The organism is Streptomyces sp. NPDC111507, from assembly GCF_055638955.1.
Genome location: NZ_JBVKBU010000022.1, coordinates 1 through 56,900, shown reverse-complemented (window position 1 = coordinate 56,900; position 56,900 = coordinate 1). Strand labels below are relative to the sequence as shown.

At 70.1% G+C, this 56,900-nt stretch carries 50 protein-coding genes and 2 pseudogenes (1 of these 52 running past the window's edge); 19 read left to right on the top strand and 33 right to left on the bottom strand.

Annotated elements, in window-relative coordinates; translation table 11 throughout:
* A protein-coding gene (locus tag ACZ7M2_RS46735) for an ATP/GTP-binding protein (protein ID WP_471600459.1) crosses the window boundary here: on the bottom strand, nt 1-999 show its beginning. The gene continues 1,455 nt to the left of window position 1, outside the view; 999 of the gene's 2,454 nt are visible here — the first part of the coding sequence; its start codon is at nt 997-999; the stop codon falls past the left edge of the window.
* Nucleotides 1,000-1,342: 343 nt separating this feature from the next.
* On the opposite strand from ACZ7M2_RS46735, the gene gabT reads away from it, so the two are divergent.
* Together gabT and ACZ7M2_RS46725 are read left to right on the top strand one after the other, a co-directional pair.
* Nucleotides 1,343-2,677 carry a 4-aminobutyrate--2-oxoglutarate transaminase gene (gene gabT, locus ACZ7M2_RS46730; RefSeq protein WP_471600458.1) on the top strand — a complete coding sequence of 445 codons (1,335 nt, stop codon included), beginning with the start codon at nt 1,343-1,345 and terminating at the stop codon, nt 2,675-2,677.
* Nucleotides 2,678-2,847: 170 nt separating this feature from the next.
* Nucleotides 2,848-3,690: a phosphatase PAP2 family protein gene (locus tag ACZ7M2_RS46725; RefSeq protein WP_471600457.1), complete on the top strand. Its 843-nt coding sequence runs from the start codon at nt 2,848-2,850 to the stop codon at nt 3,688-3,690.
* 13 nt (nt 3,691-3,703) lie between these two features.
* On the opposite strand, the gene ACZ7M2_RS46720 is transcribed toward ACZ7M2_RS46725, so the two are convergent.
* The 8 genes from ACZ7M2_RS46720 to ACZ7M2_RS46685 form a co-directional block, all read right to left on the bottom strand.
* Nucleotides 3,704-5,272 (bottom strand): recombinase family protein, encoded by a 1,569-nt coding sequence (locus ACZ7M2_RS46720; protein ID WP_471600456.1) that lies wholly within the window; start codon nt 5,270-5,272, stop codon nt 3,704-3,706.
* Between the two features lie 433 nt (nt 5,273-5,705).
* Nucleotides 5,706-6,158 (bottom strand): bifunctional DNA primase/polymerase, encoded by a 453-nt coding sequence (locus ACZ7M2_RS46715; RefSeq protein WP_471600455.1) that lies wholly within the window; start codon nt 6,156-6,158, stop codon nt 5,706-5,708.
* Between the two features lie 175 nt (nt 6,159-6,333).
* A complete protein-coding gene (locus ACZ7M2_RS46710; protein ID WP_471600454.1) occupies nt 6,334-7,752 on the bottom strand; it encodes an NAD(P)/FAD-dependent oxidoreductase in 1,419 nt (472 codons plus the stop codon).
* Between the two features lie 73 nt (nt 7,753-7,825).
* Nucleotides 7,826-8,626, bottom strand: a complete 801-nt coding sequence (locus ACZ7M2_RS46705) for an ABC transporter permease (protein WP_217572762.1) — start codon at nt 8,624-8,626, stop codon at nt 7,826-7,828.
* Nucleotides 8,627-9,550: an ABC transporter permease gene (locus tag ACZ7M2_RS46700; protein WP_352047851.1), complete on the bottom strand. Its 924-nt coding sequence runs from the start codon at nt 9,548-9,550 to the stop codon at nt 8,627-8,629.
* A complete protein-coding gene (locus ACZ7M2_RS46695) occupies nt 9,550-10,701 on the bottom strand; it encodes an ABC transporter ATP-binding protein (RefSeq protein ID WP_471600453.1) in 1,152 nt (383 codons plus the stop codon). The genes ACZ7M2_RS46700 and ACZ7M2_RS46695 overlap by 1 nt, the downstream gene beginning before the upstream one ends.
* Nucleotides 10,702-10,865: 164 nt before the next feature.
* Nucleotides 10,866-12,113 (bottom strand): polyamine ABC transporter substrate-binding protein, encoded by a 1,248-nt coding sequence (locus tag ACZ7M2_RS46690; protein WP_471600452.1) that lies wholly within the window; start codon nt 12,111-12,113, stop codon nt 10,866-10,868.
* Between the two features lie 100 nt (nt 12,114-12,213).
* On the bottom strand, nt 12,214-13,737 hold the full coding sequence (locus ACZ7M2_RS46685) for a gamma-aminobutyraldehyde dehydrogenase (RefSeq protein ID WP_471600451.1): 1,524 nt from the start codon (nt 13,735-13,737) through the stop codon (nt 12,214-12,216).
* Nucleotides 13,738-13,915: 178 nt separating this feature from the next.
* Between ACZ7M2_RS46685 and ACZ7M2_RS46680 the strand changes: the two genes are divergently transcribed.
* Nucleotides 13,916-14,506 (top strand): NADAR family protein, encoded by a 591-nt coding sequence (locus ACZ7M2_RS46680; RefSeq protein WP_471600450.1) that lies wholly within the window; start codon nt 13,916-13,918, stop codon nt 14,504-14,506.
* 151 nt (nt 14,507-14,657) lie between these two features.
* Here the strand turns inward: ACZ7M2_RS46680 and ACZ7M2_RS46675 are convergent, their stop codons facing one another.
* Entirely contained in the window at nt 14,658-15,545 is an 888-nt protein-coding gene (locus ACZ7M2_RS46675; protein WP_471600449.1) for a DUF4190 domain-containing protein, read from the bottom strand.
* Between the two features lie 87 nt (nt 15,546-15,632).
* Between ACZ7M2_RS46675 and ACZ7M2_RS46670 the strand changes: the two are divergent.
* Nucleotides 15,633-16,762 (top strand): annotated as a pseudogene (locus ACZ7M2_RS46670) (adenosine deaminase).
* A 20-nt stretch (nt 16,763-16,782) separates the two neighbouring features.
* On the top strand, nt 16,783-17,466 hold the full coding sequence (locus ACZ7M2_RS46665) for a glycerophosphodiester phosphodiesterase (protein WP_471600448.1): 684 nt from the start codon (nt 16,783-16,785) through the stop codon (nt 17,464-17,466).
* Between the two features lie 45 nt (nt 17,467-17,511).
* Here ACZ7M2_RS46665 and ACZ7M2_RS46660 read toward each other — a convergent pair whose 3' ends face one another.
* Nucleotides 17,512-19,221, bottom strand: a complete 1,710-nt coding sequence (locus ACZ7M2_RS46660; protein WP_471600447.1) for an RNA polymerase sigma factor — start codon at nt 19,219-19,221, stop codon at nt 17,512-17,514.
* Nucleotides 19,222-19,578: 357 nt separating this feature from the next.
* Here ACZ7M2_RS46660 and ACZ7M2_RS46655 point away from each other — a divergent pair, with 357 nt between their 5' ends.
* Complete coding sequence (locus ACZ7M2_RS46655; protein ID WP_471600446.1) at nt 19,579-20,763, top strand: serine hydrolase domain-containing protein; 1,185 nt, start codon at nt 19,579-19,581, stop codon at nt 20,761-20,763.
* Here ACZ7M2_RS46655 and ACZ7M2_RS46650 read toward each other — a convergent pair.
* Entirely contained in the window at nt 20,753-21,682 is a 930-nt protein-coding gene (locus ACZ7M2_RS46650; RefSeq protein ID WP_471600445.1) for a class I SAM-dependent methyltransferase, read from the bottom strand. The two genes, ACZ7M2_RS46655 and ACZ7M2_RS46650, sit on opposite strands and share 11 nt — an antisense overlap.
* 226 nt (nt 21,683-21,908) lie before the next feature.
* On the opposite strand from ACZ7M2_RS46650, the gene ACZ7M2_RS46645 reads away from it, so the two are divergent.
* Both ACZ7M2_RS46645 and ACZ7M2_RS46640 read left to right on the top strand, forming a co-directional pair.
* On the top strand, nt 21,909-23,528 hold the full coding sequence (locus tag ACZ7M2_RS46645) for an MFS transporter (protein ID WP_471600444.1): 1,620 nt from the start codon (nt 21,909-21,911) through the stop codon (nt 23,526-23,528).
* A 153-nt stretch (nt 23,529-23,681) separates the two neighbouring features.
* Nucleotides 23,682-24,680 (top strand): Lrp/AsnC family transcriptional regulator, encoded by a 999-nt coding sequence (locus ACZ7M2_RS46640; protein ID WP_471600443.1) that lies wholly within the window; start codon nt 23,682-23,684, stop codon nt 24,678-24,680.
* Nucleotides 24,681-24,714: 34 nt separating this feature from the next.
* Here ACZ7M2_RS46640 and ACZ7M2_RS46635 read toward each other — a convergent pair whose 3' ends face one another.
* From ACZ7M2_RS46635 to ACZ7M2_RS46605, 7 genes are all read right to left on the bottom strand, one after another.
* Complete coding sequence (locus ACZ7M2_RS46635; protein WP_471600442.1) at nt 24,715-25,296, bottom strand: PadR family transcriptional regulator; 582 nt, start codon at nt 25,294-25,296, stop codon at nt 24,715-24,717.
* A gap of 63 nt (nt 25,297-25,359) precedes the next feature.
* Nucleotides 25,360-25,881: a hypothetical protein gene (locus ACZ7M2_RS46630; protein ID WP_471600441.1), complete on the bottom strand. Its 522-nt coding sequence runs from the start codon at nt 25,879-25,881 to the stop codon at nt 25,360-25,362.
* Nucleotides 25,865-26,356: an RNA polymerase sigma factor gene (locus ACZ7M2_RS46625; protein WP_054235333.1), complete on the bottom strand. Its 492-nt coding sequence runs from the start codon at nt 26,354-26,356 to the stop codon at nt 25,865-25,867. Before ACZ7M2_RS46625 ends, ACZ7M2_RS46630 begins: the two co-directional genes overlap by 17 nt.
* 95 nt (nt 26,357-26,451) lie before the next feature.
* Nucleotides 26,452-27,063 carry a class F sortase gene (locus tag ACZ7M2_RS46620; RefSeq protein ID WP_471600440.1) on the bottom strand — a complete coding sequence of 204 codons (612 nt, stop codon included), beginning with the start codon at nt 27,061-27,063 and terminating at the stop codon, nt 26,452-26,454.
* Nucleotides 27,060-27,461: a sortase-dependent protein gene (locus ACZ7M2_RS46615; RefSeq protein ID WP_471600439.1), complete on the bottom strand. Its 402-nt coding sequence runs from the start codon at nt 27,459-27,461 to the stop codon at nt 27,060-27,062. Before ACZ7M2_RS46615 ends, ACZ7M2_RS46620 begins: the two co-directional genes overlap by 4 nt.
* A gap of 112 nt (nt 27,462-27,573) precedes the next feature.
* On the bottom strand, nt 27,574-28,764 hold the full coding sequence (locus tag ACZ7M2_RS46610; RefSeq protein WP_471600438.1) for an ABC transporter substrate-binding protein: 1,191 nt from the start codon (nt 28,762-28,764) through the stop codon (nt 27,574-27,576).
* A gap of 287 nt (nt 28,765-29,051) precedes the next feature.
* Nucleotides 29,052-30,491, bottom strand: a complete 1,440-nt coding sequence (locus tag ACZ7M2_RS46605) for a gamma-aminobutyraldehyde dehydrogenase (RefSeq protein WP_471600437.1) — start codon at nt 30,489-30,491, stop codon at nt 29,052-29,054.
* A gap of 165 nt (nt 30,492-30,656) precedes the next feature.
* Here ACZ7M2_RS46605 and ACZ7M2_RS46600 point away from each other — a divergent pair, with 165 nt between their 5' ends.
* The 7 genes from ACZ7M2_RS46600 to ACZ7M2_RS46570 all read left to right on the top strand — a co-directional run bounded on the left by ACZ7M2_RS46600 (nt 30,657) and on the right by ACZ7M2_RS46570 (nt 37,346).
* Nucleotides 30,657-31,175 carry an Lrp/AsnC family transcriptional regulator gene (locus tag ACZ7M2_RS46600; protein WP_054235338.1) on the top strand — a complete coding sequence of 173 codons (519 nt, stop codon included), beginning with the start codon at nt 30,657-30,659 and terminating at the stop codon, nt 31,173-31,175.
* Nucleotides 31,160-32,542, top strand: coding sequence for an aspartate aminotransferase family protein (locus tag ACZ7M2_RS46595; RefSeq protein WP_471600436.1), 1,383 nt, complete (start codon nt 31,160-31,162; stop codon nt 32,540-32,542). The genes ACZ7M2_RS46600 and ACZ7M2_RS46595 overlap by 16 nt, the downstream gene beginning before the upstream one ends.
* Before the next feature lie 205 nt (nt 32,543-32,747).
* Nucleotides 32,748-33,485, top strand: a complete 738-nt coding sequence (locus tag ACZ7M2_RS46590; protein ID WP_352047831.1) for an ABC transporter ATP-binding protein — start codon at nt 32,748-32,750, stop codon at nt 33,483-33,485.
* On the top strand, nt 33,467-34,732 hold the full coding sequence (locus ACZ7M2_RS46585) for a hypothetical protein (protein ID WP_471600435.1): 1,266 nt from the start codon (nt 33,467-33,469) through the stop codon (nt 34,730-34,732). Before ACZ7M2_RS46590 ends, ACZ7M2_RS46585 begins: the two co-directional genes overlap by 19 nt.
* Nucleotides 34,733-34,894: 162 nt before the next feature.
* Nucleotides 34,895-35,302: a VOC family protein gene (locus ACZ7M2_RS46580; RefSeq protein ID WP_075031245.1), complete on the top strand. Its 408-nt coding sequence runs from the start codon at nt 34,895-34,897 to the stop codon at nt 35,300-35,302.
* Between the two features lie 90 nt (nt 35,303-35,392).
* Nucleotides 35,393-36,508: an LOG family protein gene (locus ACZ7M2_RS46575; RefSeq protein WP_471600434.1), complete on the top strand. Its 1,116-nt coding sequence runs from the start codon at nt 35,393-35,395 to the stop codon at nt 36,506-36,508.
* A 148-nt stretch (nt 36,509-36,656) separates the two neighbouring features.
* The gene (locus ACZ7M2_RS46570) at nt 36,657-37,346 is read left to right on the top strand and encodes an LAETG motif-containing sortase-dependent surface protein (RefSeq protein WP_471600433.1); all 690 of its coding nucleotides are present in this window, start codon (nt 36,657-36,659) and stop codon (nt 37,344-37,346) included.
* 82 nt (nt 37,347-37,428) lie between these two features.
* On the opposite strand, the gene ACZ7M2_RS46565 is transcribed toward ACZ7M2_RS46570, so the two are convergent.
* The 5 genes from ACZ7M2_RS46565 to rlmN all read right to left on the bottom strand — a co-directional run bounded on the left by ACZ7M2_RS46565 (nt 37,429) and on the right by rlmN (nt 43,470).
* A complete protein-coding gene (locus tag ACZ7M2_RS46565; RefSeq protein WP_471600432.1) occupies nt 37,429-38,229 on the bottom strand; it encodes a maleylpyruvate isomerase family mycothiol-dependent enzyme in 801 nt (266 codons plus the stop codon).
* Between the two features lie 10 nt (nt 38,230-38,239).
* Nucleotides 38,240-39,412: an ABC transporter ATP-binding protein gene (locus ACZ7M2_RS46560; RefSeq protein WP_471600431.1), complete on the bottom strand. Its 1,173-nt coding sequence runs from the start codon at nt 39,410-39,412 to the stop codon at nt 38,240-38,242.
* Nucleotides 39,412-41,088 (bottom strand): ABC transporter permease, encoded by a 1,677-nt coding sequence (locus tag ACZ7M2_RS46555; RefSeq protein ID WP_471600430.1) that lies wholly within the window; start codon nt 41,086-41,088, stop codon nt 39,412-39,414. The genes ACZ7M2_RS46560 and ACZ7M2_RS46555 overlap by 1 nt, the downstream gene beginning before the upstream one ends.
* On the bottom strand, nt 41,064-42,137 hold the full coding sequence (locus tag ACZ7M2_RS46550) for a thiamine ABC transporter substrate-binding protein (protein ID WP_471600510.1): 1,074 nt from the start codon (nt 42,135-42,137) through the stop codon (nt 41,064-41,066). The genes ACZ7M2_RS46555 and ACZ7M2_RS46550 overlap by 25 nt, the downstream gene beginning before the upstream one ends.
* Nucleotides 42,138-42,363: 226 nt before the next feature.
* Nucleotides 42,364-43,470 carry a dual-specificity RNA methyltransferase RlmN gene (rlmN, locus tag ACZ7M2_RS46545; protein WP_099920438.1) on the bottom strand — a complete coding sequence of 369 codons (1,107 nt, stop codon included), beginning with the start codon at nt 43,468-43,470 and terminating at the stop codon, nt 42,364-42,366.
* Between the two features lie 359 nt (nt 43,471-43,829).
* Between rlmN and ACZ7M2_RS46540 the strand changes: the two genes are divergently transcribed.
* From ACZ7M2_RS46540 to ACZ7M2_RS46530, 3 genes are all read left to right on the top strand, one after another.
* Nucleotides 43,830-45,797: a SpoIIE family protein phosphatase gene (locus ACZ7M2_RS46540; RefSeq protein ID WP_471600429.1), complete on the top strand. Its 1,968-nt coding sequence runs from the start codon at nt 43,830-43,832 to the stop codon at nt 45,795-45,797.
* A 790-nt stretch (nt 45,798-46,587) separates the two neighbouring features.
* On the top strand, nt 46,588-46,830 hold the full coding sequence (locus ACZ7M2_RS46535) for a hypothetical protein (protein WP_471600428.1): 243 nt from the start codon (nt 46,588-46,590) through the stop codon (nt 46,828-46,830).
* 243 nt (nt 46,831-47,073) lie between these two features.
* Complete coding sequence (locus tag ACZ7M2_RS46530; RefSeq protein ID WP_097286414.1) at nt 47,074-47,439, top strand: DUF6479 family protein; 366 nt, start codon at nt 47,074-47,076, stop codon at nt 47,437-47,439.
* Between the two features lie 123 nt (nt 47,440-47,562).
* On the opposite strand, the gene ACZ7M2_RS46525 is transcribed toward ACZ7M2_RS46530, so the two are convergent.
* The 5 genes from ACZ7M2_RS46525 to rpsB form a co-directional block, all read right to left on the bottom strand.
* A complete protein-coding gene (locus tag ACZ7M2_RS46525; RefSeq protein ID WP_471600427.1) occupies nt 47,563-48,693 on the bottom strand; it encodes a phosphatidate cytidylyltransferase in 1,131 nt (376 codons plus the stop codon).
* Nucleotides 48,693-49,250, bottom strand: a complete 558-nt coding sequence (frr, locus tag ACZ7M2_RS46520) for a ribosome recycling factor (RefSeq protein WP_067371376.1) — start codon at nt 49,248-49,250, stop codon at nt 48,693-48,695. Before frr ends, ACZ7M2_RS46525 begins: the two co-directional genes overlap by 1 nt.
* A gap of 170 nt (nt 49,251-49,420) precedes the next feature.
* Complete coding sequence (pyrH, locus tag ACZ7M2_RS46515) at nt 49,421-50,191, bottom strand: UMP kinase (RefSeq protein ID WP_054235346.1); 771 nt, start codon at nt 50,189-50,191, stop codon at nt 49,421-49,423.
* A 179-nt stretch (nt 50,192-50,370) separates the two neighbouring features.
* Nucleotides 50,371-51,207 (bottom strand): translation elongation factor Ts, encoded by an 837-nt coding sequence (tsf, locus tag ACZ7M2_RS46510; protein ID WP_403693526.1) that lies wholly within the window; start codon nt 51,205-51,207, stop codon nt 50,371-50,373.
* Between the two features lie 95 nt (nt 51,208-51,302).
* Nucleotides 51,303-52,232, bottom strand: coding sequence for a 30S ribosomal protein S2 (gene rpsB / locus ACZ7M2_RS46505; protein ID WP_099920447.1), 930 nt, complete (start codon nt 52,230-52,232; stop codon nt 51,303-51,305).
* A gap of 270 nt (nt 52,233-52,502) precedes the next feature.
* On the opposite strand from rpsB, the gene ACZ7M2_RS46500 reads away from it, so the two are divergent.
* Nucleotides 52,503-53,108, top strand: a complete 606-nt coding sequence (locus ACZ7M2_RS46500; RefSeq protein WP_471600426.1) for a murein hydrolase activator EnvC family protein — start codon at nt 52,503-52,505, stop codon at nt 53,106-53,108.
* Between the two features lie 217 nt (nt 53,109-53,325).
* Here ACZ7M2_RS46500 and ACZ7M2_RS46495 read toward each other — a convergent pair whose 3' ends face one another.
* The 4 genes and pseudogenes from ACZ7M2_RS46495 to ACZ7M2_RS46480 form a co-directional block, all read right to left on the bottom strand.
* Nucleotides 53,326-53,883 (bottom strand): TetR/AcrR family transcriptional regulator, encoded by a 558-nt coding sequence (locus ACZ7M2_RS46495; RefSeq protein ID WP_054235350.1) that lies wholly within the window; start codon nt 53,881-53,883, stop codon nt 53,326-53,328.
* A gap of 142 nt (nt 53,884-54,025) precedes the next feature.
* Nucleotides 54,026-54,868 (bottom strand): RNA polymerase sigma factor WhiG, encoded by an 843-nt coding sequence (gene whiG, locus ACZ7M2_RS46490; RefSeq protein ID WP_067371119.1) that lies wholly within the window; start codon nt 54,866-54,868, stop codon nt 54,026-54,028.
* A gap of 272 nt (nt 54,869-55,140) precedes the next feature.
* The gene (gene dprA, locus ACZ7M2_RS46485) at nt 55,141-56,289 is read right to left on the bottom strand and encodes a DNA-processing protein DprA (RefSeq protein WP_471600425.1); all 1,149 of its coding nucleotides are present in this window, start codon (nt 56,287-56,289) and stop codon (nt 55,141-55,143) included.
* Nucleotides 56,286-56,804 (bottom strand): annotated as a pseudogene (locus ACZ7M2_RS46480) (magnesium chelatase subunit ChlI family protein); the annotation flags it as partial. The pseudogene ACZ7M2_RS46480 and the gene dprA, both read right to left, overlap by 4 nt.
* Nucleotides 56,805-56,900: the final 96 nt, after the last annotated feature.

Below are 56,900 nucleotides of genomic sequence, written 5' to 3'. Positions count from 1 at the left end.
CCGGGCGCAGTCCACGTCGTTCATCCGGCCGCCGAGCACTTCGGCGGTGAGCAGGTCCGCCGCCTCGTGCTGTCCGGCGTCACGGAGTTCGGGCCACTGGGCGGCGGGCAGGTCCGGCGCGAACTTCGCGGTGCCGGCCTCCTGTGCCTCGTTGCGCGCGGCCCGGGCGGCGAGCCACTCCCTGGCGTATCTGCGCCAGGCGCCGATCCGTGCGAACGGCCACACGACGAGCAGGGTGATCAGCGTGTAGAGCCCGTCGGTGATCAGCTGCGACTGGAACACGTCGTAGCCGCCGGAGACCAGGGCGACGAGGGAGAACAGCGGGGCGACGACCGGCAGGGCGTCCCAGCCGACCCCGGGGAAGGCGTTCGGGAAGACGAACGTCAGGGCGATCAGTGCGCCGAGCGCGGCGAGGGCGGCGCGCAGGGGCTGGGGCCGGGCGGTGACGTAGTGGCCGACGACCTCGGGCCAGCTCCCCAGCCGGCCCATGGTGTACACCAGCACGCCGAAGAAGACCCCGTTGTAGACCTCGACGGCCTCGGCCCCCTGCCACACCTTGGGCGAGGTGGTGCCGCTCCACCACCAGCCGTCCGGTGTGAACACCTTCAGCACGACCCACATGTAGGGGACGCTGCCGTGGCGCCACAGCGACCAGACGACGAGTGCCACCACGAGCGGGACGGCGAGCCCGACGATCGTGACCGGCGAGAGCCGCTCCCGCCCCTTCGAGGGGCGACGCACACGGTATCCGTACCGCCAGATCCCGGGTCCGGCGGCGGGTCGCGGCTTGTCGAGCCAGTCGGCGACGGTGGGCCGGGGGGCCGGGGACTGCTCCGGCACGGAGGGCAGACCCGCGGGTCGTGGCGGTGTCCCCCTCGGTACCGGGGGTACTCCGGGTGGCGGAAACGCGGGTGCCCTACCGGGTGGCGGCGGCACGGCGGGTCCCGGCACGGCACCGGTAGGCCCGCCCCGCGCGTCCTGCGTCCCGTCGCTGTCCATCGCCCTGCCCCCTGACCAGCCGCTCCGTGCTTCGTCCGCGAGTCAATCTAGTGCCCCTGCGGGGGTAGTTCACCGTTTACGAGGCCGGGGCCGCGCCTTGCCCGGGCGGAGCGGCGACGGACCGGCGACAAACCGGGGAGGGACCGGGAGCATCGGTCCCCCACCCCTCTATGTCCACCGCGGACAACGGATTCCTCCGACAACGCCCACATGGAGCATGCCGACCCTCCGTTCCCGGCCCTAGCCTGCGAAGAAAGAAGTCAAGAGTCCGAAAACACCCCGCCCGGCACACCCCGTCCGCCGCGGGGACCGTCCGGTTCGCAAGATCATCAGGGAGCCCCTCATGACCGCACTTCCGCAGGAGCGCCGCGTCGTCACCGCCATCCCCGGCCCGAAGTCGCAGGAACTGCAGGCCCGACGCACCGCCGCGGTCGCGGCCGGTGTGGGTTCGGTGCTCCCCGTCTTCACCACGCGCGCCGGCGGCGGCATCATCGAGGACGTCGACGGCAACCGTCTGATCGACTTCGGCTCCGGCATCGCCGTGACCTCCGTCGGCGCGAGCGCCGAGGCCGTCGTGCGCCGCGCCTCCGCGCAGCTCCAGGACTTCACCCACACCTGTTTCATGGTCACGCCGTACGAGGGCTACGTCGCCGTCGCCGAGGCGCTGGCCGAGTTGACCCCCGGTGACCACGCCAAGAAGTCGGCCCTGTTCAACTCGGGCGCCGAAGCCGTCGAGAACGCCGTCAAGATCGCCCGTGCGTACACCAAGCGCCAGGCCGTCGTCGTCTTCGACCACGGCTACCACGGCCGTACGAACCTCACGATGGCGCTGACCGCCAAGAACATGCCGTACAAGCACGGCTTCGGCCCGTTCGCGCCCGAGGTCTACCGGGTGCCGGTGGCGTACGGCTACCGCTGGCTGACCGGTCCGGAGAACGCCGGCGCCGAGGCGTCCGCCCAGGCGATCGACATGATCAACAAGCAGATCGGCGCCGACAACGTCGCCGCGATCATCATCGAGCCGGTGCTCGGCGAGGGCGGCTTCATCGAGCCCGCGAAGGGCTTCCTTCCCGCCATCAGCAAGTTCGCCAAGGACAACGGCATCGTCTTCGTCGCGGACGAGATCCAGTCCGGCTTCTGCCGCACCGGCCAGTGGTTCGCGTGCGAGGACGAGGGCATCGTCCCGGACCTGATCACCACCGCCAAGGGCATCGCGGGCGGTCTGCCGCTCGCCGCCGTGACCGGCCGCGCCGAGATCATGGACGCCGCGCACGCGGGCGGCCTGGGCGGCACCTACGGCGGCAACCCGGTGGCCTGCGCGGGCGCGCTCGGTGCGATCGAGACGATGAAGGAGCTCGACCTCAACGCCAAGGCGAAGAACATCGAGGCCGTCATGAAGGCCCGGCTCGGCGCGATGGCCGAGAAGTTCGACGTCATCGGTGACGTCCGCGGCCGTGGCGGCATGATCGCCATCGAGCTGGTCAAGGACCGCGCCACCAAGGAGCCGAACCCCGAGGCGACCTCCGCGCTGGCCAAGGCCTGCCACCAGGAGGGCCTGCTGGTCCTGACCTGTGGCACTTACGGCAACGTCCTCCGCTTCCTGCCGCCGTTGGTCATCGGCGAGGACCTGCTGAACGAGGGCCTCGACATCATCGAGCAGGCCTTCGCCCGTATCTGACGCCCCACCCGCCCCAGCCCCGGACCCAGGACGGCCGCCCCCAGCGGATTCCGCTTGGTTCCGGGGCTGCGGCGACCGGGGTCAGAGCGTGTGAAGAACGTGTGCGAGGTGCATGACGGGACGCGATTCCGTCTGTCGGAGCCGGATCCCCTGCCGTAGGTTCTACCCAGATGAGAGATACACCCCGCCCACAGGGGACTGTGGGTGACACCGGGTCGAGGCCTCCCCAGCTTCGCCCTGGTCGTGCCCTCGCGCACACACCCGGAGCTTCCGGCTCCGGATCTCCTCACCGATCGGACAGTCGCTCGCCCCAAACCCCCCGGGGCGCGCGACGACCCGATCTGGACGGCCGCCTCGGAACTACCCCCCCTGTTCCGGGGCGGCCGACCTTCCTCCTCGGGCGTTCCGGACTTCTCGGCTTCCTCGGCCTTCCGGCCCTCCTCTTCGCGCTGATCACCTGGCAGGTCGCGGCCCACGGCCCCCTCGCCCGCGCGGACGAACGCCTCAGCCGCATTCTCGTCCATCCCGACCGGGCCTCCGAAATCCTCGCCGACCTGGGCAATGTGGCCGTCGCGGTGCCGGTCCTGGCCGTCGTGCTCGGGTACGTGGCGTGGCGGGCCCGCGCGGCCGGGCGGGAGCGCTGGTGGCTGCCGTCCCTCGTGACGGCGGCCTTGATGGCGGTCGTACCGGCATTGATCGTGCCTGTGAAAGAACTGGTCGCCCGGCCGGGCCCACCGGTCATGGGCCCGGGCACGGGCTTCTATCCCTCGGGTCACACCGCCACCGCCGTCATCGCGTACGGCGGTGCGGCCCTGGTGCTGATTCCGTGGCTGCGGGGCGCCGGGGCTCGCCGCGCCCTGCTCGCCGGCTGTCTCGCCCTGAACCTGGGTGTCGCCTTCGGCCTGATCCGGCGGGGCTATCACTGGCCGCTGGACGTGGCGGCCAGTTGGTGTCTGTGCACCGTACTGCTGCTAGGGCTCGCGACGTTCCTGAGCCGCAGCAGCACGGGTTAACCGGAGCACACCATCAAGGAACCTTCGGCAGCGCGTCCACGGTCGACGGGTCGAAGTACCCGACGCGGCTGCCAGGTACGTATCCCTTGGGCCTGCCCCGCTTCGCCGGGTGCACCGTCACCGTCATGATGACGTTGATGACAGCGCGCTTCTTGTCGAGGTCAAAGCCCTCCCACGAGACCTTCATCTCTGGGGACCCTAGCGGCAGCGTGGCGAGCACCGATCCCCCCGCACCGACCGTCATGCGCAGCTCAACATCTGCGAGGCGCGCCCGCGTACGAGCGGTGCCGTCCAGCATCTGCTTCCGGGTGATCAGGTCGTTGTCGTAGTCGATGACGTAGTTGTCCAGCTTGACCCGCAAAGCGTCCGCCAGCCCCAGCAAGTCATCCCGGTCCTGGGGGCTGTCCTGATGCGGCAGGAACAGCTCTGCGGCGTCCTCGCGGGACAGCAGTCCGACCGCCACGCCCTCCACGAACTCCTCAAGGGCCTCTGCGTTGCGTCCGATCTTCTGGCAAGCATCGCACCGGTATGTGGGCTGAGGTCCCTTCGAGCCGCCGCCGGACAGTGTCACGTACAGCGTGCTCCTCCCCTCACACACCCCGCACCGAAAGAGCCCCGTGCCAAGCCACCGTCGCCCCGTCCTCAGCTTTGGCTTCCGGCTCGGGTTCTCCAAGATCTCTTTGCAGTCACGCCACTTGGACTCGCCGACAATCGGGGGCCACGCCGCCTTGCCAACGATCTCGCCCTGATGGTCAACGAGTCCGGCGTTCCTCGGGCGCAGCAGCAGCTTGCGGAGCGCACCCGAGGCCCATGGCCTACCGGCAGGCTCGCCAAAGGCGCCGTCGTCCCGCCGGGTGCGGCGCGCGGGTGTGAGTACACCCTTCTCCACCCAGTCACGGCAGATACCCCGCAAGGAACCACCCACAATGACGGTGTTGATGGCCTGCTCGACGTACCAGGCTTCCGAGTCCTTCACGTTGACGGCGTCGGTGCCACACGCTACGCACGCGCGGTTGATCGCGAAGCCTTCAGCGCCGGGGCAGGCAGGGCATTCGAGGGTGCGCACGGTCATGCCGTCCGGCTCATACCCGAAGGGCCGCGGTCCACCTCGGTAGGTGCCCTCGCGCAGGTTGCCCTGCTTGGCGTCACGGACGCGCTCGGCGATCTCCTCACTTTCCTCTTGGGCGTCGATGGCTGCACGGCGTGCCTGCGCCCTGCCCTCCGCGGTGTTGAGGTTGTACCGACCAGCCTTGATGGTGTCGACGGCGATGTTCCGTTCTTGGGCCAAGTCGAGGAACGCGAACGCATCGCGCCAGTCGCGTTGCAGCCGCTTGCCGGACAGCGCCAGGACGGCGTCCGCCTCGCCCGTGCGAAGCATCATCAGGAGCCGCTGATACTTGGGGCGGACCTTTCCGGAGTGCGCGGAGCTGTCGTTCTCCACGAGGACTTCCACAACGTCCCAGCCGTTCGCCTCGGCGCGCTCGCGGCATGCCCGCTCTTGCCGGTCAACGCCCCATCTGCGGCCCTCTCTGTCATCCGAGATACGACAATAGATCACTACGCGGCGTGTCGGCGTCATCATACGAGAGCAGTCATTAAAGGCGTTGGATATGAGCCTTTGCCATGACGGACTCAGATCCGTACTTCAGCTTCAAGATTCTTCAGCCGAGTCGAGGTTCACAATCACCGGCGCCGTTAGGCTTTTGAAGTCCGTTTCACCCATGCCCAGCGAGAGTGAAACGAGCAAGGGCCGACTCGAACCCGCCATTTTTGACCAGGTCCGCGTCGGCCCCACGGGCGGCCGACGAGAGTGCGGCGAGGCCGGGTACGGCCAGAACGGTGGCCGTGCACACGGCGAGCAGCCTGTGACGCGTGGACGGTCTGGTGCGTTCGGCGCGATCCACAACTGCCTCCGGGCATGGGGGGATTCAGGAGGGTGGAGCGCGCCCAACTTGGTCCAGGCCAATCTTGTTGTCAAGACCTTTGACCGTTACCGGGGTCCGTCCCCGTGGCGGCTATCGACCCTCGTTTCCCGCGATGCCCGCCGCCGCCTCGTGCATGGCCAGTTCCAGCAGCGCGGGATCGGTGAGCGTGCCGGAGCCGTCCGGCGGGATCAGCCAGCGGACCCCGCCGGTGGTCCGTCCCGGGTACGGCACCACGATCCAGGTACCGCGCCCCGCCGTGCGCACCCCGGTGCCGAGCCAGCGCGCCGCGGTGCCGGGCGGCACGAAGAAGCCCATCCGGGCGTCGCCGAAGTCGACGAGCACCGGGCCGAGTTGGTCGATCACCCGGGTCAGCACGTCGAGCGCGGGATAGCCGAGCTCGCCCGGCAGGATCAGTACGTCCCAGAGCCTGCCGGCCGGCAGCAGCGCGACCCCCAGCGGATTGCGCTCCCATTCCCAGCGGCAGGCCTCGGGATCCGGCGCCACGGATGCCAGCCACTCGACCGCCGCCTTGGCCCCTGTCATGGCGGAACCTCCCTCTCTCCTCGTGTCGACGCTCGTCGCGCCACAGAAGGGAGGGAGGTTCGGGCCGGGCATTACGCGGGTTCCGCCACTTGTCGGTGGTGAGCCGGATCACAACGGATGAGCTGGGCGTACGCCTGTGGATCAGCCACGGCGGCGCACGCCCCGCCGGCGCGGCTCAGCTGTCGAAGCCCAGTCCCAGCTTGTCCATCGTCTTCAGCCAGAGATTGCGCCGCCCGCCGTGCGCGTCCGCCCGCGCCAGCGACCACTTGGTGAGCGCGATGCCGGTCCAGGCGAAGGGCTCGGGCGGGAACGGCAGGGGCTTCTTGCGGACCATCTCCAGCTCCGTGCGCTCGGTGCGCTCCCCCGCCAGCAGGTCGAGCATCACGTCCGCGCCGAACCGGGTCGCGCCCACGCCCAGGCCCGTATAGCCGGCCGCGTACGCGACCTTTCCGTGGTGCGCCGTGCCGAAGAAGGCCGAGAAGCGCGAGCAGGTGTCGATCGCGCCGCCCCAGGCGTGGGTGAAGCGGACGCCCTCCAGTTGCGGGAAGCAGGTGAAGAAGTGCCCGGCGAGCTTCGCGTACGTCTCCGGGCGGTCGTCGTACTCGGCGCGCACCCGGCCGCCGTACGGGTAGATCGCGTCGTAGCCGCCCCACAGGACGCGGTTGTCGGCGGAGAGCCGGAAGTAGTGGAACTGGTTCGCCGAGTCCCCGAGGCCCTGGCGGTTCTTCCAGCCGACGGACGCCAGTTGGTCTGCGGTCAGGGGTTCGGTCATCAGCGCGTAGTCGTAGACCGGCACGGTGTACGCGCGCACCCGCTTGACCAGGTTCGGGAAGATGTTGGTGGCGAGCGCCACCTTGCGGGCACGGACGGAACCGTACGGGGTGCGTACGGCCATGCCGGCGCCGTACGCCTTCAGGGCGAGCGCGGGCGTGTGTTCGTAGACCCGCACCCCGAGCCGCAGGCAGGCCCGCTTGAGACCCCAGGCGAGCTTGGCGGGGTGGAGCATGGCGACGCCGCGGCGGTCGTGCAGGCCAGCGAGGAAGGTCGGCGAGTCGACCTGTTCGCGGACCGCGTCGGCGTCCAGGAACTCGATGCCGTCCGCCAGGCCCCGCTCCCGCAGTTCCTCGTGCCACTCGCGGAGTTCGGCCGCCTGGTGCGGCTCGGTGGCGACGTCGATCTCGCCGGAGCGCTCGAAGTCGCAGTCGAGGGAGTAGCGGGCGACGGCCGCCTCGATCTCGTCGAGGTTGCGGGCGCCCAGCTCCTCCAGCTTCCTGATCTCGTCCGGCCAGCGGGTGAGTCCGTTGGCCAGGCCGTGGGTCAGGGACGCGGCGCAGAAGCCCCCGTTGCGGCCCGAGGCGGCCCAGCCCACCTCGCGGCCCTCCAGGAGCACCACCTCACGCTGCGGGTCGCGCTCCTTGGCGTTCAGCGCGGTCCACAGTCCGCTGTAGCCACCGCCGACGACGAGCAGGTCGCAGGTCTCGGCGCCGGTGAGGGCGGGCTCGGGGTGGGGCTTGCCGGGGTCGTCCAGCCAGTACGGAACCGGCTGGGCTTCGGAAAGAGACGTGGTCCAACGGGTCATGGCGCTTGGGGCCATGATTTCAACTCCCTACAGCTGAATTACCCACCGAAATTTCCCTGTGGGTTATGCCTTCCGCGATGGCTTTTCGCTATGCCTTTTGCTTGTTGCGGCGGTTGCTGATGACCATTCCGGCCAGGACGAACAGTACGGCGACGATGAACATGGCCGTACCGATGACGTTGATCTGAACGGGTGTTCCGCGCTGCGCCGAACCCCACACGAACATGGGGAAGGTGACGGTCGAACCCGCGTTGAAGTTGGTGATGATGAAGTCGTCGAAGGAGAGCGCGAAGGCGAGCAGCGCGCCCGCCGCGATGCCGGGGGCCGCGATGGGCAGGGTGACGCGCAGGAACGTCTGCACCGGGCCGGCGTAGAGGTCCTGTGCCGCCTGCTCCAGGCGCGGGTCCATCGACATCACGCGCGCCTTGACGGCCGTCACGACGAAGCTGAGGCAGAACATGATGTGGGCGATCAGGATCGTCCAGAAACCCAGCTGAGCGCCCAGGTTGAGGAACAGGGTGAGCAGCGAGGCGGCCATGACGACCTCGGGCATCGCCATCGGCAGGAAGATCAGCGAGTTCACCGCGCCGCGCGCCCGGAAGCGGTAGCGGACAAGGGCGAAGGCGATCATCGTGCCGAGGATCGTGGCCCCGATGGTCGCCCAGACGGCGATCTGGAGACTGATCGAGAGGGAGCCGCACATGTCGGCGACCCCGCACGGATCGCGCCAGGCGTCCAGGGAGAACTGCTGCCACTCGTAGTTGAAGCGCCCCTTCGGTTTGTTGAAGGAGAACACCGTGACGATGACATTGGGCAGCAGCAGATATCCCAGCGTCAGCAGTCCGCCGATGACGACGAGATTCCGCTTGAACCAGCGTACGAAGGCCATTTAGACCAGATCCTCCGTCCCGGACTTGCGGATGTAGAGGGTGACCATGATGAGGATCGCGGCCATGAGGATGAAGGAGAGCGCGGCGGCCGTCGGATAGTCGAGGATCCGCAGGAACTGCGTCTGGATGACGTTGCCGACCATCCGGGTGTCCGTGGAGCCGAGCAGGTCGGCGTTCACGTAGTCACCGCTGGCCGGGATGAAGGTCAGCAGCGTGCCGGAGACCACGCCGGGCATCGACAGCGGGAAGGTGACCTTGCGGAAGGTCGTGAACGGCTTCGCGTACAGGTCGCCCGCCGCCTCGTGGAGGCGTCCGTCGATGCGCTCCAGCGAGGTGTAGAGCGGCAGGATCATGAAGGGCAGGAAGTTGTACGTGAGGCCGCAGACGACCGCGAGTGGTGTGGCCAGGACGCGGTCGCCCGAGGTGAAGCCGAGCCAGTTGGTGACGTCCAGGACGTGCAGGGTGTTGAGGGTGCCGACGACCGGGCCGCCGTCCGCGAGGATCGTCTTCCAGGCGAGCGTACGGATCAGGAAGCTGGTGAAGAACGGCGCGATGACCAGGATCAGCACGACATTGCGCCAGCGACCCGCACGGAAGGCGATCAGATACGCCAGCGGGTAGCCGAGCACCAGGCACAGAATCGTCGCGGCGCCCGCGTACAGCACCGAGCGCAGGAACTGGGGCCAGTAGTCGGCCAGCGCGTTCCAGTACGTCTGGAAGTGCCAGGTGACCTTGAAGCCCTGCTCCAGGGAGCCCGTCTGCACGGACGTGGAGGCCTGGTAGACCATCGGCAGCGCGAAGAAGATCAGCAGCCAGAGGATGCCGGGCAGGAGCAGCCAGTACGGGACGAGACGGCCGCGCTTCTTGGGCGGCTTCTTGTCGGGCTGCGGCGCGAGGAGTGGCGCCTCGGTGACGCTGGCCATCAGGCGGCCTCCTCCTCGACCGTTTCCACACCCGCGTCGATGTCCTGGGCGGCGTCGAGGCCGAAGGTGTGCGCCGGGCTCCAGTGCAGGACCACCTCGGCGCCGGGGGTGAGCCGGGCGTCGCGGTCGATGTTCTGGGAGTAGACCTCGAACTCGGGGCAGACGGCGCTGTCGATGACGTACTGAGTGGAGACGCCGATGAAGCTGGAGTCGGCGATCCTGCCGGTGATCCGGTTGCGGCCGGCCGGTATCTCGCCCGCGTCGTCGACGTGCGTGAGCGCTATCTTCTCGGGGCGGACACCGACCAGGACCTTGCCGCCGGTCGTCGTGGGCGCCGAACATCGCGCCTGCGGCAGCACCAGCTTGCCGCCGCCCGCCGCCAGGACGATGTCGTCGCCGTCCTTGCCGTCGACGGCGGCCTCGATGAGGTTCGAGGTGCCGAGGAAGTTGGCGACGAACGTGGTCTGCGGGTTCTCGTAGAGGTCGGCGGGGGCGCCGAGTTGCTCGACGCGGCCCGCGTTCATCACGGCGACCGTGTCGGCCATCGTCATGGCCTCCTCCTGGTCGTGCGTGACGTGCACGAAGGTGATGCCGACCTCGGTCTGGATGCGCTTGAGCTCCAGCTGCATCTGACGGCGCAGCTTGAGGTCGAGAGCGCCGAGCGGTTCGTCGAGGAGCAGCACCTTGGGGTGGTTGATCAGGGCACGGGCCACGGCGACGCGCTGCTGCTGGCCGCCGGAGAGCTGGTGCGGCTTCTTGCGGGCCTGCTCGCCGAGTTGGACGAGTTCCAGCATGTCCTCGACCTGCTTCTTCACCGACTTGATGCCGCGCCTGCGCAGACCGAAGGCGACGTTCTCGAAGATGTCGAGGTGCGGGAAGAGCGCATAGGACTGGAAGACGGTGTTCACCGGCCGCTTGTACGGGGGCAGGTGGGTCACTTCCTGGTCGCCGAGGAAGACGGTGCCGGAGGAAGGTTCCTCCAGACCCGCGATCATCCGCAGGGTGGTGGTCTTGCCGCAGCCCGACGCCCCGAGAAGGGCGAAGAAGGAGCCTTCGGGGACGGTCAGGTCGAGCGGTTGGACGGCCGTGAAGGAGCCGTACGTCTTGCTGATCCCGGAGAGGCGGACGTCGCCGCCGTTGTCTGTCGTCATGGTGTGGTCCCTGGATGTCGGGGTCGTAGGGGTGTCCGGGGCGGACTGCGGTCGCTGCGCCGGTCGGGGGCCGCGCGGCGGAGCCGGCGCAGGTCTCCTCGGAACCCGGGCAACCGCCCGGGCGGCCCGGCCGGACCACCACCACCGCTCAGCCGCCGGAGGCGTCACGCCCCGGTGAGCTTGGCGAACTTCTCTTCGTAGGCCGTCTCTTCCTTCTGCGTCAGGGAGCGGAAGGCGTGGGACTTCGCGGCCATGGCCTTGTCGGGGATGATCAGCGGGTTGTCCGCCGCCGACTTGTCGATCTTCGCAAGCTCGTCCTTGACCCCGTCGACGGGACAGACGTAGTTGATGTACGCGGCGAGCTGTGCGGCCGGACCGGGCTCGTAGTAGTAGTCCATGAGCCGTTCGGCGTTCGTCTTGTGACGGGCCTTGTTGGGGACCAGCATGTTGTCCGTGGACGTCAGATAGCCACTGTCCGGGATGACGAAGTCCACGTCCGGGCTGTCCGCCTTGAGCTGGACGATGTCGCCCGCCCAGGCGACACAGGCCGCGAGGTCGCCCTTGGTGAGGTCGGACGTGTAGTCGTTGCCGGTGAAGCGGCGTATCTGGCCCTTGTCGACGGCCTTCTGGAGACGGGCGATCGCCGCGTCGAAGTCGTCGTCGGTGAACTTCTCCGGGTCCTTGCCCATGTCGAGCAGCGTCATGCCCATGCTGTCACGCATCTCCGAGAGGAAGCCGACGCGCCCCTTGAGCTTGGGGTTGTCGAGCAGGTCGGAGACCGACTTCACCTCGATGCCGTTCAACGCCTTCTTGTTGAAGGCGATGACGGTCGAGATGCCCTGCCAGGGGTAGGAGTAGGCGCGTCCCGGGTCCCAGTCGGGACTCCGGAACTGGGCCGACAGGTTGGCGTACGCGTGCGGCAGGTTGGAGGCGTTCAGCTTCTGCACCCAGCCGAAGCGGATCAGCCGCGCGGCCAGCCAGTCGGTGACCACGATCAGGTCACGCCCGGTGTCCTGGCCCGCGGCGAGCTGCGGCTTGATCTTGCCGAAGAACTCGACGTTGTCGTTGATGTCCTCGGTGTACTTGACCGAGATGCCGGTGCGCTTGGTGAACGCGTCGAGCGTCGGGTGGTGCTTCCCGCTGTCGTCGACGTCCATGTACTCGGTCCAGTTGGAGAAGTCGATCGTCTTCTCCTTGGCCGAGTGGTCCTCGGCGGACACGCCGCCCTGGGTCTTGCCCGCGGCCGGGATCCCGCAGGCGCTCAGGGCGCCGAGCCCGCCGACGGCGAGCGCGCCGCCCGTGGAGGCGCGCAGCAGCGAGCGGCGGCTGAGCGCGGCCCTGCCGTTCCTGAAACTGCGCCGCATGGCGGCCACTTGGGCCGGGGAGAGGCGGTCGGGCTCGTACTGCTCCATGCTCGTGATGCCCTTTCGGAAGGGTCGCGGCCGTGGTCTCGCGGCCTGGTCTGCCACTCGGCGATAGTCGGAAGCCGACGCGCGGCCGACTCCGGATCGACTAGGGCCGGTCCCCGAAGATCGTGCGGTGCCAGTCCTTCCTGGCGACCGCGGTGTTGTCGAACATGACGTGCTTGATCTGGGTGTACTCCTCGAAGGAGTACGCCGACATGTCCTTGCCGAAGCCGGACGCCTTGTAGCCGCCGTGCGGCATCTCGCTGATGATCGGAATGTGGTCGTTGACCCATACGCAGCCCGCCTTGATCTCGCGGGTCGCACGGTTGGCCCGGTACACGTCCCGGCTCCACGCGGAGGCGGCGAGACCGTACGGAGTGTCGTTGGCGAGCCGGATTCCCTCGTCGTCGCTGTCGAAGGGGAGCACCACCAGGACGGGTCCGAAGATCTCGGACTGCACGATCTCGCTGTCCTGAGGAGCGTCGGCGACGAGCGTGGGCCGGTAGAAGGCGCCGTCCTTGAGCTCTTCGGGGATCTCTCCGCCGGTCACCACGCGCGCGTAGCCGCGGGCCCGGTCGACGAATCCGGCCACGCGGTCGCGCTGGGCGTGCGAGATCAGCGGACCGAGGTCGGTGCCGGACGCGAACGGGTCGCCGAGGCGGACGCTCGCCATCAGGGCGGCCGTCCTGGACACGAACTCTTCGTAGAGGGGCCTTTGCACGTACGCGCGCGTGGCGGCGGTGCAGTCCTGCCCGCTGTTGATGAGCGAGCCCGCGACCGCGCCGTTCGCGGCGGCGTCCAGGTCCGCGTCGTCGAAGACCACGAAGGGGGCCTTGCCGCCCAGTTCCAGATGGAGTCGCTTGACGGTCGAGGTGGCGATCTCGGCGACGCGCTTGCCGACCGCGGTGGACCCCGTGAAGGAGGTCATCGCCACGTCGGGGTGGCCGACGAGGTGCTCGCCGGCGTCCCGGCCGGCCCCGGTCACGATGTTGATCACGCCGTCCGGGATGCCCGCCGCGGTGGCGGCCTCGGCGAAGAGGAGCGAGGTCAGCGGGGTCAGTTCGGCGGGCTTCAGCACGATCGTGTTGCCCGCGGCGATCGCCGGGAGGATCTTCCATGCGGCCATCTGGAGGGGGTAGTTCCAGGGTGCGATGGAGCCGACGACACCGATGGGCTCGCGACGTACGTACGAGGTGTGGTCGCCGGAGTACTCGCCCGCGGACTGCCCTTGCAGATGCCGGGCCGCGCCCGCGAAGAAGGCGATGTTGTCGATGGTGCCGGGCACGTCGAACTCGCGGGTCAGCTTGAGGGGCTTTCCGCACTGGAGCGACTCCGCCCGGGCGAACTCCTCGGCGCGGTCGGCGAGTACGGCGGCGAAGCGGTGCAGGGCGTCCGAGCGCTCGCCGGGGGTGGCGCCCGCCCAGCCGGGGAACGCCTCGAGGGCGGCGGCGACGGCCGCGTCCACGTCGACGGTGCTCGCCAGCTCGTACGTGTAGACCTCGTCGCCGGTGGCGGGGTCGACGACCGCGTGCATACGGCCCGAGGTGCCCTTGGTCAGCCGGCCCGCGATGTACTGCGCGCCGTCCGCGAAATGGTCCTGCGCCTGGAAGCGATGGCCCGGATTGTGCATGTCGCTCTCCTCCGCCGTTCTCCCCGCTGCCGCGGGGGTGGGCGTAGCTCCAGCTCGATTTGAGTGCCGATCCTGACAGAGCAAAGGGACTCCAACAAGTGATTCCGTTGTTGCCTTTTGGTTACGCGACGGAATCTGTCGACCAGGTGTCGAGTCCCCATGGAAAAGGCGGGACGGAATGTCAGTGGTGCGTGCCACCGTGGCGTGCATGGCGAAGATCGATTCTCGGGAAGCGCTGGTCAGCGCGGTCCGCTCGGGGGCAAGGGTCAAGTACCTGCACTTCTGGGGGCACCGCCCGCGACCGGACGGTCAGGTGAGTGCGAGCTGTCTGAGCCAGTGGTGGCCGTCACCGTTCGTGGTGGACGGTGTCTCCTACGCGACCGCCGAGCACTGGATGATGGCGGGCAAGGCACGGCTCTTCGGCGACGCGGAGGCGCAGCGGCGCGCCATCGAGGCGTCCAGTCCCGCGCTCGCCAAGAAGGTGGGGCGGCTCGTGCGCGGCTTCGACGAAGCGACCTGGCAGCGCGAGCGCTTCGGGATCGTCGTCGAGGGCAGCGTGCACAAGTTCGCCGCCCACCCCGAGCTGCGCGCGTTCCTGCTGGGCACGGGCACGCGGGTGCTGGTCGAGGCCAGCCCCATGGACCGGGTCTGGGGCATAGGCCTCGCGGCGGACGACGAGCGGGCGGCGGATCCCGATCGGTGGCGGGGGCCGAACCTGCTGGGATTCGCCTTGATGGAGGCCCGGGAGCGACTCCTGCGGGACAACTAGTTCAGGCGCGGGAGCGGTTGGCGCTCCAAGCGGGTCGGGCGAAGTCCGCTGCGGTCCGGCGGCGCCCTGAAGGGGCGCGGGGAACTGCGCGACCGGCCACGATGGAGCCGCGGACGATCGACGGCACTTCCCCGCACTTCCAGCGGAGCGCTTAGCCGAGGTGCGGCACGACGAGTGAAGTGGAGTAGCCGTCGTCTCCGCTGAACGGGTCGCTGTCGCCGCTGTCGTCCGGGAGGACGAAGAAGACCACGATCATCGCGATGCCGAGCGCGATGCCGACCGCTCCGCAGATGATCCCGGCCAGCGCCTGACCAGGGTTGTTCGCCTCGCCGCGGCGCGCCCTGCGTCGCCCCAGCACGCCGAAGATCACCGCGAGGATCCCCAGGATGATCGCGATCGGCCACAGACAGAACACGACGGCCGAGATGATGCCGAGCACCAGCCCGGCGGTGCCCATGCCGTTGCTCGGCGCCGGGGGCATCATCGGCCAGCCGTAGCCGGAGGCACCCGGGTAGCCGGGTCCCGGCGTGGGGTAGGCCGGGTAGCCGTATCCGTAGCCGTACGGGACCTGCCCGGGGCCCTCGGGAGCGATGGGCGGCGGGGGAACCGGCTCTCCGGGGGCAGGCCGGGGGTGGGGCGAGGGCGCGGCGGCGGGAGTCGCGAAGGGGTTGTCCCAGGACTGGGGCGGGGACTGGGGGTGGGGCTGGGGATGGCCGGGGGTGCCCGTTCCGGGGAGGGCGACAACCGTCGGCTGGTTGTGCACCGAGGGGGGTGTGGGGGCACCGGGCGCGCGGGAGGGTGCCTCGTCCGCGGGCGGGGCCCAGGGGTCCGGCTCGGGTCGCGGTGCGCTGGCGCCCTTGTCCAGGGAGCCGCCGGGCGGGGAACCCGGCTGGGGGTTCCCGCCGGGTATCGCGTCCTCGGGACCGACGGCCGACGGCACGTCGATCTGCGTCGGCGGCGGAGCCGACTGGTCCGGGGACGCCCACGGGGCCGCGGCGGCGTTCTGCGGCACCTGCGGCGCCTGCGCGTCGTCGGACATGCGTGAGGTCCCCTCCTCTGTCGTACCTGCCGTCATGCTACGGCCCGGGGCTTCACCCCGTGAGGGGCGGCCTACGATGATCCTCGAATCACCGATCAGCCGATCACCCGCGTCGCCCGACCACGGTCCGGTGGCGCCGTTCCGGGGAGGAATCCTTGACCGACCAGCTCAGCACCCGCGAGGGCGTCCGCGACCTGCACGCCTTCATCGCCGGACTGCCCAAGGCCGAACTGCACGTGCACCACGTCGGATCCGCCTCCCCCCGCATCGTCTCCACCCTCGCCGCCCGCCACCCCGACTCCCAGGTGCCGACGGACGCCGAGGCCCTCGCGGACTACTTCACGTTCACCGATTTCGCCCACTTCATCCAGGTCTACCTGTCCGTCGTCGACCTGATCCGCACCCCCGAGGACGTACGGCTGCTGACGTACGAGGTCGCCCGGGACATGGCCCGGCAGCAGGTCCGCTACGCCGAGCTGACCATCACCCCGTGGTCCTCCACCCGCCGCGGCATCGACGAGCGCGCCTTCATGAACGCCATCGAGGACGCCCGCAAGGCGGCGGAGGCCGAGTTCGGCGTCGTCCTGCGCTGGTGCTTCGACATTCCCGGCGAGGCGGGGCTCGAGGCGGCCGAGGAGACCCTGCGGCTCGCGACCGACGACCGGCTGCGGCCGGAAGGTCTGGTGTCCTTCGGACTCGGCGGGCCCGAAATCGGCGTACCGCGGCCGCAGTTCAAGCCGTACTTCGACCAGGCGATCGCGGCCGGACTGCGCTCGGTGCCGCACGCGGGTGAGACGACCGGGCCGGAAACCGTCTGGGACGCGCTGAACGAGCTGCGCGCCGAACGCATCGGGCACGGCACCAGCTCCGCGCAGGACCCGAAGCTGCTCGCCCACCTCGCCGAGAACCGTATCGCGCTGGAGGTCTGCCCGACCTCCAACATCGCCACCCGGGCGGTCCGCACCCTCGACGAGCACCCCATAAGGGAGTTCACCCGGGCCGGGGTCCTCGTCACGATCAACTCCGACGACCCACCGATGTTCGGCACCGACCTCAACAACGAGTACGCGGTCGCCGCCCGTCTCCTCGACCTCGACGAACTCGGCCTCGCCGCGCTCGCCAAGAACGCGGTGGAGGCGTCCTTCCTCGACCCGGCCGGCAAGACACGCCTCGCCGAGGAGATCGACACCTACGCCTCGGCGTGGCTCACGCCCTGAGCGACCAGCACAATGGGCCCATGCGCACCGTGACTGCCGTGGCCCACCGCGGCGACCCCTATCGCGTCCGCGAGAACACCATCGACTCGCTGCGTTCCGCGCTCCAACTGGGCGCGGACGCGGTCGAGATCGACGTACGGCTCACCCGCGACAAGGTGCCCGTACTGCTGCACGACGAGACACTGAAACGGCTGTGGGAGCTGGAGCGGCCGCTCAGGTCGCTCTCCTCGGACGAGGTCCGCGGGCTCACGGGCGGCGGGGTGCCGACGCTCACGGAGGCCCTCGATGCGACCAAGGACAGCCGGATCATGGTCGATCTGCCGGGAGAGCCCGACGGCGCGGCCGTACGCCGGATCGTCGAGGTCATCCGTGAGTGCGGGGCCCAGGACCGGGTGTACTACTGCGCGGGCGCCCCGGCCATGCTGGCGGTGCGCGCCGCCGACCCCGCCGCCGAGATCGCGCTGACCTGGACGAGCCTCGCACCGCCGCGCCCGGCAGTCCTCGACGCCGTACGGCCGCGCTGGCTCAACTACCGCTTCAGTCTGGTCGACCGTGCCCTCACGGCCCGCGTCCACCGCGGCGGCCATCTGCTCTCCGTCTGGACTCCCGACACTCGCCGTTCCATGCGCCGGCTGCTGGACATGGGGGTGGATTCGATCACCACGAACCGCATCGACGCGCTGTGCGCGCTGCGCAAGGCCTGAGCGTGCGCACTGCGCAAGGCCTGAGGAAAAACGCTGGCGGCACCGTCAGGAGGTGACCTGCGAGCGCAGGCTCACCGTCGCCGGGTCGGCGGGGGTCGAGCGGGTCAGGTACTGCGGCACCGGGGCGGTGTCCTCTCCGTTGTCGCGGACGAGGCCGTAGCGGATCACGCCCTGGGCGGGACCGGTGCGGACGTCCTCGGTCACCTTGTCCCAGGTGGAGGTCTGGACGAACAGGTTGTAGTCGGCGGGGCCCTCGTTCTGGTGGAGGGTGACGGTGCCGTCGATCCAGAAGTACTCGTTCTGCCACATCTGTTGGGTGCCGGAGGGCAGGACGGCGTAGCCCACGGACGGGCCGCCCATCCAGGTCGTGCCGTCCGTCGAACCCGACTGCACGTCGTCCATGCGGTGACCGCCGCCCGAGGCGACGTGGAAGAGCTTGCCGCTCAGCCCGGTCCAGGTCGGCATGAGCAGGGCGCCGGTGCGCTGCTGCGGCAGGACCTGCCAGCGGACCCTGAAGTAGCCCTGCCCGCTGAAGGTGACCGTCTCCCCGCGGTGGGTGAGGCCGGTGGCGGGCGCCCCGGTGGCGGTGACGCCCTTCTCGGCGCGCCGGGGCAGCGTCGCCGGAAGCGCGCTCGCGGCGGGCGCGCTGTCGACGGCGTCGACGACGGTGCCGTACAGCTGGACGCGGGTCTTCGCGGGCGAGGGCGAGGGCGACGGGGAGGCGGAGGGGGACGGTGAGGGGGTCGCGGAGGCGGGCGGCTCCCCCGTACCTCCCGACGGTGGGCGTGCGGTGCTCGCCGCCGTGGGCGCGGCGAGGGCAGGGGGCGGGTCGTCGGGCGCCCGGGTGACGACGTACAGGCCGCCCGCGGCGAGGGTGGCGCCGGCCGTGACGGCGACGGCGGGCTTGGTGAGCAGGCCGAGGACCTTGGCGGACCAGCCGACGGAGGCGGCGGCGACCGCCGTCTTGCCGCCGAGCGCGAGCGACAGCGTGAAGCCGACGGGCAGCGGGACGAGGGCGATCCCGACGAGGAGGCGTTCGGCCGGTACGACGGCCTCGCGGGCGCCCGAACAGTACGCGCAGCCCCGGATGTGCCGGGCCAGCCGCTTGCGCCACACCGAGTCGGGCCGCCCGTCCCAGCGGGCGGTCACCAACCGCAGGTCGGGGCAGGGGGAGTTGCCCGCGCCGGGGTGGTGGCCGTCGAGCGCCCGCACGATGTCCCGTGCGATCTCCAGCCGTTGCTTCATCCGCTGTACCCGCACCGCCGCGTGCTGCCTGCTGATCCCGACCGCCGCCGCCAGCTCACGCCGGGTGAGTTCGCCCGCGACCTCCAGCCACCACAACGAGAGCAACTGGCGGTCCTCGTCGTCGAGCCAGCGCACCGCCTCCGCGACCTCTCGCCGCTGCCCCTCCAACTGGAGCCGCAGCACGGTCAGTTCGGCGAAGTCGGCGGCCTGATCACCGGCGTCGTCGGCCAGCGGCTCGGCCGTCCGGCGGCGCGAGCGCTCCCGTATCTGCCGCATCGTGATGGCGACCAGCCAGGACCGGAAGCTGTCCGGGTCGCGCAGCGAGCCGAGGTTGTCGACGGCGCGCAGCATGGTCTCCTGCACGACGTCGTCGACGTCCGCGTGGCCGTTCAGGGCGCGGCCGACGATGTTGTAGACGAGGGGGAGCCAGCCCGCGACGAGTTCGTCGAGGGCGCGCCGGTCGCCGGCCTGCGCGGCCCCGATGATGGAGCGCCACTGCCGCCCGTCCACGTACGTCCCTCCGATGCCACGGTGACCGCCCGTGCCACTTGGCACACACGGGCGGGAGTGCAGGATCCCCCACCCCGGCGAGCGTGTCCGCGCGCTATGTCGCGGATCACAGCCGTTCGTCGGGTCCTGACACACAGGAGACGGAGGGCCGCCCTCCGCGATAACAGTTTTTTTGCCCTCCCTGTCTTCGAAACTCCCGCCGCGCCCCACCTAAGGGCTACCTCCCACAACACCCTTACGCAGAAGGGCAGTTGGTCCGGGTCAGCGCCAGGGACCGGGCCGTCCTCGGGGAGGATTCGCGAGCGGGCGGGCGACCGCAGGATGTTCTCACCGTCCCGTCCACACCAGGAGGCGCAGATGCCCACCCGTACCCGAACCGTCGCCGCCGTCGCCGCCACCCTCGTGCTGGGCCTGGCGGCCGGCCCGCTGGCCGTACCCGCCGTCGCCGCGCCCTTTGCCGCGCCCTTTGCCGCGCCACGGACGGCCACGGCGGCCACGGTCACGACCGGACCGGACGCCGCCGCCCTGCGCGCCGCGCTCGCGGGACTGCCGGACACCGACGCGACGGCCGCGCTCGTACGGGTCGGGGGCACCGACGGCTGCTGGCTCGGGAGCGGCGGAGTGCACGATCTGGCGAGCGGCCGCGCGGCGGACCCGGACGCGCTCTTCCGGGCCGGTTCGACGACGAAGGTGGTCACGGCGGCGGTCGTGCTGCAGCTCGCGGCCGAGGGCAAGGTCGATCTGGGCGCGCCCGTACAGCGCTATCTCCCCGGGCTGCTGTCGCCCGCCTTCAAGCCCGTCTCCTTACGCCGGTTGCTGAACCACACCAGCGGGATCCAGGCGGGTGACGGCTTCGGCGACTCCTTCGAGGACGCGTACGCGCACCGCTTCGACGCCCTCACGCCCCGGCAGGTCGTCGCCTCCGCGGTGGCGAAGGGGCCGGAGTTCCGCCCCGGCGAGCGGCAGCACTACCTGAACATCAACTACACGATCCTCGGCATGCTGATCGAGAAGGTCACGGGGCACTCGTACGCCTCCGAGGCCACCCGGCGCGTGCTGCGGCCCGCCGGGATGCCGCACACGTACTTCCCCGGTACCGATCCGCGTATCCGGGGCCCGCACAACCTCGGCTACCAGGCGGTGAAGCGGGCGGACGGCACGACGGAGTTCGTCGACGTCACCGAGTGGAACCAGGCGGACCGCTGGGCGGCGGGCGACATGATCTCCACGACGGCGGACCTGGAGCGGCTGACCCTCCATCTCTTCCGTGGCGAGCTGGTCCCGGAGCCGCAGCTGAAGGAGATGTTCACGGTTCCGTCGGGCATCGACGGGGCCACCATGAGCGCCGGGCTCGAGCGCTTCGAGTACGGCGGGCGGGTCTACTGGCTCAAGTCGGGCGGGCGGTACGGATACACGGCGGTCATGGCGGCCACCCGCGATCTCTCCCGCACGCTCGTCTACTCGGTCAACGCCACGGACGCGAAGGGCGAGGAGATGAACCCGGTCGCCCTGCGCATCGCGATGGCGGCGCTCAAGCAGTAGCGGTTTCGGCCGCCGGACCGCTCGGACGCTTCTCCGGATTCGCTGCCGCACTCACCGCCGGATGCGTCTTCGGATGCGTCTCCGGATGCGCCGTCAGATTCGTCGTCAGGTTCGTCGTCACGAGATGCACGTTCATCCCGCACGGGACGACCCCGTTCGGCGCCGTGAGCTTCCTCGCCCCGGTGAGGAAGGCCGCACGCAGGGACTCCACGGTGGCCGCGTCGAGCGGGCCGACGTCATAGACACCTGCCAGGGCGTCCCACACCTGCTCGACCGGTCCGCTCAGGTCGATGGGGACGGTCTCCCAGTCGACCGGCGCGAATCCCGCCGGCGCGAGGACGCTGTCGAGCCCCGCACGGCTGCGGGTCCTCCGGTCCCCGAGTGCGGGGATGCGCTGTCCGGCGGGAGCCGTCTCGACCGCGTTCCGCAACAGCCCGATGAACAGCTCGTACGCCTCACCGCCCACGGCTCCGCCGCCGATCACGCCGGCCAGCATGCCTCCGGGGCGCAGCACCCGGGCCACTTCCGCGACCACCTGTTCCACCTCGCCCATCAGCATCAACGCCATGTGGGAGACACAGGCGTCGAAGGTGTCGTCGGCGAAGGGAAGGTGCTGGGCCCGGCTCTCCGACAGCGTCGTCCCGGCGGGCAGCGGTCGGCGTCGCGCCAGCGCCAGGGCTTCCGCGGAGAGGTCCACCCCGGCCAGCCGGCGTCCCTCGGTCCGGGCGAGCAGTTCGAGCAACAGGCCGTCGCCGCAACCGAGATCCAGTACCCGCCCGTGGCCGGCCACCCGGTCGCGCAAGATCTCGTAGCTGGACCGGCCGTCCGCGGCGCGGCCACCGGCGAACGCGTCCGCCGTCACCGTCGGCCGCTCGGCGTGGAAGGCCCGCAGGAAGGCTTCTTGCGATGTCGTCGTCATACCCGCGAACCTATCCGCCGCGCGAGTCGCCGGATCGGCGGCCTCACACCTCCTGACAGGCATCACGTCCTGACAGGCATCACGGAAATCCCGGGAAACCGGGTCCGGAATGTCGAATATCCAGGTTTCCCCCGCCGTGGCTGGCCCCGGCCCGCGGGCGGCCCCGAAGGTGAGCGCCGTATCAAGCGATCGCGGTGCGGTGCGCCGCAGGGGGAGAGGGAGTTCCGTGAACGTCACGACAACGGCGCACGAGCCGCGGGAACGGCGGGCGGCCACGCTCGTCATGGCCTGCGTGGGCGTGTTCGTCGCGTATCTACCGGTGACCACCGTTTCGGTGAGCCTGCCGGCCATCCAGCGGGCGCTGAACGCGTCGACCGCCCAACTGTCGTGGGTCTCGGACGCGTTCGTGCTGCCCATGGCCGCGCTGATCCTGACCGCGGGTGTCTTCGGCGAGGTCCACGGCCGCAAGAAGGTCTTCCAGGCGGGCCTCGCGTTCAGCGCGGTGGGGGCGGCGATCGCGCTGTGCGCGCGGTCCATCGAGGTCCTGTGGGTGGGCCAGGCCTTCGCCGGTCTGGGCGCCGCCGCGCTGCTGCCCACGACGCTGGCGCTGATCAGCCATGCCGTGCCCGACCACCGCGAACGCGGCAAGTTCGTCGGGCTGTGGGCCACGGCCCTGATGGCGGCGCTGGCCGTCGGCCCGGTGATCGCGGGACTGATCCTGGAGCACTTCTCCTGGCGCTGGATATACCTGCTGCCCGTCCCCGCCTCGCTCCTCGCGATGGCCTTCGCGGCCCGGCTGGTGACCGACTCGCGCGCCCCCGGCTCACGACGTCTGGACTGGCCCGGCCAGATCACCGCCGCGGTGGCGATCACCGCGCTGGTCTACGGCGTCATCGAGGGCGGCGCCGGCTCCTTCACCGACGGGAAGGTGATCGTGGCCCTGGTGACGGCGGCGATCGCGGCCGTCGCGTTCGTCCTGGCGGAGCGGCGCAGTGACAGCCCGATGCTGGACCTGACGCTCTTCCGCAGCCCCGCCTTCACCGCCACGACGCTCGTCGCCATGATCAGCTTCCTGGGCCTGATCGGCTTCTTCTTCGCCCTCAGCCTCTACTTCGGCATGGTGCAGCAGCTCAGCACCCTGGAGGCGGCGGCCCGGATGCTGGTGGTCACGCTGATGTGCATCCTCGTCGGGGCACCGGCCGGACGGCTGATGCACAAGGTGTCGCCCCGCGTCCTGATCACCGGCGGGCTGCTGGTGACCGCGGCCTCGCTGCTGTCGCTGACGTCCATCGACGCCGGTACGTCGTTCGGTTCGCTGGCCTGGCGGCTGGCCCTGCTCGGCCTCGGCCTGGGCTTCGTCATCACGCCGATGACGGCCGCGGCCGTCGCGTCCGTACCGCTGCGCCAGGCCGGTATGGCGGCCGCCGGGAACAGCGCGTTCCGGCAGGTCGGCGGCGCGCTCGGCCCGGCCGTCCTCGGCGCCGTGCTGACCACCAAGGCCGTGCACACCCTGCCGGGTCACCTCACCGACGTCGGTCTGCCGGCGTCAACGGTACGGAGCGTCACCTCCATGGTGGACGCGAACGGCCTGGGCGCGGTCGCGGGCATGAACCTGGGCGCCGACCGGGGCCGTGCCCTGGGCGCCCTGTCCGAGGCCTTCCTCGACGGCCTCCACCTGTGCCTGATCATCGCCGCGGCACTGACCCTGGTCGCCGCGGCGGTCGGTGCCGTCCTGCTGCGCAGCCCGCGGCAGCCGTCCACCGGGCCGGTGGCCGGATCCGGCGCCGCCCCGGCGGCGCCGCGGGAGACCGGGGCGGCGGAGCCCCGGCTGGGGCAGCGCGCCTGACCCCGGCACCAGGGCCGCGTCTGCGGCATGATCCGCCGGACAGGCCCTGGGGGCGCCCTTTCGTGGGGACGGAACGGGCGCCCGTACGAGGCCCGGGACCACACTGGTCCCGGGCCTCACCGTCATGCTCGATCATTGACTTCGGGAGTCCGCATGGAGCGAGAGGAGGCGGAGCCGATGCCGTCCCGCGCGCTCGACGCACTCGACCTGAGACTGCTCCAGTGCCTCCAGATCGACGGACGGGCGCCGCTCTCCCGGATCGCGGAGGTGCTCGGGGTCTCCGACCAGACCGTCGCCCGGCGCCTGCGACGGCTGCGCACCACGGCACGGCTGCGGGTGCTCGGCGTGATCGACGAGGGCCGGCTCGGCCGCACCAACTGGATCGTCCGGCTGCGCTGCACGCCAGACGTGGCCGAACAGCTGGCGGGCGCGCTCGCCCGGCGCCCCGACACCTCCTACGTCTCGCTGATGTCCGGCGGCGCCGAGGTGATGTGCGCGATGAAGCCGCGCAGCCGGCAGGCCCGGGACGAACTGCTCTTCGAGCGGTTGCAGCGCACCCCCCGTGTCGTCTCGGTCAGTGCCCACTGCGTGCTGCACTCGTTCTACGGCGGACGGCTGGACTGGCTCAACAAGGCCGACGGGCTCGCCCCCGACCAGCAGGCGGCCCTGCGCCCACCGCCGGTCGAGCCGGTCACCGACCCCCTCACGCTGGAGGCGGCCGACGAGGCGCTGCTGGCCGTACTCGTCCGGGACGGGCGTGCCACGCTCACCGAACTCCAGGCGGCCACCGGCCAGTCGGAGTCCGTGGTCAAGCGGCGTGTGGAGCGCATGCGGGCCACCGGAGTGCTCTACTTCGACATCCAGTTCGACCAGGAACCCCTCGGCCACGAGGTGGAGGCCATGCTGTGGCTCACCGTGGCCCCGGCGGCGCTCGCCGACGTCGGACGGGCACTCGCCGCGCATCCCGAGGTGCGTTTCGCCGCGGCGATCACCGGCCAGGCCGGCATCGTCGCCGCGACCGTCTGCCGCGACAGCGCGGAGCTGTACACGTATCTGAGCGAGAAGATCGGCGCCCTCGACGGCGTCCAGGCCGTCGAGACCGCCCTGACCCTGCGCCTGATCAAGCAACTCGCCTACGACCCGGGCCGCTGACCCCGCCCAGGACGGGCACGGGGCAGCTGGAGCGTCAGCCGCGAGCCGTGGCGCCGAGGGCCTCGGCCCGCTGGTCGAGCCTCCTCAGGACCGTCTCGCCCCACTGGAGGTTCGCCTGCTCCAGAGCCATGCCGCCGAGCAGGGTGAGGTAGGGGCCCACGCGTTCGACGGTGGCGAGGTACTCCTCCTCGCCGCGGCCGGCCAGCATGCGTTCCTGCGCGCGCCGGTAGCGGGCCAGTTTGGCGCCGGCCCGCTCCACACGCTCGACGACCCCGGCCCGTACGGCTTCGGCGTCTCCGATGTCGACGCAACTCACCTTGACCATCAGCTCGTCCCGGATCGCCGTCGGCTTGCTGGGGACTTCGGCCGTGTAGGCACGCATCGCGTCGAGTCCGGCCTCGGTGAGCGTGAAGAGCCGCTTGTTGGGCCGGCGTTCCTGCTGCACGACGCGGGCGGAGACGAGCCCTTCGCCCTCCATGCGCTCCAGCTCGCGGTAGATCTGCTGAGGGGTGGCCATCCAGTAGTTGGCGACCGAGGCCTCGAACCCCTTCGCGAGGTCGTATCCGGACGCCTCGCCCTCCAGAAGCGCGGCCATCACCGCGTTGCGCAGAGCCATTTCCCCAAATTAACACCCTGTATCGACACCCCCTTGATTAGTCAACGGAGTGAAGGTCGTCCGTCAGCCGCGGGGAGAGCCGCTCGGCGCGATCGACGGCTGGGCGACGGGCGTGGTCGGTGTCGCCGACGGCGTCGACGACAGCGCCGGGGTGGGGACGGCCGGCCGGGTCGTGGCGCGGCCGGTCGTCCGGGCCGACTGGGTCGGACTTGCCGTCCGGTTCCCCGGGGCGGGAAGGGCCGTCCGGCTCTCCGGGGTGCGGCTGGGACCGGCGGGCGCGGGGGACGCCGACGGGCTGGGGGGCACGGACGAAGGACGGCCCTCGGAGGGCGGGGCGAGCGGGACCGTCGGGGACACGGGTGCCTGGGACGTCGACAGGCTGATCGGCAGCGCGACGAGGGCGGCGACGGCGCACACCGACCCGACCCCGACCGCGGTGCGCAGCAGCCGGCGGCGGGCCGCGCCGCGGCGGATCGCCTCGTAGTGGCCGGGGGGCGGGCCGAGGTAGTCGGAGGCGGGCCGCAGGATGACGGCGAGCGGATCGTCGGGTGCGAAGTCCGGACCCTCGTCAGAGTGTGTGATCAAGGCTTCTCCTCAGGTGGGCGCGGAGCAGTTCGCGGGCCGCGTGGAGGTCGGCCTTGATGGTTCCTTCCTTGCGTCCGGTCAGCACGGACACCTCCCGGATCGGCATGTCAGCGTAGTAGTGCAGGAGGATCGGGACGCGCAGTCGTTCCGGCAGCGACTGCACGAGCAGGCGTACGGACGGGTCGGACTGTTCGGTGTGCGGGCGGACGGCGGCCTCGGCGGTGGCACGGTGTACGGCTCTGCGTTCGCGCTCCAGCTTGCGCCAGTGGTCCCGGACGAGGTTGGCCGCGGTGACGTAGAGGAAGCCCCGGGGCTCCGCCACGGAGGTCCAGCGGGCCCAGAGCCGGGTGAACGCCTCCGAGGCGATCTCGTGGGCCGTCTCGTCGTCGTCGACGAGACGGCGGCACCAGCCGGCGAGGCGCGGATAGAGGGCGGCGAACAGCTCGGACGCGGCCTTCTCGCGGGACCGTTTCAAAGCTCTCCATGGTCGTGACGTCGTGCGGGCACTCGTGGGGGAAGAGCCCGGGCCGACGGCGTACGTTCCACCGGCCCGGGATCGGTCCCGGCGGGTCAGGGCGTCGCCGAGCTCAGCGCGGCGAAGACGATCACGTTGTCGAGGTAGCCCGTACCGGTACGGGCCCCTCCGCACGTGATGAGCCGTAGCTCGGGACGGTCCACGTCCCCGTACACCTCGTCCGACGGGAAGTCGGCCTTGGCGACCGTGCGTACGGCGTCGACCGTGAACTCCGCCGTCCTGCCGTTCTCCAGGCGCGCCACGATCCGGTCGCCCTTCCGCAACTGCGCGAGACGCCGGAAGACCCCGTCCCCGTAGGAACCGACCGTGACATGGCCGAGGATCACCGACGGACCGGTCTGACCCGGCGTCGGCGAGTTCCGGTACCAGCCCGCCCGGTCGTGCGCCGTGATCGGGGGCACCTGGACGCTGCCGTCCGCGGCCAGCCCCAGCCGCATGACCGGGGTGTCGACCCCGATGGCCGGGATCCGCAAGCCGACCGGGACCGAACGCCCGAGGACGTGCGCGGGCTTCGCGGAGGTCCGCGAGGGAACCGGCGTGCTCCCGGGGTGTTCGGGTGCGGTCGAGTCGGTGCCGTGGCCGCCGCAGCTCACGAGCAGCGAGGCCATCGCCGCGGTGACGAACGCGCGCCTGGAGAGCGAGGTCATTCCCCGGTCGCCCGCCGGCGACGTACGACGAAGACCGCCGCGCCACCCATGGCGAACGCCGCGGCGGCGCCCCCGCCGATCAGGCCGCCCTGGCCTCCGGACTTCGACGCCGTCGGCGCCACACCGGTGTCGGGCGCCCCCTTCGGCACGACGGCGACCTGTGCCGGGGACGACGCCCGGGTCGGCGTGCCGGCGCTCGGAACCGCGGACGGGGTGGCGGAGGCCGGACGGGTGGTCGGCACCGCGCTCGGGGCGGCGCTGCCGGCCGGCGCCTGGGACGGGGTGGCGGTCGGACGGACCGTCGGGACCGGGCTCGCCCCACTGGCGAAGGCGGGCACCGTGCTCGCCAGCACGGCGGTACACGCGAGTGCCATGGTGCTGAGGACAGTTCGGCGCATGAATCGCTCTCTTTCGTCGGTCCGCCCGCCCGGTGACCCGGCGGGCTGAGTTACGGATCGTGCGAAGAGACGAGGCAGCGGGAGACCGGGTTGTAAAGAGATGGTAAAGCCGTCAGAGTCCCGCGATCGCGTTCCAGCGCTTGGCGAACTCCGTGCGTTCCGTGGACGTGATGTCGCGCGCGATCGCCAGCCGCTTCCGCATGGTGGCGTCGGGGAAGATCAGCGGGTTCTCGGCGAGGGCGGCGGTGTCCTCGTCCTTGGAGGAGGCGAGGACGTGCTGGGCGGCCGGGACCGGGCAGACGTAGTTGACCCAGGACGCCAGTTCGGCGGCGACCTCGGGCTCGTAGTAGTAGTCGACGAGCTTCTCGGCGTTGGCCTTGTGGCGGGCCAGGTTGGGGATCATCAGCGAGTCGGACCACAGCTCGGCGCCCTCCTCGGGGACGACGAAGCGGATGTCCGGGTTGTCCGCCTGGAGCTGGATCACGTCGCCCGAATACGCCTGACAGGCCAGTACGTCACCGCTGACCAGGTCCTTGGTGTAGTCGTTGCCCGTGAAGCGGCGGATCTGGCCGCTGTGCACGTACTTCTCGACCTGGTCGCAGATCGTGTGGAAGTCGTCGGCCTTCCAGCGGGTGATGTCGACGCCGTTGCCCTGCATGAGCAGCGCGAACGCCTCGTCGAGGCCGGAGAGCAGGGTGACCCTGCCCTTGAGGTCGGGGGCCCACAGGTCCGCGACGTGGTTGATCTCGCGGCCGAGCTTGCGGTGGTTGTACGCGATGCCGGTGATACCCGACTGCCACGGCACGGTGGACTTGCGGCCCGGGTCGAACGCGGGCCGACTCAGCAGCGGGTCGAGGTACTTGGCGACGTTCGGCTGCCTGGCGCGGTCCATCTCCTGCACCCAGCCGAGCCGGACGAAGCGCGCGCACATCCAGTCGCTGATGACGATCAGATCGCGGCCGGTCTGCTGATGGTTCATCAAGGACGGGCTGATCTTGCCGAAGAACTCGTCGTTGTCGTTGATCTCCTCGATGTAGTCGACGGAGATCCCGGTGCGCTCGCGGAACGCGTCCAGCGTGGGCCGCTTCGTGTGGTCCTTGTCGTCGGTGTCTATGTAGAGCGGCCAGTTCGCCCAGGTCAGTTTCTTGTCGCGGGCCGAGAGGTCCGCTCCGGCGCGGTCACCGGGTGACACATACGCGGCGGGCACCCCGCAGCCCGCGAGGGCCCCGACCGCCACACCCCCGCCCAGGACACGCAGCAGGGACCGGCGGGAGCGGGGCGAGGTCTTCCGAATCTCTGGCACCCCGGCAGCATGCCTGTTGCGACTCGACGCGAACAATGGACGCTGCGTCGAGCGGTCGCGCGCCGACCCGACACCCTGTCGATCGCCTCATGTCCCGGCGGTCACCTCGCGCCGCCACCGAGCCGCCGTACGCCACGACTTGCCGCCGCCGCCCGAGCCGGGCAAGGGAACGGGCACGGGCACGTCCCTGCGCATCGAGCCCGGAACCGACCACCGCGAGGGGGGAACACCGCGGCCCCGGACGGGATCAACTCCCGTCCGGGGCCGCGCGGTTCACACCGTACGCACTACGCGTCGAGCGACGTCATCACGTGCTTGATCCGCGTGTAGTCGTCGAAGCCGTACCCCGACAGGTCCTTGCCGTAGCCGGACTTCTTGAAGCCGCCGTGCGGCATCTCGGCGACCAGCGGGATGTGGGTGTTGATCCACACGCAGCCGAAGTCGAGGGACTTCGACAGACGCATCGCGCGGCCGTGGTCCTTCGTCCAGACCGAGGAGGCGAGGGCGTAGTCGACGCCGTTGGCCCACTCGATGGCCTGGGCCTCGTCCGCGAAGGACTGGACGGTGATGACCGGCCCGAAGACCTCGTTCTGGATGATCTCGTCGTCCTGCTTGAGACCGGAGACGACGGTCGCGGCGTAGAAGTAGCCCTTGTCGCCGACCTGCTGGCCGCCCGCCTCGACCTTGGCGTGCGCGGGCAGCCGCTCGATGACCCCGGCGACCTGCTTGAGCTGGTTCGGGTTGTTCAGCGGGCCGTAGAGCACGTCCTCGTCGTCCGGCTGACCGGTCTTCGTCTCGGCGGCGGCCTTGGCGAGCGCGGCGACGAACTCGTCGTGGATGGACTCCTGGACGAGGACGCGAGTGGCGGCCGTACAGTCCTGGCCCGCGTTGAAGAAGCCCGCGACCGAGATGTCCTCGACGGCCTTGGCGATGTCGGTGTCCTCGAAGACGACGACGGGGGCCTTGCCGCCCAGCTCCAGGTGGACCCGCTTGAGGTCCTTGGACGCCGACTCGGCGACGGACATGCCCGCGCGGACGGAGCCGGTGATGGAGGCCATCGCCGGGGTCGGGTGCTCGACCATCGCGCGGCCGGTCTCCCGGTCGCCGCAGATGACGTTGAAGACGCCCTTGGGCAGGATGCCGCCGATGATGTCGGCGATCAGGACGGTGGAGGCGGGGGTGGTGTCCGAGGGCTTCAGGACGACCGTGTTGCCGGCCGCGAGCGCCGGGGCGAACTTCCACACCGCCATCATCATCGGGTAGTTCCACGGCGCGACCTGCGCGCAGACGCCGATCGGCTCACGGCGGATGATGGAGGTCATCCCCTCCATGTACTCGCCGGCCGAGCGGCCCTCGAGCATCCGCGCCGCGCCCGCGAAGAAGCGGATCTGGTCGACCATGGGCGGGATTTCCTCGGACCGGGTCAGCCCGATCGGCTTGCCGGTGTTCTCGACCTCGGCGGCGATCAGTTCCTCGGCCCGCTCCTCGAACGCGTCCGCGATCTTCAGGAGGGCCTTCTGGCGCTCGGCGGGGGTCTGGTCGCGCCAGGCAGGGAAGGCCGCGGCGGCGGCCGCCATGGCGGCGTCCACATCGGCCTGACCGGACAGCGGCGCGGTCGCGTACGCCTCGCCGGTCGCGGGATTGACGACCTCGGTGGTCCGCCCGTCGGCGGCGTCCCGGAACTCACCGTCGATGTAATTGCGCAGACGACGCAGCTCGGTGCTCACTGCCGGCCCTCCAAGTTCAGGTGTCCAATCGCTGAGACACCCACCCTAATCCGTGGGCCCACGTTTTCAACACCCCCGGTCACTCCTTGACTGCGAAATCCGCAAGCTACGTCCTCGTAAACAACGAATTTCATCGCTACAGCCTTGCGGAACCGTCGAGACCTCGTGCACAGTGAGCTCGTGGCCAGTCGAAGCGCAGACCCCAGGGACTCCACCCGCGAGTCCAGGAACGGCAGTCCCCAGCTGGACTCCGTATCCCTCGCCATCATCGAGCAGCTCCAGCAGGACGGACGCCGTCCGTACGCCGCGATAGGCAAGGCCGTAGGCCTGTCCGAGGCGGCCGTGCGCCAGCGCGTCCAGAAGCTGCTCGACCAGGGCGTGATGCAGATCGTCGCCGTCACGGACCCGCTCACCGTGGGCTTCCGCAGGCAGGCGATGGTCGGCGTCAATGTCGAGGGCGACCTCGATCCGGTGGCCGACGCGCTGACCGCCATGTCGGAAGTCGAGTACGTGGTGATGACCGCGGGCTCGTTCGACATCCTCGCCGAGATCGTCTGCGAGGACGACGACCACCTGCTGGACGTCATCAACAAACGCATCCGGGCCCTGCCCGGGGTGCGCTCCACCGAGAGCTTCGTCTATCTGAAGCTCAAGAAGCAGACCTACATGTGGGGAACCCGATAGCCGTGAGCACACAGGACCTGAGCAAGACCGCGTACGACCACTTGTGGATGCACTTCACCCGCATGTCCTCGTACGAGAACGCGCCCGTTCCCACCATCGTCCGTGGTGAGGGCACCTACATCTACGACGACAAGGGCAAGCGCTACCTCGACGGTCTCGCGGGCCTGTTCGTGGTCCAGGCGGGCCACGGCCGCACCGAGCTGGCGGAGACGGCGTTCAAGCAGGCGCAGGAGCTGGCGTTCTTCCCGGTGTGGTCCTACGCCCACCCCAAGGCCGTCGAGCTGGCCGAGCGCCTCGCGCACTACGCTCCGGGCGACCTGAACAAGGTCTTCTTCACCACCGGCGGCGGCGAGGCCGTCGAGACCGCGTGGAAGCTCGCCAAGCAGTACCACAAGCTCACCGGCAACCACACGAAGTACAAGGTCATCTCGCGTGCGGTCGCCTACCACGGCACCCCGCAGGGCGCCCTGTCCATCACGGGCCTGCCGGCTCTCAAGGCCCCCTTCGAGCCGCTCGTCCCGGGCGCGCACAAGGTGCCGAACACGAACATCTACCGCGCCTCGATCCACGGCGACGACCCGGAGGCCTTCGGCCGCTGGGCCGCCGACCAGATCGAGCAGGAGATCCTCTTCGAGGGCCCGGAGACCGTCGCGGCGGTCTTCCTGGAGCCGGTGCAGAACGCCGGCGGCTGCTTCCCGCCGCCGCCCGGCTACTTCCAGCGCGTGCGCGAGATCTGCGACAAGTACGACGTGCTGCTCGTCTCCGACGAGGTCATCTGCGCCTTCGGCCGCCTCGGCACGATGTTCGCCTGTGACAAGTTCGACTACATCCCGGACATCATCACCTGCGCCAAGGGCATGACCTCGGGATACTCCCCCATCGGTGCCGCCATCGTCTCGGACCGCATCGCCGAGCCGTTCTACAAGGGCGACAACACCTTCCTGCACGGCTACACCTTCGGCGGCCACCCGGTCTCCGCGGCCGTGGCGCTCACCAACCTCGACATCTTCGAGCGCGAGGGCCTCAACCAGCACGTGCTGGACAACGAGGCGAACTTCCTCCAGACGCTCCAGAAGCTGCACGACCTGCCGATCGTCGGCGACGTCCGCGGCAACGGCTTCTTCTACGGCATCGAGCTGGTGAAGGACAAGGCCACCAAGGAGACCTTCACGGACGAGGAGTCGGAGCGCGTGCTCTACGGCTTCGTCTCCAAGAAGCTCTTCGAGTACGGCCTCTACTGCCGCGCCGACGACCGCGGTGACCCGGTCATCCAGCTGTCGCCGCCGCTGATCTCCGACCAGTCGACCTTCGACGAGATCGAGGGCATCGTCCGTCAGGTGCTGACGGAGGCGTGGACGAAGCTCTGAGCTTCGCCGCTCCGATCTTCCTCAGGGATGATCAACAACGGCCCCGGTGCCGCCCGTTCGAGTGAGAATGGGCGCCCCGGGGCCGCGTGCTGTCCTTACTCACGCCCCTGACTCCCTAGCGTGCCCAGTGACCGATCGGCCCTGCCTTCGTTCCCTCGTCCGGGGGATTGGCAGCGCAAATCAGATCTGAACCGAGGTGTACGCGATGGTGGCCCCGCCGGACAACGACGTGCTCTGGGCACGTGCCCTGCACGTCAAGCACAACGGCTCGCCCGCGCTCAGCGGTGTCTCGCTCGGCATCCGCGAGGGCGAGATCCTCGCCGTCGGCGGCCCGCGCGGCAGCGGCAAGACGACCCTGCTCCGGTGCCTGTCGGGGCAGCTGCTGCCCCAGCAGGGCGAGGTCTGGTTCAACAGCGCGCCGGTGCACACCATGGGCCCCGTCACCCGCGAACGGCTGCGCCGCGACCGCTTCGGCTGGATCGACCCCGCGCCCGTCCTCGTACCGGAACTGAACGCCTGGGAGAACGCGGCGCTGCCCCTGATGCTGCGCGGCTGCGGCCGCCGGGCCGCCAAGACCGCCGCCCTCGAGTGGCTGGAACGCCTCGACATCGGCCACTGCGCCCGCAAGCGCCCGCACGCCCTGCTCCAGGCCGAACGCCAGCGCGTCGCCATCGCCCGTGCGCTCGTTCCCGCCCCCAAGGTGCTCTTCGCCGACGAACCGACCGCACCCCTGCACCGCGCCGATCGCGCGCACGTCCTGCGCACGCTCACCGCGGCGGCCCGCTCGCACGGCATCACGGTCGTCCTGGCCACCCACGACACGGACACCGCGGCCCTCGCCGACCGCACGGTGTCGCTGCTCGACGGACGGCGCGTGAACACCGTCCACCTGCCCCCGGTCGCCGAGACGGAAGGCCGGGCCGCGTGCTCGCTCTCCGTCTAGCCCGCGGGGCACACCCCCTCGTCCAGCTGCGCAGACTGCTGGTCGCCGCCGCCTCGGCGGGTACCGGCTTCCTGCTGCTGTGCACGCTGGGGTACGCGATGGCGCACCCGGACCCCTCGGGCGGCGCGGCGCTCCGGCTCCTGTGGTGCCTCGCGCCCGCCGCCGCCACGGTGCACTTCGCGGTCGCGGTCGCCCGTACGGACCCGGGGACCCGGCCACGCCCCGGGCTCTCGGCGATCGGACTCGGCCCCGGCCGCCTGATGGCGATCTCGGCGGTCACCACCGCCCTGTCCACCACGCTCGGCTCGATGCTCGCGCTGCTCGTCTTCCTGCACCTGCGCGGCGACCTGCCCGGCCTGTCCTTCGACGGCGACGCGACGACCTTCCTCGCCTCCGACTACCCGCTGCCGCTGCCCGCGGCCGTGACCCTGCTGCTCCTGGTCCCGCTGGCCTCCTCCGTGGCGAGCGCAGTGGTGCTACGTCCGCGGGGGGCCGGGCCGACCCGCACCCGACGGACGGGGGCCGACGGCACCTCGCCCCGCAAGGCGTCCCGTACGCCGTCCCGTACGCGCGCCGAGGCCGACCCGTACGCCGACCGGCCGGGGCACCCGCTGGACCCGCAGCAGCCCGCCCCTCCGCTGCCCGCCCCCGGCGGGCTGCCCTGGGGCACGGCCGTCCTCGCGACGGGCCTTGCCGTGGAGACGTACGCGAGCCGTTCGGGACCGGCACCCGGGCTGGCGCTGCCCGGCCGGTTCGCCGGCGGCCCCGTCGGGGTGCTCGGTGGCTGGACCCTGACCGCGCTCGGGCTGATCCTCGCCGGCCCCGCGATCACGCATCTGTGCGGGCAGCTGCTCCAGGCCGTACGCCCCGGTGTGGTGCGACTGCTCGCCGGGCGTGTCCTTCAGTCGGAGGCCCGGCGCATCGGGCGCCCGCTCGGCGTGGTGTGCGCGGTCGCGTCCGGCGCGTACGCCATGGCGACGATGTACTCCGGGGCGCGGCCCTCGTTCGGTCCGCTCAGCGCACTCGGGGCGCTGCTCGTGGCCGGGTGCACCCTCGCGACCCTGCTGACCGCGGCGGTCGAGGCCAAGCACGCGCGCGCCGACACCACGGCGGCGCTGCTGCGCCTGGGGGCACCGACCACGGTGCTGCGGCGCGCCGCGCTGCTCCGCGCGGGTGCGCTGCTCGCCGCGTTCGGGCCGCTGACCTGGGTGGTCGCGGAACTGGCCGCGCTGCCGCTGGCGCGCTGAGCACGCGTACGCGCTTCCTTCCCGCTGCTTTCCTGCTTACTTCCCGCTGCTTTCCTGCTTCCTCCCGCTTCTTTCCCGCCGGGCGATGAGTTCCGTGCGGAGTGGCGGTCTACCTCTGCGAACGGCACCGCATCACTTCACCCGCACCGGGAGAGACCCCTCATGTACCAGCAGATGATCTTCGTGAACCTCGCCGTGAACGACGTCGACACCTCGAAGAAGTTCTTCACCGAGCTCGGCTACACGATCAACCCGCAGTTCACGACGGACGACTGCGCCTGTGTCGTCATCAGCGACACGATCATCGCGATGCTGCTGAGCAAGCAGCGCTACGCGGACTTCACGAAGAAGGAGATCGCGGACCCGACGAAGACCAGCGAGGTGCTGCTGTGTCTGAGCGCCGAGAGCCGCGAGAAGGTCGACGAACTCTGCGACAAGGCCCTCGCGGCGGGCGGGTCGGGGACCCGGGAGGCCCAGGACCACGGCTTCATGTACGGCCGTACCTTCGACGACCTGGACGGCCACACGTGGGAGGTCATGTGGATGGACCCGGCCGCGGTCCAGAGCTGAGCCCCCCCGGGGGACACGCACGCGCGTGTCCCCCTCAGGGGGGGGGAGACCGCCGCCCGCCGTCGAAGAACCCACCCCTAGCATGGCCGCGTGCAGCCAACACCCCTTCACGCCGCCCATGACCGCGAGATCGAGTCCCTCGCCGAGTTCGACAAGGTCGTCTCGGAGCACGGCTCGCTCGCCCGGTTCCGCGTCCAGGCGGTGGATCTGACGGACCGTACGGACGCCCTGCTCGGCGTGGACACTGCGGGCGCCGTCTTCCTCGGCTGCCCGATGGACCCCGCGGCGGCGGCACGGGTACGGGCCACCGGCGCGCTCGTCTTCCCGCCCATACCCGGGCTGCCCTTCGACCCCTACCGCGGGCTGCTCTACTCCCCGGACGAGCTCTTCGCGTCGCTCGACGACGGCTACGAGGCGACCCCGGATGCCCGCGGGTACGCCTGGTTCCAGCAGACCAAGGCCGACGGCGACGTCTTCGCTTCGATGCTGCGCGCGATCCACGACGACTCGGTGTCGGACGCGCTCGACGAACTCCTCATCGGCACCCGGGTCGTGGGCGTGATGGGCGGTCACGCGATGGCACGCGGCACAGAGGCGTACGAGGGCGCCGCGCGCCTGGGGCGCGAACTGGCGCGTGCCGGGCTCACGGTCGCCACCGGCGGCGGCCCTGGCGCGATGGAGGCGGCGAACCTCGGCGCGTACGCCGCCCCGTTCGACGACGAGATGCTCACCGAGGCGCTCCGGCTCCTCGCCGAGGCACCGTCGTTCACCCCCTCCATCGGCGACTGGGCGCGCGCCGCCTTCGCCGTGCGCGAGCGCTGGCCGGACGGCGGCCCCTCCGTCGGCATCCCGACCTGGTTCTACGGCCACGAGCCGCCGAACGCCTTCGCCGCCCACATCGCCAAGTACTTCGCCAACGCGACCCGGGAGGACGGGCTGTTGGCCCGCTCGACCGCGGGTGTCGTCTTCCTTCCGGGCGCCGCCGGGACCGTACAGGAGATCTTCGACAACGCGACGCCGAACTACTACGAGTCGCGCGGTGAGCCCACCCCCATGGTTCTCGTGAACCGTGCGCATTGGACCGAAAAACACCCCACTTGGCCCCTTCTCCAATCCCTTGCCCACGAACGGTCGATGGCGTCCCGGATCGCCCTGGTGGACCGGATCGAGGAGGCACCGGAGGCGCTCAAACGCCTCGGCGGTTAATGACAAGGCAAAGCCGGTGACACGGCTGGGCATATGCATTGACAGCCCTTAGGTGGCGCTTATAAACCTGTGAGGCCCGAGGGGCCCTGTTGACACAGCAGAACCCCCCTTAAACCCCCCGCAGTTGCGCATTCTGTGAAGGGCAATCGTGTCCATATCTCGCCGTACCGCACGTTCCGTGCGAATCCTCGGTGTTGCCTCCGCCACGGCCGCGCTCGCGCTCGGCGTCGCGGGCAACGCCCTTGCCTGCAACATCAGTGAGTTCTCCGCCGAAGCCAAGTGCGACGGCACCAACGGCATCATCTCCGTCACGGACGTGGATGCCTCCGGCACCAAGGCGACCGTCTCCGTGTTCCTGGAGTCCAACGGCGCCGACGCGAAGAAGGTCGGCGAGCAGGACATCGTCGGCTCGCGCCAGGGTGTCACCATCACCTTCGCCGAGGACTGGAAGCCGAACGCCACGTACCGCGTCCACGTCAAGGCCGGAAAGCAGGTCGACGAGGACATCAAGGGCAACGTGACCGCCCCGTCCACGGCCTGCGCGACCGAGTCGCCGTCGCCGTCGACCTCGGAGACCCCGAAGCCGTCGGAGACCCCGTCCTCGCCCGCCTCCTCGGGGACGCCCTCCGCGAACCCGTCGGAGTCGGAGAGCAGCCCCGCGCCCGCGACGCCGGGCGACAACGCCCCGTCCCCCGCGGCCGGTAGCTCCAACCTCGCCGAGACCGGTGCGAACTCCAACACCCCGATGATCGCCGGTATCGCCGGTGCCCTCGTGGTGGTCGGCGGCGGAGCGGTGTTCTTCGGCATGCGTCGCCGCGGCGCCTCGAAGTCGAGCTGAACCGCACACCGTACGTCTGCGTGAAACGTGTGGCCCGTCCCTCTCGAAGGGGGCGGGCCACACGCCTGTCCGGGTACGCCGGCTAGCCGAAGGTCGCCCGCTCCAGCCAGAAGTCCAGCAGCTCCCGCTCCCCCAGCACCTCCAACCGCCCGTCGTCCACCGGCAGTCGGCGGTAGAAGGCGAGCAGGATGTCGGTGAGCGGGCCGCGCAGCGCGACGGTCGCCTTCTCGTGGTCCCGGCGCCACACGACACCCTCCTCGGTGAGCTCGATGACCCACTCGGCGTCGAGTTCGGGCGGGGTGTCGGTGGCGTGCAGGTGGATGCTGCGGCCCGGCCCGCGCAGTTCGGCCGCGGCGGCGTCGTGCGGCCGCGTCCGCTGCACGAACTCGATGATCCCCAGCCACTCGTCGATCGTGTCCGCGGCCACATCGGGCGCCACCTCGTACGGCAGCCCGGCCGCCAGCGTCGCGTCGGCACGGTGGATCACCAGCTCGTGCGTCATCCGGCGGGCCCAGAAGGCGGAGCTGAGGTCCCCGGCCCAGGCCCACACCTTGATGTCGGGCCCCGCCTCGCGCAGCGCGGCGACGAGCATCTCGCCGGTCTCGGCGAGCCAGGCGTCCAGCGCGGCGGGGTCGCCCTCGGCGGCGGGTCCCTCCAGGAGCGGCACCTGCTCGTCGTGCACATTCTCCTGCGCCTTCGTGCGGACGATGAGCTCGACCCAGCGCAGTGCCCCGCCGGTGTGCCGCACGAGCCGCTCCAGCGACCAGTCCGGGCAAGTCGGCACGGTCGCCGACAGGTCGGCCCCGGACGTCACCACGTCCCTCAGCCGCCGCACCTCCAGCTCGATCGCGTCGCAGTAGCGGTCATGTGCGAGTAGCGTCATGATCCGCACCCTATGGCGCCGACGGCTCCCCGAGCACCACGATTTCGGCGGCCTCGAACGCCACGCCGACCTCGTCACCGGGCGCGGGCGCCTCCCGCAGCGCGCACGCCGCTTCAATGGGCGGCGCGTCTTCCGGCTTCAGCTGTACGGCGACGTGGGTGCCCCGGAAGGTGCGTGCGGCCACGGTGCAGCGCAGCCCGTCCGCGGGGTCGACCAGCCGCACCCCGGCGGGCCGTACGAGAAGCGTGCCAGGGCCCTGCGCGGTGCCCTCCGGCACCGGGACCCTCCCCCACGGGGTGTCCGCGAGCCGATCGCGCACCGTCGCCGCGACCACGTTGTCGAAGCCGAGGAAACGGGCCACGAACTCGTCCGCCGGGTGCTGCCAGACCTCAAGTGGCGTACCGGACTGGGCGATCCGTCCCTCACGCATCACCACGACCCGGTCGGCGAGCGCGAAGGCCTCGCCCTGGTCGTGGGTGACGGCGAGCACCGTCGTGCCCAACTCGCCGAAGAGCTGCCGGAGTTCGACGACCAGCCGTTCCCGCAACGAACGGTCCAGCTGGCCGAGCGGCTCGTCGAGCATCAGCAGCCGGGGACACGGGGCGAGCGCACGGGCCAGCGCGACCCGCTGCTGCTCACCGCCGGAGAGGGCGGCGACGGCGCGTGCGCGGGCTCCGGGCAGCCCCACCAGCTCCAGCAACTCCTCGACTCGTGCGCCCTGTTGCTCCTTCGACGCGCCCTGCATCCGCAGCCCGAAGGCGACATTGCCGCCCACGTCCCGCTGCGGGAAGAGCTGGTGGTCCTGGAACATCAGCCCGACACCCCGCTTGTGCGCGGGCACCCCTGCCTGGTCGCGTCCCGCCAGGAGCACGCGGCCCGTGTCGAGCGACTGCAGTCCGGCCACCGCCCGCAGCAGCGTGGACTTGCCGCTGCCGCTCGGTCCGAGCACACACACGATCTCGTGCTCGGCGACGTCGAGGCCGACGGCGTCGAGCACCGGCCGACCGCCGAAACGTACGGTCGCGGCCTCGACCTTCAGCAGGGCCTCGCGCGTCCGGGGCTGTGTCAGGGCCTGGGTCTGGGTCCGGGCCTGGGCCTGGGCCTGGGCCTGGGCCTGGATCCGGGGATGCTCCGTCGTCACCTCCTGCGCCTCCTGCGTCGCTTGCTTCGCGAGTCGCGCCATCAGAACTCCCCCGTCCGGTCGGTGCGGATGCGTTCCAACAGCAGCAGGGCCACCGCGCACACCACCATCAAGATCGTCGAAAGGGCCATCGCCTGGCCGTAGTTGAGGTCACCCGCGCGCCCGAGCAGCCGGGCCACGGCGACGGGCAGGGTCGGGTTGTCGGGCCGCGCGATGAAGACCGTCGCCCCGAACTCGCCCAGTGACACGGCGAAGGCGAACCCCGCCGCGATCAGCAGCGCCCGCCGCACCAACGGCAGATCGACCTCCCGCCACACCCGCCAGGGCGAGGCTCCGAGGACGGCGGCGGCCTCCCGGAGCCGGCCGTCCACCGCCCGCAGCACCGGCAGCATGGTGCGTACGACGAAGGGGACGCCCACCAGAGCCTGCGCGAGCGGCACCAGGATCCAGGAGGAGCGCAGATCCAGCGGCGGTTCGTCGAGCGCGATCAGGAAGCCGAACCCGACGGTCACGGCGGACACGCCGAGCGGCAGCATCAGCAGCGCGTCGAAACCCCGTACGAGACGCCCGGTACGCCGCGTGAGCGCGGCGGCCGCGAGACCGCCGATCACTACGGCGATGGCGGTGGCGGCCAGCGCGTACTCCAGCGAGTTGCCGATCGCCGCGATCGGCGCCACCAGGAAGATGCCGCTGTCGGCCGAGGTCAACGCCTTGTAGTACGCGAATCCATAACCGCCGGGTGCGTCCAGGGAACGCTGGACCAGTACCCCGAGCGGCAGGACGAGAAGAACGAGGATGCTCGCCAGGACCCCGCCCAGCAGCGCCCACTGGCCGGCCCCGCGCGGCCTGCGCACGGTCACCTCCGGGGCCACCAGGCGCAGGGCGGTCTCCCGGCGGCGTACGGTCCAGGCGTGCACGGCGAGGATCGCTCCGACCGCCACGAACTGGACGATCGTCAGCACCGCCGCGGTCGCGAGGTCGAAGATCTCCGAGGTCTGCCGGTAGATCTCGACCTCGAGGGTGGAGAAGGTCGGCCCGCCGAGGATCTGCACCACACCGAACGAGGTGAAGGTGAAGAGGAAGACCATGAGCGCGGCGGCGGCCACGGCCGGGCTCAGTGCCGGCAGCGTCACCTTGCGCCAGGCCGCGAACCGGGAGGCACCCAGCATCCGCGCGGCCTCCTCCTGACGCGGGTCGAGCTGCGACCAGAGGCCACCGACGGTCCGTACGACCACCGCGTAGTTGAAGAAGACGTGCGCGAGCAGAATCGCCCAGACGGTGGTGTCCAGCCGTACACCCCACAGCTGGTCGAGGAGTCCGCCCCGGCCCACCAGGGCAAGGAACGCCGTACCGACCACGACCGTCGGCAGTACGAACGGGACGGTCACCACCGCCCGCAGCACCTGCTTGCCCCTGAAATCGAAGCGCGCGAAGACATACGCGCCGGGGAGCGCGACCAGCAGCGTGAGCGCCGTGGAGGCGAGCGCCTGCCAGGTGGTGAACCACAGGACGTGCCGGATGTCGGACTGCGCGAGCACCTCACCGATCCGTCCGAACCGCCAGACCCCGTCGATCTTGAGGCCACGGGCGACGATCGCGGTGACGGGATAGGCGAAGAAGACGGCGAAGAACGCGACGGGCAGGGCCATCAGCCCCATCCGCGTCGCGCTCTCCTTGCGGCTCCTTCGAGGCGCTACTTCAGTACGAGCGAGGTCCACGACTTGACCCACTGGTCACGGTTGCCGGCGATCTTGGCGGGGGCCAGGGTCTCGGGGTCCTTGGCCTGCGGGCCGAACTTCACGAACTCCTCGGGCACCTGGGCGGTCTCGCGGACCGGGTACACGAACATGTTCAGCGGCATGTCGTCCTGGAATTTGACGCTGATGAGGAAGTCGAGAAGGGCCTTGCCGCCCTTGGTGTTCTTCGCGTTGCTCAGCAGCCCCGCGTACTCGACCTGGCGGAAGCAGGTGCCGCTCGCGACCCCGGTCGGCGCGGTCTTCGGCTTCGGGTCGGCGTAGATCACCTCGGCGGGCGGGGAGGAGGCGTAGGAGACGACCAGCGGCCGGTCGGCCTTGGCCTTCTTGCCGCCCGCGGACCCGGAGAACTCGTCGTTGTAGGCCTGCTCCCAGCCGTCGACCACCTTCACGCCGTTGGCCTTGAGCTTCTTCCAGTAGTCCTGCCAGCCGTCGTCCCCGTACTTCGCGGCGGTCCCGAGCAGGAAGCCGAGGCCGGGCGAGGACGTGCCCGCGTTCTCGGTGACGAGGAGGTTCTTGTACGCGGGCTTGATCAGGTCGTCGAAGGAGGCCGGCGGGGCCAGCTTGTGCTTGCTGAAGTAGGCCTTGTCGTAGTTGACGCAGATGTCACCGGAGTCGATGGGCGTGACCCGGTGCCTGTCCTGGTCGATCCGGTACTGCTGGACGATCTGGTCGGAGCCCTTGGCCTCGTACGACTGGAACAGCCCGTTGTCGAGCGCGCGGGACAGCAGGGTGTTGTCGACGCCGAAGAAGACGTCGCCCTGCGGGTTGTCCTTGGTGAGGATGGCCTTGTTGACGGCCTGCCCGGCGTCGCCGTCCTTGAGGACCCTGACCTTGTACCCGGACTGCTTCTCGAAGTCCTCCAGCACGCTCTTCGACACGGCCCACGAGTCGTGGCTGACGAGCGTGATGGTCTTGGAGTCCCCGGCACCGCCGCTGCCGGAGGACCCGCACGCGGACAGCGTGACGAGGCCCAGCCCGATGACGGCGGCCGTGGTCGTCCTCTTGGTGATCACTGAATTCCTCCTGGGATGACCAGGAAGAGACGCGGCCCTGCCCGGGATCCTCGGAAGGTTCCCGGGCAGGGCGCAACAGCTTGAGTGATGCCCGAACTTCCTACCCAGAATGACCTGGGCAAGGTTCAGAGGGTCTGCGGCCCACCGGTGCTCCGGCTACCGCACTCTCAGCGCTGTGGCGCTCCCCTGTCGGAATATGAAGATGTGGTTGGACCTCGCCAGATTACCGCTCGGTGGCGGCGAGCTGACCACAGGCTCCGTCGATCTCCTGGCCCCGGGTGTCCCGGACGGTCACCGGCACCCCGTGAGCCGCGATCGCCTCGACGAAGGCCTTCTCGTCCTCGGGCCGCGAGGCGGTCCACTTCGAACCCGGTGTCGGGTTCAGCGGGATGAGGTTGACGTGTACGGGCTTGCCCCTGAGCAGCCGCCCGAGCCGGTCACCACGCCATGCCTGGTCGTTGATGTCCCGGATGAGGGCGTACTCGATGGAGAGCCGGCGCCCGGACTTGGCCGCGTACTCCCAGCCGGCGTCCAGCACCTCGCGCACCTTCCACCGCGTGTTGACGGGGACGAGGGTGTCGCGCAGCTCGTCGTCCGGGGCGTGCAGCGAGATGGCGAGGCGGCACTTGAAGCCCTCGTCGGAGAACCGGTGGATGGCGGGCACCAGCCCGACCGTCGACACGGTGATCCCACGCTGCGAGAGCCCGAGCCCGTCCGGCTCGGGGTCGGTGAGCGCGCGGATGGCGCCCACCACTCGCTTGTAGTTGGCGAGCGGCTCGCCCATGCCCATGAAGACGATGTTGCTCAGCCGCGCCGGGCCGCCCGGGATCTCGCCGTCCCTGAGGGCCCGCATCCCGTCCACGATCTGGTGCACGATCTCGCCCGTGGACAGGTTCCGGTCCAGCCCGGCCTGTCCGGTGGCGCAGAACGGGCAGTTCATCCCGCAGCCCGCCTGCGAGCTGATGCACATGGTCACCCGGTCCGGGTAGCGCATCAGCACGGACTCGACGAGCGTGCCGTCGAACAGGCGCCACAGAGTCTTGCGGGTGGTGTCCTGGTCGGTCGACAGATGCCGCACGACCGTCATCAGCTCGGGAAGCAGCGCCTCCTGGAGCTTGCCGCGCGCGGCGGCCGGGATGTCCGTCCACTCCGCGGGGTCGTGCGCGTACCGCGCGAAGTAGTGCTGCGAGAGCTGCTTGGCGCGAAACGGCTTCTCACCGATCGCGGCAACCGCCTCTTTGCGCTCGGCGGGCGTGAGGTCGGCGAGGTGCCGCGGCGGCTTCTTGGCTCCGCGGGGGGCGACGAATGTGAGTTCTCCGGGTGCTGGCATAACACGACCAGTGTGGCAGATCATCTCCGGGGCCCCAGGCCAGAGCGGGGTGGGGGTGGTCACCCGTGGGTGCCGTCTGTCAGCTTTGGTCGGCCTCGCACGGCCCAGGGACGGCCCAGAAGACTGCCCGCTCGTCGCCGACATGATCCAGATCGCGTCCGCCCAGGGCCGTCTCCGCGAGAGCGAGGCCGCCGCCACAGGCGCTGGCGCTCAGCGACCGTGTCACCGAACTGCCTCCACCAAGTTCCTGCCTTCGCCATTCGACGCAGGCGGTCGGACACCCCTTTCATTGAGACATCACAGCAAAATGCGCGAATATAGCTGAAGAGGCTGTTTTGGTTTGCGCCAGGGAGCCACGGATGGACGCCTCGGACGAACTTCATCGAAGGGCTTGCCCGTCGGCTCTTCTGACGCTGGACGGTGCCCTGCGCGACCTCAACGCTGCTATGGCCACGGCGCTGGGCAGGCCGGCGGAGCAGTGCCTGGGACGTGACTTCGTGGACCTGTGGCCTGCAAGCCAGCGGATGTCGGCGGAAAATCTGGTGGCCCACGCCGCCAGGGCGGATGCGGTCGCGATGCGGGAGCTGCACTTTCCCGGGAAACATGGAATACCCGTTACCTGTTTGTTTGAGGCGCGACTAGTGAAGGATCCCGCCGGTGACAAGCGGCTGATAGGGGTGCGCGCCCTGGATGCACGAAACGACCTGGCCAGCCTGCTGATCCCGTTCCGGCTGGCCACCGCGGCCGCCGGCCTCGGCCTGTGGATGTATTCACCCGAGAGGGACCAGATGGAGTGGCTCGGTGGCCTACCCAGCCTGGTCGCGCTCGTCCCGGATCCAAATACGTCGATGTCCAAAGTAATCTCGGCAATACACCCCGACGACAGGGAGGCCTTCCGGCAGCTCCTGCGCTCGGCCTCCGTCCAGCGGTCCCCCTGGGTGAGGCAGCGGTACCACACCGCGCACGACGGCTGGCACCGGCTGGCCGTTCAGGTCAGTCGGCTCCAGCTGGGCTTTGACGGCCCCGAACGGATCTTCCTGGTGGTCCGCGACGACACCAAGCAGGAGAAGCGCAAGCAGAAGGCGCAGGCCGCGCTGACTGCCGAGCGACAGCGCGCCAAGGACATCGCCGACTTCTCCTCCGCTTTGATCACCGCAGCCACGGAGCAGGAACTGCAGCAGGTCGTCCTGACCCGGCTCGCCGCGACCCTCGGCGCCTTCGGCGCCGTGCTCGCACTCGTCGACGACAACCGCCTGTGCATCTCCACCGATGCCAGGAGAGACATGCACGCGGTCGCGGCCCTGCACGGCCTGCGGCTGGACCAGCCGATCCCGCTGTCCGAGGCCATCCGTACCGGCAAGCCGCAGTTCATCACCGACCGGGAGGACTTCAACCGCCGCTGGCCGCATGCCCCACTTCTGCAGTTCCTCCATCTCGGCTCCGACTACGCCCTCTCGATCACCCCCCTCAGCGAGCCCGGCGATCAGCCACTCGGGGCCTGGTCGATGCTCTACCCCCGCGGATACCTGTTGCCCCTGGATGAGCAGACCCTCGTGGGCACGCTGGCCCGCCTGGCCGGCCAGGCACTCAAGCGGATCAGGTTGCAACAGGCACACGTCGAGCTGGCCACGGCGCTGCAGCAGACCATGCTCCCCACGCTGCCCGAGCACCTCCCGGGCCTTGAGGTCGCCGCCCGCTACCAACCCAGCCGGGACGGGCTGGACATCGGCGGGGACTGGTACGACGCCTTCATGATGCCCGACGGCGCGATCGCACTGGAGATCGGCGACGTCCAGGGGCACGACGTGGACGCCGCCGCCGTCATGGGACAGGTCCGCTTGTCCCTGCGCGCGATCGCCGCCCAGGAACCGGATCCTGGAACCGTGCTGACCCGCACCAACGAGCTACTCGTCACGACCGCCCCCGCACGATTCGCCAGCTGCACCCTGCTGCACATCGACCCGCACGATGGACAGGTCACCGGCACCAGCGCCGGCCATGTGCCGCTGCTGTGCGCACACAGAGACGGCAGCCACGAGGTCCGCGAGCTGCCGGGCGGGCCGGTTTTGGGAGTCGTGCCCGGTACCGAGTACGGCGAGGAGACCTTCACCCTGGACGAAGACAGCGTGCTGGTCATGGTCACCGACGGCGTGGTGGAGGGACCGGGCCTGACGCTGGAGGACGGACTGGAGCGAGCGGGAACGCTGGCCGCCCAGGCCGTCCACGACGGGCTGGACGCCGAGGAGACCGCCGACCGCATCCTCGACGCCGCGATCGCGGTCGACCACCTCGACGACGTGGCCGTGCTGGCCATACGACGCACATGACGACGCCCGCGTCCTGCCACCCCTCTATGCGGGCCCCACTGCAAGACCTGGTGCTCATTCGCCGAGCGGTGAGTCCTCGACGACTGAGCCAATCGCTTGACTGGTGAGAGAGTCGCGCGCGACTGCTGGCGATCGATTCCGGTCGCGACGGTTGCTGTACCTCGCTGCTGTACGACGGGAAGGGTTCTGCTTGGATCAGTCGATGATTTCAGCAGGCACACCGGACGAGACACGAGAGAGAGCAGAGCTCGCGGTCTGGTTCGGCGGGGCCTCCTTGGCATGCTGGTTCTGCTGCCCGTTCTGGATACTGGTCAGCTTCGTCTCGCTCCCCATGGCACTCGTCGGGCTCGTGCGGGCCCGTGTGGAGTACCACGCATCAAAGTCGGGCCGAGCAAGTAGGACGCGATCTGTAGTGGGTGCCGTGCTGTCCCTCCTGGGGGCAGCAGCGGCGATCACCTACATGATCTTTCTGGCCAACCATCCTGATCTTCCCGTCCAGGAGTAGCAGGCGAATAGCCACCGCTTTAGGAGCGAGGTGGGGCAATCACAGACGTGACCAGGGGATACCTACCTTGGGCGGACGCCAGCCGAATTGGCCCCGGCGAACCCCGAGTTCCCGTGAGTCCCCGTCCGTTCCGGCACGAGAGTGGCACGGTCCGGGGTCGTGCCGTAGCTCCTCGATGCGAACTATGCAGCGGGCACGGCCGAGGGCTTCCGTGGTCGGCTGCTCAACTCAGTTGACCGGAGGAGCCGCGGTTGCTCTACTGCGATGCCGGACCGGGGAGGACCTGTGGCAGAACTGCCGGAGAGTGTAGATCGCGACATTCTGGCGGGGCTCACCATCCTCGCAGTGAAGGCGATTCGTGAGGCACAAGGATGCCCGCTCCGCGAAGCGGTTGATCTTTACCATCAGCGCTACGAAGAGCTTCATCCTGAGCCGGTCTCAGCCCAGGAAGCTCCCCGGCCCCGCGTGCTGCGGTTCGAGGAGGATGGCTCTTTGGTTGTGCTTGAGGGACTGCAAGACGGTCAGTAGCCGAAGGCTTAGGCATGGCCATGCCAGTGACGCAGATCGACTTGGGCGACCTGGGCCGCGAGCTGTGCAGGGCGCCGTCCTTGGCAGCTGGAGTGGGTTGTCCGCGTCGTTCGCGATGTTCACAGACCCATGCTGCGGGTGACCGCCGTGCGCCCGATCACGCGTCCGGCCAGGTGTCCGGCGCGGTCGGGGCGGTTGCCGGGACGGCCGGTTCGTTGGGTCATTTGAGGGTATTTGCCTTATATGAGTACTGCATCGATGTATTTGGCGGAGCCCAGCGGTCTGATCAGCCTGGCGCTGTTCTTGATCGCCGTGGCACTCATCACACTCCTGGGTGGCAGCTTCTGGCTGAGCTGCCGTATGCGTACCCGCGCACCGCGTCTGCCCCGCGCGGAGGAACAGCCGCATGTGCCGCAGGGGGGCCCGGTCCGCGAGATGCGGGAAGTCCGGGAGCCCGCCGAGGTACCCAAGGTGGCCAAGGGCCAGCACGCTCTCACCCCGTACGAGCTGACCCACATGTCGACCCGCACGAGCCCGTCGCAGAAGCGAGAGCGCTGGCACGACGGCGGCAGCGGCTCGTTCGGCAGCGGTGGACTGGGGCATCACTGACCCCGGGCCGTCGGCCACTCGTCGGAAAGCCGTTGGCCACTCGCCGAAACGGCGTCGGCCACACGACGAAAAGGGGCCCGCCGTCACCATGGACGACGAGCCCCTCACCGACATGCGCGCAGATCAGCCGGATCCCACGAAGAGCACCAGCAGCAGCCAGACCACCGGCGCCGTCGGCAGGAGCGAGTCCAGCCGGTCCATGATGCCGCCGTGGCCCGGCAACAAGGTGCCCATGTCCTTGATGCCCAGGTCCCGCTTGATCATGGACTCGCCGAGGTCGCCGAGCGTGGCGGTGGCCGCGACCGCGAAGCCCAGGATCAGCCCCTGCCACCACGTGCCGTCCGCGATCAGGTACTGCATGCACAGCGCGCCCCCGACCATCGCGAAGGTGACCGCTCCGAACAGGCCCTCACGGGTCTTGCCGGGGCTGATGCGCGGCGCCAGCTTGTGCTTGCCGAAGCGCCAGCCGATCGCGTACGCGCCCGTGTCGCTGACGACCGTCAGCAGCAGGAACGTCAGGACGCGGCGCGGACCGTCGTCGGCGGTCAGCATCATGGCCACGAACGTCGCCAGGAACGGCACGTAGAAGGCCGCGAAAACGCCCGCCGTGACGTCCTTGAGATAACCCTCGGGCGGTTCCGTCATCCGCCAGACCAGGACCGCCAGCGCGGTGAGCGCCATCGCCACCCATGCGCCCTCGGCGCCCCGGACGTAGCCGGAGACGACCATCGCCGCACCGCCCACCGCGAGCGGGACGAGCGGCGCCTTGATGCCCTTGCGCTCCTCGAGCCGTGACGTGAGCTCCCACAGGCCCACCACCACGGCGACCGCTATGACCCCGACGAACACGGCCTTGACGACGAACAACGACGCGACGATCACCGCACCGAGCCCGACGCCGACCCCTATCGCGGCACCCAGATCGCGTCCCGCACTCTTCTTCTGCGGTGCGGGGGCGGGCTGTGGGACGGGGCTGGGCATGGGCTCCTGCGGCTTCTGCGACGGGGTCCCGAGGGATCCCGCCGACGGGGTGTCGTCGCGGAACAGGGGGCCACTCAGCCGAGCGGCCCCCCGGTCGTCATCCTGGTCTCCGCCGTGTGCGGGTACGCCGGGCACGATGGGCATGGGGCGAGTCTGCTGCGCGTTATGCGCATCGTATGCGGGACCCGCCGGGGCTGCCCCCTGGACAGGCCCCTGCTCGGACGGCCCCCAGTACCCGGCTTGTGGCGGCGCCCCCCAGGAAGAGTCGTTCATCAGACCTCGAGCAGCTCCGCTTCCTTGTGCTTCAGGAGCTCGTCCACCTGAGCGACGTACTTCGCGGTGGTGTCGTCGAGCTCCTTCTCCGCGCGACGGCCCTCGTCCTCGCCGACCTCGCCGTCCTTGATCAGCTTGTCGATGGTGTCCTTGGCCTTGCGGCGGACCGAGCGGATGGACACCTTGGCGTCCTCGCCCTTGGTCTTGGCGACCTTGATGTAGTCCTTGCGGCGCTCCTCGGTCAGCTCGGGGAACACCACTCGGATGATGTTGCCGTCGTTGCTCGGGTTGACGCCCAGGTCGGAGTCGCGGATCGCCTGCTCGATGTTGCGCATCGCGCTCTTGTCGAACGGGGTCACCACGGCCATGCGCGGCTCCGGCACCGAGAACGAGGCCAGCTGGTTGATCGGCGTCAGCGCGCCGTAGTAGTCGGCCACGATCTTGTTGAACATCGCCGGGTGCGCACGGCCGGTGCGGATCGCGGCGAAGTCCTCCTTGGCGACCACGACGGCCTTCTCCATCTTCTCCTCGGCCTCGAGGAGGGTCTCTTCGATCACCACTTGCTCCTGCGTGTCTTGAGTAGGCCCGGCAGCTGCTCCTCGTCGGGGTGGCGGCCGGCTGCGTCGCGTCTTATTCCTGCACGGTTCCGGACCGGCAGGACATTGTCCATCCCCCGGTCAGGGTCCGTCCTCGGCCCGGGCTTGTCCCCGGCCGAGGTCGGTCCCGGTCACGCCCGGCCGCTTTGGTCACCCACAAGTGTGCCGATCTTCTCACCCTTGACGGCCCGAGCGATATTGCCCTCCGCCAGGAGCTCGAAGACCAGGATCGGCAGCTTGTTGTCGCGGCACAGCGTGATGGCGGTCATGTCGGCGACCTTGAGGTCGCGCGTGATGACCTCGCCGTAGCCGAGCGAGTCGAACTTGACGGCCTCGGGGTTGGTCTTGGGGTCGGAGTCGTAGACCCCGTCCACGCCGTTCTTGCCCATCAGCAGGGCCTCGGCGTCGATCTCCAGGGCGCGCTGGGCGGCGGTGGTGTCGGTGGAGAAGTACGGCATGCCCATACCGGCGCCGAAGATGACCACACGGCCCTTCTCCAGGTGCCGTACGGCGCGCAGCGGGATGTACGGCTCGGCGACCTGGCCCATGGTGATGGCGGTCTGCACGCGGCTGTCGATGCCCTCCTTCTCCAGGAAGTCCTGGAGGGCGAGGCAGTTCATGACCGTGCCGAGCATGCCCATGTAGTCGGACCGGGCCCGGTCCATGCCGCGCTGCTGGAGCTCGGCGCCGCGGAAGAAGTTGCCGCCGCCGATGACGACGGCGATCTGGGCGCCGCCGCGCACGACAGCCGCGATCTCGCGGGCGATCTTGTGCACCACGTCGGGGTCGACGCCCAGTCCGCCGCCTCCGGCGAACGCCTCACCGGAAAGCTTCAGCAGAAAGCGGCCCGCGCCTTTGCCGTCGTCGGTCTTCTCGCCCTTGTCGGCCTGGGTGGTGGTCATGGAGATCTCCTCATGGTGCACATACGAAGAAGGCCATTGCCGGTGGGGTGTTGTCTCCCATACGCGGCAATGGCCTCCTCGTCAGATCTGCTGTCGTCCGTCACGCACGCGCGCGTGTCGGCGTACGCGGACGACTGCTGCCGACCCTATAGGGGTCGCGCGTCGATCGCGGTACGGACTCAGATGCCGACCTTGATGCGCACGAAGCGCTTCAGGGTGACACCGGCCTCGTCCAGGACCTTCTGGACGGACTTCTTGTTGTCGAGCGCGTACGGCTGACCGAGGAGGGTGGCCTCCTTGAAGAAGCCGTTGACGCGACCCTCGACGATCTTCGGGAGGGCGGCCTCGGGCTTGCCCTCGGCGCGGGTGGTCTCCTCGGCGACGCGGCGCTCGGACTCGACGATCTCGGCCGGGACGTCCTCCTTGGAGAGGTACTTCGGCGCGAAGGCGGCGATGTGCTGCGCGACACCCTTGGCGAGGTCGGCATCGGCCTTGTCCAGCTCGACCAGGACACCGATCTGCGGGGGCAGGTCGGGCATGGTGCGGTGCATGTACGCGGTCACGTAGGCACCGGAGAACTGGGCGAAGCGGTCCAGGACGATCTTCTCGCCCAGGTTGGCGTTGGCCTCGTCGACGAACGCCTGAACCGTCTTGCCGGGCACGATCTCGGAGCCGAGCAGCGCCTCGAGGTCGGCCGGCGACGTCTTGACGACGTGCTGGGCGATCTCGTTGGCGACGGCCTGGAACTTCTCACCCTTGGCGACGAAGTCCGTCTCGCACTTCAGCTCGACCAGGACACCGGAGGTGTTGTCGTCAGCGATGATGGAGACCACGGCGCCGTTCTCGGCGGAGCGGCCTTCGCGCTTGGCGACGCCCTTCTGGCCCTTGATGCGCAGCTCTTCGACGGCCTTGTCGACGTTGCCGTCGGCCTCGTCCAGCGCCTTCTTGCAGTCCATCATGCCGGCGCCGGTGAGCTCACGGAGCTTCTTGACGTCGGCGGCGGTGTAGTTCGCCATGATTCCTGGAATCTCTCTCGAAGTCTGAAGATCTACGGGCCGAACGGCGGGGGCTCGTTGTGCCCCCGCCGTTCGTGACCCGAAGGGGTGAGGGGTCAGGCCTGCTCGGCGTCCGCGGCCGGGGCCTCGGCGACGGGGGCCTCGGCGGCCGGGGCCTCGACAACGGCCTCGGCCTCGGCGACAACCTCGGCCTGCTCGGCGTCGGCGACCTTCTCCGTCTCGGCGGAGGTCTGGACCTCGGCGTCGTCGGCCTTCTTCTCGCCCTCGAGCAGGTCGCGCTCCCAGGCGGCGAGCGGCTCGCCCGCGGCCTTGTCACCCTCGGCCTTGCCGGCACCGGAGCGGGAGATGAGGCCCTCGGCGACGGCGTCGGCGATCACGCGGGTGAGCAGGGTGACGGAGCGGATCGCGTCGTCGTTGCCCGGGATCTTGTAGTCGACCTCGTCGGGGTCGCAGTTGGTGTCGAGGATGGCGACGACCGGGATGTTGAGCTTCCGGGCCTCACCGACCGCGATGTGCTCCTTCTTGGTGTCCACGATCCAGACGGCGCTGGGCACCTTCTGCATCTCGCGGATACCACCGAGGGTCTTCTCCAGCTTGGCCTTCTCGCGCGAGAGCACGAGAAGCTCCTTCTTGGTCAGACCGGAAGCGGCGACGTCCTCGAAGTCGATCTGCTCGAGCTCCTTGAGGCGCTGCAGACGCTTGTAGACGGTGGAGAAGTTGGTGAGCATGCCGCCCAGCCAGCGCTGGTTGACGTAGGGCATGCCGACGCGGGTGGCCTGCTCGGCGATGGCCTCCTGCGCCTGCTTCTTCGTGCCGACGAACATGACCGTGCCGCCGTGGGCGACGGTCTCCTTGACGAACTCGTAGGCGCGGTCGATGTACGACAGCGACTGGAGCAGGTCGATGATGTAGATGCCGTTGCGCTCCGTGAAGATGAAGCGCTTCATCTTCGGGTTCCAGCGACGGGTCTGGTGACCGAAGTGGACGCCGCTTTCCAGCAGCTCCCGCATCGTGACGACGGCCATGGCCGTTCTCCTTGGTGTTCTCGGTTGTGCCGCGCGTGCCGGACGGCACTCGCGCCTGACGCCCGCGATGCGCCTTGCCACGAGGGACCGAGAGGCGCTGACACCGGCTTTTGATGGCCGGGTGTCGGGGCGTGCGAAGTCGACCCGGTGACCCGGATCGCCACGAGAAGTGTACGGGACCCGGAAGGTGCAGGGTGACGCCGCTGTCCACAACCGGCCGGTGGTCCACAGATCCCGGCCATGATCCGTCAGATGCGGGACCGTTCTCGCATGCGAGCGAAACGATGTGTGCGCACGTGGCTGGGGTTGCTGTTGGGGATGACGGTGGCCGTGCTGGGTGCGCTGACCCCCTCAGCCCTGGCCCGGGCGAACGGTCCGGCGCCGCCGTCTCCCGCCGGTCCACCGGCCCCCGACACGACGGTTGTGCCGCTCGCCCGCCTCTGGCCGGTGGGTCTGCGCCCCTCGGTGCTGCGGGGGTGGGACCCGCCGGCGACGCCCTACGCCCGCGGCCATCGCGGGGTGGACCTCGCGGCTCCCCCGGGCTCCCCCGTCCGCTCCGTCGCGGCCGGCCGCGTCTCCTTCGCGGGGCGGGTCGCGGGGCGTGGCGTGGTCGCCGTCGAACTGACGGGCACGGGCGCTCCGCCCTTGCGCACCACCTTCACCCCGGTACGGGCGACGGTGCACCAGGGCGACGAGGTGGCCGCGGGCGAGGTACTGGGCACGCTCGAAGCGGGCGACGCCCACTGCGGTACGCCCTGCCTGCACTGGGGCCTGCGAAGGGACAGAACCTACTTGAACCCCCTGTCCCTGCTCCCACCCTGGCTCCTGCACAGAGACCCGTCCCGCCTGCTCCCGGTGACGAGCGCGCAGCGGTGAGAAACGGGAGAAGCACTGGCCGCGGCCAGTGCTTCAGGCCTGACTGCCGGGCTTGGGCGGACACAGCCCGTACCCATCCGCGGGCAGGGGAGGCTTCTCCCTCCGCAAGGGCAAGGGGGGCGGCGTCTTCGAACAAAGCCGGGCCGGGCCTCGCCGCACCGTCTGCCCCGTGGCCCGTCGCCGGGCGCCGGGCGCCGGGCACCCGGTACGCAGGGGCTCAGCCGCGTACGCCCCGCAGCGCCATCCCCACCGCGGCGTCCGTGATCACGCCGGGCTCCTCCGCGGCCCCCAGCTCGATCCTCCGGACCGCCGCGTCGACCACGCCCTGAAGGAGCATCGCGGCCAGCCGGGGTTCAGCGTGACCCATCTGCCGCAGCGCGTCGACGATCATCGCGACCAGCCCGCCGTGCGCCGCGCGGATCTTCTCCCGGGCCCCGGCATCGAGCTCACTCGCGGAGATGGCCACGACAGCCCGGTGCCGCCGGTCCCCGACCAGCGCCAACTGCTGTCGAACGTACGCCTCGACCTTGCCCTCGGGCCCGTCCGCCGCGGCCATCGCCGCCGAGACCTCCGCGGCCCAGACCGGAAAGTCCACCTCACACAGCTCTTCGACCACGGCCGCCCGGGAGCGGAAGTACTCGTACACGGAGGATCGCGCGAGCCCCGTGCGCTCGGCGAGGGCCGGGAAGGTCAGCGCCTCCGTCCCGCCCTCGGACAGCAGGGACCGGGCCGCGTCCAGCAGGGCGGCTCGCTGCATCGACCGGTGCTCGGCCACGGAGGCCGCTCGAATCCTTGGCACGCCCTCCACTTTACGGACGGACCGCCCCGGACGGCAGTCACTCCCACCACCCGGCAGGAACGCGCAAGCGAGGGGAGCGACCAGGCAGGGACGATTCAGCAGCTTGCCCCGCTCGAGGTCAGCGCCCGAAACTCGCCAGCTTGGCGCGCAACTGCAACACCGACTTGGTGTGGATCTGGCTCACCCGGCTCTCCGTCACTCCCAGCACGTTCCCGATCTCCGCGAGCGTCAGGCCCTCGTAGTAGTAGAGCGTGACCACGGTCTTCTCCCGCTCCGGCAACGTGTTGATCGCCCGTGCCAGAAACCTCCGCAGCTCCCGGTCCTCGGCGACCTCCACCGGATTGTCCGCCGCGGTGTCCTCCAGCGTGTCCATCAGACTCAGCCGGCCACCGCCCTCACCGCCGACGTGCAGCAGCTCCTCCAGCGCCACCACGTTGGCCAGCGACAACTGGCTGAAGACCGCGTGGAGTTCCTCCACCCCGATCCCCATCTCGGAGGCCACCTCACCCTCCGACGGCGTGCGCCGCAGCCGAGCCTCGAGCGTCGCGTACGCACGCTCCACATTGCGCGCCTTCTGCCGCACCGACCGGGGGATCCAGTCCAGCGCCCGCAACTCGTCGATCATCGCGCCCCGGATCCGCGTGATCGCGTACGTCTCGAACTTGATCTCCCGCTCGATGTCGAACTTCTCGATCGCGTCGATCAGCCCGAACACCCCCGACGAGACGAAGTCGGCCTGCTCCACATTGGCCGGCAGACCCACGCTCACCCGCCCGGCGACGTACTTCACCAGCGGTGAGTAGTGGAGGATCAACTGCTCACGCAGCCGCTCGTCCCCCGTCGCCTTGTACGACCGCCACAACTCGTCGAGCGTCGAGGGAGCGGGCGGGCGCACGCTACCGCCGTCGCGGGCGGCTGGGGGGATCGCCGCCCGATCGGACCCGGAGGTGTGCTGGGGCATTCGTCGCCTTGTGCCGTTCTGCCGTGAACTGGGGGTACCTGGGTGAGCTGTCGCGCTGATGTCGAGTTGCCTGTCCTGCGTCGGAATCCACGTGAGCGTAGCGTGACTGGAGCGTCGCAGTGCGCGAAGGGGAGCGGATCAGCCGTGCGCAGATACGTTCCGCTGTGCGTCCCTCGGGGGCACGTTCGTCGCCCTCCGTGATCACCGAGAGACATCAACTGCGGGAATTGCCAAGGCTGTCGGCGTTCGCCCGGACGGCCGAACACGCTCGGTCAACACCCGCGACGATCACCGCGGACCGAGATCATTGCCTGGCGTGTCAACTTCCAGCCGTCGCCGTGTCGTTCGACGAAACCAAGTGATCGGAGTTCGTACAGCCTCCCGACCGCGTCGTCCGTGGTGGTTCCCGCCCCGCGGGCGATGTCCTCCGCTCCCGCCAGACCGCGCGCCGGCAGCGCGGCCAGCACACGTCCGGCACCCGGATCCAGCAGGTCGCGCGGCAGCACGGGCCCGCGCCGGTCCGGGGCCAGCTCACCGATGTCGCCCACCAGTTCGGCGACGTCCGCGGCGTCGGTGACCAGGACCGCTTCCCCGCGCAACAGCTCGTGCACCCCGGCCGACAGCCCGCTGGTGACGGGGCCCGGCACCCCCATCGCGAACCGCCCCAGCCGCTGCGCCGCCCGCGCCGTGACCAGCGCGCCACTGCGGTAGGCGGCCTCGACGACCACGGTCCCCCGGGTGAGCGCGGCGATGACCCGGTTCCTGAGGATGAATCTGCTCGGCGTGGGGTGGTCGCCCGGCGGCAACTCCCCCACGACCAGGCCCTGTTCGGCGATCCGGGTGATCAACTCGGTATGCCCGCGCGGATAGGGCCGGTCGACTCCGCAGGCCAGCACGGCGACGGTGGCGCCGCCCGCCCCGAGGGCGCCCCGGTGCGCGGCGCCGTCCACCCCGTAGGCACCGCCCGACACCACCACCCAGCCCCGCTCGGCGAGCCCGGCACCGAGCGTGGCCGCCATATGGGCGCCGTACTCGGTACAGGCCCGGGCTCCGACCACGGCGACCGAGCGCAGCGCCCATATCCGCAGGCTGGACCGCCCCCGTACCCACAGGCCGGTGGGGCGCGTGTCGCCGAGGTCGTCGAGTTGCGCCGGCCACTCGGGGTCCCCCGGGCACACGAACCGGGTCCCGGCCTCCCGCGCCACCGCGAGGTCCCGCTCCGGATCCGCCCGCTCCGCCCGGGCCCGCAGTCCCGCCCAGCGCTTGTCCGTCACTCCCCGAGGTTGCTCGCCGCCCGCGACGAGCCGCCGGACCGCCTCCTCGGCACCGACCGCCCGCAGCCAGCGTCCGCAGACCTCGTCGCCCGGTTCGATCACCCGCGCGAGGAAGGCCCGCTGGAACCTCTCGTCCTCCTGGCTCACGACAGCGCGCCGATCGCCATCGGTACCCCACGGGGGACCCCGGTGCGCAGTTGCAGGGCGAGGGCGACGTCCGTCGCGCCGGGTCGGTCGTGTCCCACCAGGTCCGCGACGGTCCAGGCGACACGCAGCACCCGGTCGAGGCCGCGGGCGGTCAGGGCACCTCGCTCAAGGCTCCGCTCAGCCTCGTCCATCGCGCCCAGGGACGCGTACCAGCGGCTGCGCAGCTCCCGGCCTGGCACTTCGCTGTTCGTCCGCCAGGGCGTGCCCGCCAGCCGCACGGCGGCCCGCTCCCTGGCCGCCCGCACCCGGTCGGCGACCGTCTCGGTGGATTCGCCCCGCGCACCGCGCTCGGTCAGCTCGGACCGGGTGACGCGGTCCACCTCGACCCGCAGGTCGACGCGGTCGAGCAGCGGCCCGGAGAGCCTGGCCTGGTAGCGGCGGATCATGGAGGGCGGGCACTCGCACAGGTCGTCCCGCTGCGAGAAACGGCCGCAGGGACAGGGGTTCGCCGCCAGCTTGTGAACGGGGTTTGTGTCTGACCGTTGACCGCATCGGCGTCAGCGGAGGCGAGTGACTGTTTGCTGGGCTTCGAGTGCCTCTCGGAAGCGGAC

Excerpts from the sequence above, each read along its gene's own strand:
- gabT (WP_471600458.1), top strand. The coding sequence starts at position 1,343 with ATGACCGCACTTCCGCAGGAGCGCCGCGTCGTCACCGCCATCCCCGGC.
- ACZ7M2_RS46725 (WP_471600457.1), top strand. The coding sequence starts at position 2,848 with ATGAGAGATACACCCCGCCCACAGGGGACTGTGGGTGACACCGGGTCG.
- ACZ7M2_RS46720 (WP_471600456.1), bottom strand. The coding sequence starts at position 5,272 with ATGATGACGCCGACACGCCGCGTAGTGATCTATTGTCGTATCTCGGAT.
- ACZ7M2_RS46715 (WP_471600455.1), bottom strand. The coding sequence starts at position 6,158 with ATGACAGGGGCCAAGGCGGCGGTCGAGTGGCTGGCATCCGTGGCGCCG.
- ACZ7M2_RS46710 (WP_471600454.1), bottom strand. The coding sequence starts at position 7,752 with ATGGCCCCAAGCGCCATGACCCGTTGGACCACGTCTCTTTCCGAAGCC.
- ACZ7M2_RS46705 (WP_217572762.1), bottom strand. The coding sequence starts at position 8,626 with ATGGCCTTCGTACGCTGGTTCAAGCGGAATCTCGTCGTCATCGGCGGA.
- ACZ7M2_RS46700 (WP_352047851.1), bottom strand. The coding sequence starts at position 9,550 with ATGGCCAGCGTCACCGAGGCGCCACTCCTCGCGCCGCAGCCCGACAAG.
- ACZ7M2_RS46695 (WP_471600453.1), bottom strand. The coding sequence starts at position 10,701 with ATGACGACAGACAACGGCGGCGACGTCCGCCTCTCCGGGATCAGCAAG.
- ACZ7M2_RS46690 (WP_471600452.1), bottom strand. The coding sequence starts at position 12,113 with ATGGAGCAGTACGAGCCCGACCGCCTCTCCCCGGCCCAAGTGGCCGCC.
- ACZ7M2_RS46685 (WP_471600451.1), bottom strand. The coding sequence starts at position 13,737 with ATGCACAATCCGGGCCATCGCTTCCAGGCGCAGGACCATTTCGCGGAC.
- ACZ7M2_RS46680 (WP_471600450.1), top strand. The coding sequence starts at position 13,916 with ATGTCAGTGGTGCGTGCCACCGTGGCGTGCATGGCGAAGATCGATTCT.
- ACZ7M2_RS46675 (WP_471600449.1), bottom strand. The coding sequence starts at position 15,545 with ATGTCCGACGACGCGCAGGCGCCGCAGGTGCCGCAGAACGCCGCCGCG.
- ACZ7M2_RS46665 (WP_471600448.1), top strand. The coding sequence starts at position 16,783 with ATGCGCACCGTGACTGCCGTGGCCCACCGCGGCGACCCCTATCGCGTC.
- ACZ7M2_RS46655 (WP_471600446.1), top strand. The coding sequence starts at position 19,579 with ATGCCCACCCGTACCCGAACCGTCGCCGCCGTCGCCGCCACCCTCGTG.
- ACZ7M2_RS46650 (WP_471600445.1), bottom strand. The coding sequence starts at position 21,682 with ATGACGACGACATCGCAAGAAGCCTTCCTGCGGGCCTTCCACGCCGAG.
- ACZ7M2_RS46640 (WP_471600443.1), top strand. The coding sequence starts at position 23,682 with ATGGAGCGAGAGGAGGCGGAGCCGATGCCGTCCCGCGCGCTCGACGCA.
- ACZ7M2_RS46635 (WP_471600442.1), bottom strand. The coding sequence starts at position 25,296 with ATGGCTCTGCGCAACGCGGTGATGGCCGCGCTTCTGGAGGGCGAGGCG.
- ACZ7M2_RS46620 (WP_471600440.1), bottom strand. The coding sequence starts at position 27,063 with ATGACCTCGCTCTCCAGGCGCGCGTTCGTCACCGCGGCGATGGCCTCG.
- ACZ7M2_RS46615 (WP_471600439.1), bottom strand. The coding sequence starts at position 27,461 with ATGCGCCGAACTGTCCTCAGCACCATGGCACTCGCGTGTACCGCCGTG.
- ACZ7M2_RS46590 (WP_352047831.1), top strand. The coding sequence starts at position 32,748 with ATGGTGGCCCCGCCGGACAACGACGTGCTCTGGGCACGTGCCCTGCAC.
- ACZ7M2_RS46580 (WP_075031245.1), top strand. The coding sequence starts at position 34,895 with ATGTACCAGCAGATGATCTTCGTGAACCTCGCCGTGAACGACGTCGAC.
- ACZ7M2_RS46565 (WP_471600432.1), bottom strand. The coding sequence starts at position 38,229 with ATGACGCTACTCGCACATGACCGCTACTGCGACGCGATCGAGCTGGAG.
- ACZ7M2_RS46560 (WP_471600431.1), bottom strand. The coding sequence starts at position 39,412 with ATGGCGCGACTCGCGAAGCAAGCGACGCAGGAGGCGCAGGAGGTGACG.
- rlmN (WP_099920438.1), bottom strand. The coding sequence starts at position 43,470 with ATGCCAGCACCCGGAGAACTCACATTCGTCGCCCCCCGCGGAGCCAAG.
- ACZ7M2_RS46540 (WP_471600429.1), top strand. The coding sequence starts at position 43,830 with ATGGACGCCTCGGACGAACTTCATCGAAGGGCTTGCCCGTCGGCTCTT.
- ACZ7M2_RS46530 (WP_097286414.1), top strand. The coding sequence starts at position 47,074 with ATGAGTACTGCATCGATGTATTTGGCGGAGCCCAGCGGTCTGATCAGC.
- ACZ7M2_RS46525 (WP_471600427.1), bottom strand. The coding sequence starts at position 48,693 with ATGAACGACTCTTCCTGGGGGGCGCCGCCACAAGCCGGGTACTGGGGG.
- pyrH (WP_054235346.1), bottom strand. The coding sequence starts at position 50,191 with ATGACCACCACCCAGGCCGACAAGGGCGAGAAGACCGACGACGGCAAA.
- tsf (WP_403693526.1), bottom strand. The coding sequence starts at position 51,207 with ATGGCGAACTACACCGCCGCCGACGTCAAGAAGCTCCGTGAGCTCACC.
- rpsB (WP_099920447.1), bottom strand. The coding sequence starts at position 52,232 with ATGGCCGTCGTCACGATGCGGGAGCTGCTGGAAAGCGGCGTCCACTTC.
- ACZ7M2_RS46500 (WP_471600426.1), top strand. The coding sequence starts at position 52,503 with ATGCGAGCGAAACGATGTGTGCGCACGTGGCTGGGGTTGCTGTTGGGG.
- whiG (WP_067371119.1), bottom strand. The coding sequence starts at position 54,868 with ATGCCCCAGCACACCTCCGGGTCCGATCGGGCGGCGATCCCCCCAGCC.